Annotated in this window: 53 protein-coding genes and 2 riboswitches (1 of these 55 only partly in view); of the genes, 11 read left to right on the top strand and 42 right to left on the bottom strand. The window is 51.0% G+C overall.

Features of this window, described 5'->3' with window-relative positions; all coding sequences use genetic code 11:
- The 6 genes from Q5741_RS12730 to Q5741_RS12705 all read right to left on the bottom strand — a co-directional run.
- Positions 1 to 1,043, bottom strand: partial view of an alpha-galactosidase gene (locus Q5741_RS12730; protein WP_305024468.1) — the 5' portion only. Its footprint begins 1,153 nt before the window's first position; the window shows 1,043 of its 2,196 coding nt (coding positions 1-1,043); its start codon is at positions 1,041 to 1,043; its stop codon lies off the left edge, out of view.
- A gap of 315 nt (positions 1,044 to 1,358) precedes the next feature.
- Entirely contained in the window at positions 1,359 to 1,709 is a 351-nt protein-coding gene (locus tag Q5741_RS12725) for a type II toxin-antitoxin system PemK/MazF family toxin (RefSeq protein WP_305024467.1), read from the bottom strand.
- A gap of 6 nt (positions 1,710 to 1,715) precedes the next feature.
- On the bottom strand, positions 1,716 to 1,997 hold the full coding sequence (locus Q5741_RS12720) for a CopG family ribbon-helix-helix protein (protein WP_305024543.1): 282 nt from the start codon (positions 1,995 to 1,997) through the stop codon (positions 1,716 to 1,718).
- 310 nt (positions 1,998 to 2,307) lie between these two features.
- On the bottom strand, positions 2,308 to 3,489 hold the full coding sequence (gene alr, locus Q5741_RS12715) for an alanine racemase (protein ID WP_305024466.1): 1,182 nt from the start codon (positions 3,487 to 3,489) through the stop codon (positions 2,308 to 2,310).
- 220 nt (positions 3,490 to 3,709) lie between these two features.
- Positions 3,710 to 4,873 (bottom strand): outer membrane lipoprotein-sorting protein, encoded by a 1,164-nt coding sequence (locus Q5741_RS12710; RefSeq protein ID WP_305024465.1) that lies wholly within the window; start codon positions 4,871 to 4,873, stop codon positions 3,710 to 3,712.
- Positions 4,874 to 5,040: 167 nt separating this feature from the next.
- Entirely contained in the window at positions 5,041 to 6,516 is a 1,476-nt protein-coding gene (locus Q5741_RS12705) for a carboxylesterase/lipase family protein (protein ID WP_305024464.1), read from the bottom strand.
- 215 nt (positions 6,517 to 6,731) lie between these two features.
- A riboswitch (FMN riboswitch) is annotated at positions 6,732 to 6,880 on the top strand.
- 137 nt (positions 6,881 to 7,017) lie between these two features.
- On the opposite strand from Q5741_RS12705, the gene Q5741_RS12700 reads away from it, so the two are divergent.
- Positions 7,018 to 7,968 carry a DMT family transporter gene (locus Q5741_RS12700; RefSeq protein WP_305024463.1) on the top strand — a complete coding sequence of 317 codons (951 nt, stop codon included), beginning with the start codon at positions 7,018 to 7,020 and terminating at the stop codon, positions 7,966 to 7,968.
- 83 nt (positions 7,969 to 8,051) lie between these two features.
- Here Q5741_RS12700 and Q5741_RS12695 read toward each other — a convergent pair whose 3' ends face one another.
- Positions 8,052 to 8,639, bottom strand: coding sequence for a GbsR/MarR family transcriptional regulator (locus Q5741_RS12695; RefSeq protein WP_305024462.1), 588 nt, complete (start codon positions 8,637 to 8,639; stop codon positions 8,052 to 8,054).
- Between the two features lie 409 nt (positions 8,640 to 9,048).
- Between Q5741_RS12695 and Q5741_RS12690 the strand changes: the two genes are divergently transcribed.
- Both Q5741_RS12690 and Q5741_RS12685 read left to right on the top strand, forming a co-directional pair.
- Positions 9,049 to 10,266, top strand: coding sequence for a quaternary amine ABC transporter ATP-binding protein (locus Q5741_RS12690; protein WP_305024542.1), 1,218 nt, complete (start codon positions 9,049 to 9,051; stop codon positions 10,264 to 10,266).
- Positions 10,244 to 12,823, top strand: coding sequence for a glycine betaine ABC transporter substrate-binding protein (locus Q5741_RS12685; protein WP_305024461.1), 2,580 nt, complete (start codon positions 10,244 to 10,246; stop codon positions 12,821 to 12,823). Before Q5741_RS12690 ends, Q5741_RS12685 begins: the two co-directional genes overlap by 23 nt.
- A 51-nt stretch (positions 12,824 to 12,874) precedes the next feature.
- On the opposite strand, the gene Q5741_RS12680 is transcribed toward Q5741_RS12685, so the two are convergent.
- The 5 genes from Q5741_RS12680 to Q5741_RS12660 all read right to left on the bottom strand — a co-directional run bounded on the left by Q5741_RS12680 (position 12,875) and on the right by Q5741_RS12660 (position 19,444).
- On the bottom strand, positions 12,875 to 15,115 hold the full coding sequence (locus Q5741_RS12680; protein WP_305024460.1) for a 5'-nucleotidase C-terminal domain-containing protein: 2,241 nt from the start codon (positions 15,113 to 15,115) through the stop codon (positions 12,875 to 12,877).
- A gap of 117 nt (positions 15,116 to 15,232) precedes the next feature.
- Positions 15,233 to 16,591, bottom strand: a complete 1,359-nt coding sequence (locus Q5741_RS12675; protein ID WP_305024459.1) for an ABC transporter substrate-binding protein — start codon at positions 16,589 to 16,591, stop codon at positions 15,233 to 15,235.
- Positions 16,592 to 16,679: 88 nt separating this feature from the next.
- On the bottom strand, positions 16,680 to 17,501 hold the full coding sequence (locus Q5741_RS12670; protein WP_305024458.1) for a carbohydrate ABC transporter permease: 822 nt from the start codon (positions 17,499 to 17,501) through the stop codon (positions 16,680 to 16,682).
- Entirely contained in the window at positions 17,498 to 18,460 is a 963-nt protein-coding gene (locus Q5741_RS12665) for a carbohydrate ABC transporter permease (protein WP_305024457.1), read from the bottom strand. The genes Q5741_RS12670 and Q5741_RS12665 overlap by 4 nt, the downstream gene beginning before the upstream one ends.
- A gap of 225 nt (positions 18,461 to 18,685) precedes the next feature.
- A complete protein-coding gene (locus tag Q5741_RS12660) occupies positions 18,686 to 19,444 on the bottom strand; it encodes a YheC/YheD family protein (protein WP_305024456.1) in 759 nt (252 codons plus the stop codon).
- Between the two features lie 181 nt (positions 19,445 to 19,625).
- Here Q5741_RS12660 and Q5741_RS12655 point away from each other — a divergent pair, with 181 nt between their 5' ends.
- Positions 19,626 to 20,348: a class I SAM-dependent methyltransferase gene (locus tag Q5741_RS12655; RefSeq protein ID WP_305024455.1), complete on the top strand. Its 723-nt coding sequence runs from the start codon at positions 19,626 to 19,628 to the stop codon at positions 20,346 to 20,348.
- Between the two features lie 129 nt (positions 20,349 to 20,477).
- Positions 20,478 to 20,882 carry a cupredoxin domain-containing protein gene (locus Q5741_RS12650; RefSeq protein WP_305024454.1) on the top strand — a complete coding sequence of 135 codons (405 nt, stop codon included), beginning with the start codon at positions 20,478 to 20,480 and terminating at the stop codon, positions 20,880 to 20,882.
- Between the two features lie 86 nt (positions 20,883 to 20,968).
- Here the strand turns inward: Q5741_RS12650 and Q5741_RS12645 are convergent, their stop codons facing one another.
- The 3 genes from Q5741_RS12645 to Q5741_RS12635 all read right to left on the bottom strand — a co-directional run bounded on the left by Q5741_RS12645 (position 20,969) and on the right by Q5741_RS12635 (position 25,433).
- The gene (locus Q5741_RS12645) at positions 20,969 to 21,391 is read right to left on the bottom strand and encodes a DUF2500 domain-containing protein (protein WP_305024453.1); all 423 of its coding nucleotides are present in this window, start codon (positions 21,389 to 21,391) and stop codon (positions 20,969 to 20,971) included.
- A 139-nt stretch (positions 21,392 to 21,530) separates the two neighbouring features.
- On the bottom strand, positions 21,531 to 23,357 hold the full coding sequence (locus Q5741_RS12640) for an APC family permease (protein WP_305024452.1): 1,827 nt from the start codon (positions 23,355 to 23,357) through the stop codon (positions 21,531 to 21,533).
- A 417-nt stretch (positions 23,358 to 23,774) separates the two neighbouring features.
- Positions 23,775 to 25,433: an alpha-glucosidase gene (locus Q5741_RS12635; RefSeq protein WP_305024451.1), complete on the bottom strand. Its 1,659-nt coding sequence runs from the start codon at positions 25,431 to 25,433 to the stop codon at positions 23,775 to 23,777.
- Between the two features lie 326 nt (positions 25,434 to 25,759).
- A riboswitch (purine riboswitch) is annotated at positions 25,760 to 25,862 on the top strand.
- A gap of 94 nt (positions 25,863 to 25,956) precedes the next feature.
- Here Q5741_RS12635 and Q5741_RS12630 point away from each other — a divergent pair.
- Entirely contained in the window at positions 25,957 to 27,009 is a 1,053-nt protein-coding gene (locus Q5741_RS12630; RefSeq protein ID WP_407074353.1) for a Rieske 2Fe-2S domain-containing protein, read from the top strand.
- Positions 27,010 to 27,030: 21 nt separating this feature from the next.
- On the opposite strand, the gene Q5741_RS12625 is transcribed toward Q5741_RS12630, so the two are convergent.
- Together Q5741_RS12625 and Q5741_RS12620 are read right to left on the bottom strand one after the other, a co-directional pair.
- The gene (locus tag Q5741_RS12625) at positions 27,031 to 27,669 is read right to left on the bottom strand and encodes a cupin domain-containing protein (protein WP_305024449.1); all 639 of its coding nucleotides are present in this window, start codon (positions 27,667 to 27,669) and stop codon (positions 27,031 to 27,033) included.
- 164 nt (positions 27,670 to 27,833) lie between these two features.
- Positions 27,834 to 28,778, bottom strand: coding sequence for an EamA family transporter (locus Q5741_RS12620; RefSeq protein WP_305024448.1), 945 nt, complete (start codon positions 28,776 to 28,778; stop codon positions 27,834 to 27,836).
- Between the two features lie 354 nt (positions 28,779 to 29,132).
- On the opposite strand from Q5741_RS12620, the gene Q5741_RS12615 reads away from it, so the two are divergent.
- Positions 29,133 to 30,275, top strand: a complete 1,143-nt coding sequence (locus Q5741_RS12615) for a glycosyl hydrolase family 8 (protein WP_305024447.1) — start codon at positions 29,133 to 29,135, stop codon at positions 30,273 to 30,275.
- 83 nt (positions 30,276 to 30,358) lie between these two features.
- On the opposite strand, the gene sstT is transcribed toward Q5741_RS12615, so the two are convergent.
- The 9 genes from sstT to Q5741_RS12570 all read right to left on the bottom strand — a co-directional run bounded on the left by sstT (position 30,359) and on the right by Q5741_RS12570 (position 37,396).
- Positions 30,359 to 31,588 carry a serine/threonine transporter SstT gene (gene sstT / locus Q5741_RS12610; RefSeq protein WP_305024446.1) on the bottom strand — a complete coding sequence of 410 codons (1,230 nt, stop codon included), beginning with the start codon at positions 31,586 to 31,588 and terminating at the stop codon, positions 30,359 to 30,361.
- A 298-nt stretch (positions 31,589 to 31,886) separates the two neighbouring features.
- Positions 31,887 to 32,000, bottom strand: coding sequence for a putative holin-like toxin (locus tag Q5741_RS12605; RefSeq protein WP_305024445.1), 114 nt, complete (start codon positions 31,998 to 32,000; stop codon positions 31,887 to 31,889).
- Positions 32,001 to 32,368: 368 nt separating this feature from the next.
- Positions 32,369 to 33,997 carry a chaperonin GroEL gene (gene groL / locus Q5741_RS12600; protein ID WP_305024444.1) on the bottom strand — a complete coding sequence of 543 codons (1,629 nt, stop codon included), beginning with the start codon at positions 33,995 to 33,997 and terminating at the stop codon, positions 32,369 to 32,371.
- A gap of 84 nt (positions 33,998 to 34,081) precedes the next feature.
- Entirely contained in the window at positions 34,082 to 34,363 is a 282-nt protein-coding gene (groES, locus tag Q5741_RS12595; protein WP_305024443.1) for a co-chaperone GroES, read from the bottom strand.
- A 245-nt stretch (positions 34,364 to 34,608) separates the two neighbouring features.
- Complete coding sequence (gene tatC / locus Q5741_RS12590; protein WP_305024442.1) at positions 34,609 to 35,373, bottom strand: twin-arginine translocase subunit TatC; 765 nt, start codon at positions 35,371 to 35,373, stop codon at positions 34,609 to 34,611.
- Positions 35,374 to 35,441: 68 nt separating this feature from the next.
- Entirely contained in the window at positions 35,442 to 35,666 is a 225-nt protein-coding gene (locus Q5741_RS12585) for a twin-arginine translocase TatA/TatE family subunit (RefSeq protein WP_305024541.1), read from the bottom strand.
- A 40-nt stretch (positions 35,667 to 35,706) separates the two neighbouring features.
- Entirely contained in the window at positions 35,707 to 36,207 is a 501-nt protein-coding gene (locus Q5741_RS12580; protein WP_305024441.1) for a MogA/MoaB family molybdenum cofactor biosynthesis protein, read from the bottom strand.
- A 59-nt stretch (positions 36,208 to 36,266) separates the two neighbouring features.
- Positions 36,267 to 36,749 carry a cyclic pyranopterin monophosphate synthase MoaC gene (moaC, locus tag Q5741_RS12575; RefSeq protein ID WP_305024540.1) on the bottom strand — a complete coding sequence of 161 codons (483 nt, stop codon included), beginning with the start codon at positions 36,747 to 36,749 and terminating at the stop codon, positions 36,267 to 36,269.
- Positions 36,750 to 36,754: 5 nt separating this feature from the next.
- Positions 36,755 to 37,396: a 5-formyltetrahydrofolate cyclo-ligase gene (locus tag Q5741_RS12570; protein WP_305024440.1), complete on the bottom strand. Its 642-nt coding sequence runs from the start codon at positions 37,394 to 37,396 to the stop codon at positions 36,755 to 36,757.
- Positions 37,397 to 37,736: 340 nt separating this feature from the next.
- Between Q5741_RS12570 and Q5741_RS12565 the strand changes: the two genes are divergently transcribed.
- A complete protein-coding gene (locus Q5741_RS12565) occupies positions 37,737 to 39,689 on the top strand; it encodes an ABC-F family ATP-binding cassette domain-containing protein (protein ID WP_305024439.1) in 1,953 nt (650 codons plus the stop codon).
- Positions 39,690 to 40,140: 451 nt separating this feature from the next.
- Here the strand turns inward: Q5741_RS12565 and tsaD are convergent, their stop codons facing one another.
- The 6 genes from tsaD to Q5741_RS12535 form a co-directional block, all read right to left on the bottom strand.
- Complete coding sequence (tsaD, locus tag Q5741_RS12560) at positions 40,141 to 41,211, bottom strand: tRNA (adenosine(37)-N6)-threonylcarbamoyltransferase complex transferase subunit TsaD (RefSeq protein ID WP_305024438.1); 1,071 nt, start codon at positions 41,209 to 41,211, stop codon at positions 40,141 to 40,143.
- A 3-nt stretch (positions 41,212 to 41,214) separates the two neighbouring features.
- Positions 41,215 to 41,715: a ribosomal protein S18-alanine N-acetyltransferase gene (rimI, locus tag Q5741_RS12555; RefSeq protein ID WP_305024437.1), complete on the bottom strand. Its 501-nt coding sequence runs from the start codon at positions 41,713 to 41,715 to the stop codon at positions 41,215 to 41,217.
- Between the two features lie 14 nt (positions 41,716 to 41,729).
- Positions 41,730 to 42,515, bottom strand: a complete 786-nt coding sequence (gene tsaB, locus Q5741_RS12550; RefSeq protein WP_305024436.1) for a tRNA (adenosine(37)-N6)-threonylcarbamoyltransferase complex dimerization subunit type 1 TsaB — start codon at positions 42,513 to 42,515, stop codon at positions 41,730 to 41,732.
- Positions 42,516 to 42,519: 4 nt separating this feature from the next.
- Entirely contained in the window at positions 42,520 to 42,999 is a 480-nt protein-coding gene (gene tsaE, locus Q5741_RS12545) for a tRNA (adenosine(37)-N6)-threonylcarbamoyltransferase complex ATPase subunit type 1 TsaE (RefSeq protein ID WP_305024435.1), read from the bottom strand.
- 178 nt (positions 43,000 to 43,177) lie between these two features.
- A complete protein-coding gene (locus tag Q5741_RS12540; protein ID WP_305024434.1) occupies positions 43,178 to 43,369 on the bottom strand; it encodes an H-type small acid-soluble spore protein in 192 nt (63 codons plus the stop codon).
- Positions 43,370 to 43,375: 6 nt separating this feature from the next.
- Positions 43,376 to 43,687 (bottom strand): hypothetical protein, encoded by a 312-nt coding sequence (locus tag Q5741_RS12535; RefSeq protein ID WP_305024550.1) that lies wholly within the window; start codon positions 43,685 to 43,687, stop codon positions 43,376 to 43,378.
- A gap of 222 nt (positions 43,688 to 43,909) precedes the next feature.
- On the opposite strand from Q5741_RS12535, the gene ku reads away from it, so the two are divergent.
- Positions 43,910 to 44,821 (top strand): non-homologous end joining protein Ku, encoded by a 912-nt coding sequence (gene ku / locus Q5741_RS12530; protein WP_305024433.1) that lies wholly within the window; start codon positions 43,910 to 43,912, stop codon positions 44,819 to 44,821.
- 73 nt (positions 44,822 to 44,894) lie between these two features.
- Positions 44,895 to 45,512, top strand: a complete 618-nt coding sequence (gene cysC / locus Q5741_RS12525; RefSeq protein WP_407074358.1) for an adenylyl-sulfate kinase — start codon at positions 44,895 to 44,897, stop codon at positions 45,510 to 45,512.
- A gap of 39 nt (positions 45,513 to 45,551) precedes the next feature.
- Here the strand turns inward: cysC and Q5741_RS12520 are convergent, their stop codons facing one another.
- The 8 genes from Q5741_RS12520 to Q5741_RS12485 form a co-directional block, all read right to left on the bottom strand.
- Entirely contained in the window at positions 45,552 to 47,351 is a 1,800-nt protein-coding gene (locus Q5741_RS12520; RefSeq protein ID WP_305024431.1) for an ABC transporter ATP-binding protein, read from the bottom strand.
- Entirely contained in the window at positions 47,348 to 48,523 is a 1,176-nt protein-coding gene (locus tag Q5741_RS12515; protein WP_305024430.1) for a nucleotidyltransferase domain-containing protein, read from the bottom strand. Before Q5741_RS12515 ends, Q5741_RS12520 begins: the two co-directional genes overlap by 4 nt.
- On the bottom strand, positions 48,516 to 48,995 hold the full coding sequence (locus Q5741_RS12510; RefSeq protein WP_305024429.1) for a lasso peptide biosynthesis B2 protein: 480 nt from the start codon (positions 48,993 to 48,995) through the stop codon (positions 48,516 to 48,518). Before Q5741_RS12510 ends, Q5741_RS12515 begins: the two co-directional genes overlap by 8 nt.
- Positions 48,996 to 49,001: 6 nt before the next feature.
- Positions 49,002 to 49,292, bottom strand: a complete 291-nt coding sequence (locus tag Q5741_RS12505) for a lasso peptide biosynthesis PqqD family chaperone (protein WP_305024428.1) — start codon at positions 49,290 to 49,292, stop codon at positions 49,002 to 49,004.
- Positions 49,264 to 50,226, bottom strand: coding sequence for a phosphoenolpyruvate carboxykinase (ATP) (locus Q5741_RS12500; RefSeq protein WP_305024427.1), 963 nt, complete (start codon positions 50,224 to 50,226; stop codon positions 49,264 to 49,266). Before Q5741_RS12500 ends, Q5741_RS12505 begins: the two co-directional genes overlap by 29 nt.
- Before the next feature lie 169 nt (positions 50,227 to 50,395).
- The gene (locus tag Q5741_RS12495; protein WP_305024426.1) at positions 50,396 to 50,524 is read right to left on the bottom strand and encodes a paeninodin family lasso peptide; all 129 of its coding nucleotides are present in this window, start codon (positions 50,522 to 50,524) and stop codon (positions 50,396 to 50,398) included.
- A gap of 39 nt (positions 50,525 to 50,563) precedes the next feature.
- On the bottom strand, positions 50,564 to 52,495 hold the full coding sequence (locus Q5741_RS12490) for an asparagine synthase-related protein (protein ID WP_305024425.1): 1,932 nt from the start codon (positions 52,493 to 52,495) through the stop codon (positions 50,564 to 50,566).
- On the bottom strand, positions 52,492 to 53,742 hold the full coding sequence (locus tag Q5741_RS12485; RefSeq protein WP_305024424.1) for a sulfotransferase: 1,251 nt from the start codon (positions 53,740 to 53,742) through the stop codon (positions 52,492 to 52,494). The genes Q5741_RS12490 and Q5741_RS12485 overlap by 4 nt, the downstream gene beginning before the upstream one ends.
- Positions 53,743 to 54,210: 468 nt before the next feature.
- Here Q5741_RS12485 and ligD point away from each other — a divergent pair, with 468 nt between their 5' ends.
- A complete protein-coding gene (gene ligD, locus Q5741_RS12480) occupies positions 54,211 to 55,104 on the top strand; it encodes a non-homologous end-joining DNA ligase (protein ID WP_305024423.1) in 894 nt (297 codons plus the stop codon).
- Positions 55,105 to 55,161: 57 nt separating this feature from the next.
- On the opposite strand, the gene Q5741_RS12475 is transcribed toward ligD, so the two are convergent.
- Positions 55,162 to 56,079: a YitT family protein gene (locus Q5741_RS12475; protein WP_305024422.1), complete on the bottom strand. Its 918-nt coding sequence runs from the start codon at positions 56,077 to 56,079 to the stop codon at positions 55,162 to 55,164.
- A gap of 151 nt (positions 56,080 to 56,230) precedes the next feature.
- A complete protein-coding gene (cls, locus tag Q5741_RS12470; protein ID WP_305024421.1) occupies positions 56,231 to 57,661 on the bottom strand; it encodes a cardiolipin synthase in 1,431 nt (476 codons plus the stop codon).
- Between the last annotated feature and the right edge of the window lie 10 nt (positions 57,662 to 57,671).

Below are 57,671 nucleotides of genomic sequence, written 5' to 3'. Positions count from 1 at the left end.
TTCTCCGCATTGAACTGAAAATAGGTCGCTTCCCAGTTATTCACGAGGACCGGGCGCACCTCGTCCCGGAACTTGCCGCGTGCCAGACGTTCGCGGTACAGACGATGGTACGTATGCGACATGCCGCTCAGCCCCTTGTCTGTGTAGACCATAACAACCTCAGGCGTCTGGAAGGACGCCCCTGCCGGCAGCTGCCAGCCGAAGTCGAATGGATTAATTCCCGCAGACAGGCGTGTAGTACCGAACTGGTCTACCTCAGCCTGCGCAACAAAACTTCCGCTGTATACAAGACTGAACCCATAAACCTCGCCATGATCTTCATCCGTACCCGGAGCCATCAGTGCAGCGAATGGGTTCTGCTGATGGCCGCTTGCCCCGCGGCGGCTCTCTACACTCACCGTACCCGGGGTCAGTGGACGGCGGAACATATCGCGTTCACGCGTCCAGGCACCGGACAGCTGCAGCCAATCGAATTGGGCGTGCGGGAAATCCACCGCTGCACTAAGTGCGCGCAGAATCTCAACCGATGCCTGACCGGTATTCGAAATCTTCATCGAGCGGGTAATCGCGTCATACGGCTCAAACACCGTATAAGCCAGTTCAATCTCTACCCCAGCAACTTGATCCTGCAGTTCAACATAAAGCGTAACTGCCTCATCTTCCTGCTCCACATAGGTGGAAGGCAGTCCTTCCAGTGCAGGTTTTCCCTTCACAATACGGTAGCCCTTATATGTAAACTCTGTAATAGTTGAGCCGTTATGCTGGCGGATCTGCACAGCCGGATGACGGAAATCACTGGTTCCGTAGACAGGGAGCTCCTGCGGGAGCGTATCCAGCGATATTGTCCGGTCTTCATTGACGGGATTAGGACTAAATGACGCCCGTTCCACACGGTTCGTTAACCATGACAAGTCATGGTCGCGCAAACGCTTACCATAATACAAATGATTGACATATCCCGAGGGCAGCACCTGAAAAACATAGCTTGCACTTTTGCTCTGAAGATGGAATTGAAGTTCATTGTCATGTACAAAGATTGCCATAGTCATTGCCTCCTTAACAGTCCACATAAGGACTTCAACAAGTAATCGTTTACAAGTCAGCATGCTGCCCAAACCATCTCTTGAATGATGCAGCGTGTACAAGTATCACTACGTCATTATAGCCCAAGCCGCTGCCGGGTTCTATCCCTAATTCCACTTGAGTTCAAAAGAAAAGGAACAGTGCCTTTGCACTGTCCCTTTTCTTCGTCCTGGCCTGTATTATTGATCTGTTTGATCTGCTGTAATCATCGCTTGTCTGTGAGGGATGAACCTGATCCTCCATCATCACTTGTTAAGCGTGTCCAAGGTGAGCTCCTAAAAGTCAATCAAACCAAGACTGATCTGAAGGGATTCGCTTACCTTGCGCATCGTCTCATCATCCAGATGCGTGATCTTGTCGGTCAGCCTCTGCTTGTCGATCGTCCGGATCTGCTCCAGCAGGACAACAGAGTCCCGGTCAAAGCCGTGCGTCGCTGCGTCAATTTCAACATGCGTCGGCAGCTTCGCTTTTTGTATCTGGGCCGTGATAGCCGCCACAATTACGGTAGGGCTGAACCGGTTGCCGATATCGTTCTGAATCACAAGTACCGGCCTGACTCCCCCCTGCTCCGATCCGACAACAGGTGAAAGATCAGCAAAAAATACGTCGCCGCGCTTTACGATCAATATGGATTACACCCCGCTAACTGTGCGGCCTAGAGTGTTGTCTGCATCTTCTTCGGCGTGAAAAGCCTCTGATGCCATGGTCAGGTTGATCTTCGCCATTTCCATGTACCCACGCTGCATGGCTTCCCGGATGTAGCGCTTCTTCCGTTCGCTCAAATACAGCTTCATGGCCTGCCTGATAAACTCGCTGCGGTTGGAATTCTCCATCGCTACGATCCCGTCCACCTCTTGCAAGAGATGGTCCGGCAGGCTGATCATGATCCTTTTGGTGTTCTGCAAATTGGCCACTTCCTCTTCCACCCCCACAAACCTTGTCGCCATGTGTACCATTATAACGTTATTCCAGGTAAATTATACAAGAGAATATATATGCCTCACGTATATCATCTATGCTGCATCCCATTATAAACTACAAGGCAGTTTACGTATAGAGTCTATGCTCTGGAAAGGAATACATGAGCATCAGATCATAACGGGCGGTTAAAGGATATCATTGCGTCAATCCCTTGTTACTCTTAAGATTCGGTACCCGTAGGACAATTCCTTTATTCTCCTGATATTCCTGAAAAAATACACCATAATGCTTTATCCGACAGCCTTACACCAGCGGATTAACAAAAGCGACAGGGGCGCCGGCCCGTGTATATACACGAGGAACCCGGTGCGCAACACTGCAGACCAACTCATAGTTGATGGTTCCGATCATGGCGGCCAATTCCTCTGCGGGGATGCAGGCGCTGCCCTGCTGGCCGATGAGAACAACCTCTTCGCCGCTCTGAATTTCTTCCGCTTCCTCCGCGAAAGATTGCAATGAAATCATGCACTGGTCCATGCAGATTGTACCGAGGACAGGAACGCGGCGGCCGCGTATCAGAACTTCCGCCTTGCCGCTAAGCATGCGGGAATAACCATCAGCATAACCAACCGGAAGTGTGCCGATCACTTCATTCTGTGAGGTCACATACCGTGTGCCATAGCTGATTCCCCAATCGGGCGGTAATGTTTTGACGAAGACCAGACGAGTCTTAAGCGTCAAGACCGGAACCAGTTCCACATTGACCCGGTTCACCTCCGCCGATGGGTATAAGCCGTACAAGCTGATGCCGATCCGCACCATGTTGTAGGACAGCGAAGGCATATCAATGGCCGTGGCACTGTTGCCCGTATGTATGATCGGGATGTGTAGTCCTTTTTCTCCCAGCGCTTCCACCACGCTCTGAAACCGTTGATACTGCACCAGTGTATAGTTTTTATCCTCTTCATCCGCTCTGGCAAAATGGGTAAACATGCCTTCCAGCTCCACCTGCTGCAGCTTCAGCACCTCTTCAATGAAGGAAACGGCTGACGCTCCAGGCAGAAGACCCAAACGACCCATTCCGCTGTCAATTTTGATGTGCACCTTCAGTTTGCGGTCATTCCTGTTCCGATCCAGTGTGCGGATAGCTTCCAGTACCTCTTCACTGAATAGAGTGATCGTTACATCGTTCAGCCAGGCTGTCTCGACCCCCTCAGGCGGTGTGTAGCCCAGTACGAGGATCGGCAGCTGTATGCCTGCACGGCGCAGTTCAATCGCTTCATCCAGAAAAGCCACGCTCAAATAATCGGCACCCAGCGCCTCCAGTTCTCTGGAAATTTCAACGGCTCCATGACCGTAGGCATTCGCCTTGACGCATGCCAGCAGTTTCATATCCCCGGGGAGGGCCTGACGGAAAGACATATAGTTATGACGCAAATGATCCAAGTCCAGAACAGCTTGGGTCGGTCGGTATTGTACTTGCAAACAGTTCACCTTCTCCATCTATACTCCGCTTTTTGAACATCACCTTGTAAACAGTACAGTGACAATGGTAATGTTCCCACACCAAGCTGTCAAATCAGTGGAAAAGGCCCTTTTTGACAAGTACCATCAACACGCGAAAATAAAGAGAAAAGGCGGATCCAGTTGGCTGTAGAGGAGTCGAAATCACTCCAGTCCCCTCCTGAATGCCGCCTACAACGTATTATTTACCCGATTGATCTTCCATAGAAGCGGCAATCTGAATCATTTCACTGACCGGCAGATCCCCGCTCGTTATCTTGTACTGTACCCCTTCATCCAGCCAGGTCAGGGTCTGCTGTACCTCGCCGGTCAGCACCCCGACACCGGAGCTCAGCTGCACAGGTGTTCCCTGCGGCAGCATGACCGCAAAATCCGAAGGTCTGGACTCCACGATGGTATAGTTGTAAGTTCCCTCATACCGCAGCATGACGCTGTGATTGTCGCTTTCCGTAATTTCAGGATTGTCCTTCAGGGCAACCCCTTCCGGGACATAGGTCGGCTGAATAACGCCGAAATCACCTGCTGCGGCATCTCCATCGCTGGCCGCTGTATCTTCGGTTCCTTGGGATCCGGCTGCATCAGAGCCTTGCTTATCCGGTTCGCTTGCTTGTGCAGTGCCTTCTCCTGCAGCTGCCGCCCCTTGATCCTGACCGCCCTTCACCGGATTTCCATTCTCATCCACCTCGGCCATCGTCTGCGGCGCCGCGCCTGCGGCTGCATTCATGTTGTTTTTCATACTGAAGTAGTCCGCATTGAACTTGGCTCCCAGATCGAAGGCATCAAATTTCAGGTCTACAACGACCTTCGCATTAGAGTCGGAGACCTGCACCTGCTTTGGCGTATAATCCTTTTTGTTAAGCCAGATTTTTTGGCGTTCCAGCGAGTGGGAGTTATAGTTGGCTGCAACATCAAATACGTAAGACTGGTCATCCGCCACAAACTGGCGTGTCTCATCGCCAATGATGCTGCGGATCAACGTCTCATACAGGTAGACCTGCCCCTGGTTGTCCGGCCAGTCACTTTTGAAACGGAAGCTTTTGTTCAGATTAGGTGTGATTACAAAAACTCCGTCATCATTACGCAGAACGATCTGCGTAATATTCTTTTTCGCATTCGTCAAGGCAATCCGGTAATACGACGGCTTCTGGTAGGAGACATCCACCTTGTATTCCTGAGGGACTGCTCCGGTATGGATAGTCATCAGCCCGGAACCATGATAATGCTCCAGACCGCTCACCACATCACTCAACTCGCTGACCACATCCGTAGCATCCTTTTTCCCGCACCCTGCCAGTGCAACACTAATGCAGATAATAACGGCCAATATCCATGAACCGCGGCGCATTGCATCAACCCCTCCAGACTTTATTTTCACTTGATTGATACATGTCTATGAGGGTTTTGTCCTGATTATGCAGACGGGCATGACAAGCATTGTAGAGAGCATGAATATTGACTCTATATAAAAAGAGGAATACGGCCTGTCACCGCATCCCTCCACGTTTTGAGAATCTATACTAATAACCGGCGCTTCTCCTGATCCGGATCATGAACAAGCTCTGTTTCCGCGTTATACACCAGCGTGGCCCGTGAGTGTTCATCATAAAGAGTCCACGCAACTTCTGCCGTATCCGGCGTGCCATGGTGAGCAAAAGCAGACCAGGCTCCGACCATCTGACGGCTCAGACGGCGGATTTCTTCATTAACTGTGATGCCCATCCTGCTCAGCAGTTCAACGTTACCGAAAGCAAATACAATCTCGGCACCATGAACGGCTTTATGATAGAACGGATGACCCGGCAGATGCCAGTCAAAACGGTACATCCACACCGGGGCGTGAGGCGCCTGAGCTTCGGCGAACCGGACAGCGGAACGCCAGAAGAACAAGTCCGTCATGATTTGGGCCTGTCCCTCGATGGAAGCAGGGTACATCGGTGTCAGGTGGCTCGCATCGTCCAGCCCTGCCATTTCCCGCAGGGATCGATCGATCTGCTCCGGGGTCATAACCGGCGAATCTCCGTGGAAGAAATAGTCCCCTTCATCTTTGTTCGTTCCGATCACGATAGGAATGCCGGTAGAAGCACCGGAAGCAACAGCCGCAAGGGGTTCTGCCGGCAGCGTCGCCGGATCAATGGTTGGCTGGAACAGCATCATTGCCCGCTTGCCTCCGAAGCGCTCCAGAAGAGAGGCTGCTGCCGACATAATGATCTCCGTCGGCACTTCCTGCAGCTCTTCCCGGCGGGAAGCGTCCAGACCGAGTTCGGCCAGCAGTCCGGCTGTGATCTGCCCCGCAAGACCCGGGTCAATGACCTGCGAAGCGCCGCTTTGCAAGATCGCACGCTGGAACAGTCCTTGAGCCGACGGCATCGCCAGCAGGGATGCAATGCTCATACCGCCCGCAGACTCGCCGAAGACAGTCACACGTTCAGGATCTCCGCCAAAGGCCGCAATCTCCTCGCGAACCCAGCGCAGGGCAGCAATCTGATCCAGCAGCCCCGCATTGGAGACGCACCCGCCGCCAAGCGGCGCCATGTGCATAAAACCGAATGGACCGAGGCGATAATTCAGCGTGACCACAATAACATCTCCCTGTGCTGCCAGAGCAGCCCCATCATAAATAGGCACACTTCCCGATCCGTTCACAAAAGCTCCGCCATGAATCCATACCATCACAGGTTTGGGCTGGACAGGCTCAGCAGCAGCCTCATGCACAGGCGCCCACACGTTCAGATAGAGGCAGTCCTCCGATTGGACAGGGGCCTCGTCTCCCCCCTCCACCGCTCCGAAGTCTGATCCGGGCTGTGGACAGATTGGCCCGTATCTCTCCCCGTCCCGGATTCCTTCCCAGCTGGCAGGACGTTCCGGTGCACGGAAACGCAGCTCGCCGACGGGTGGCTTGGCATAGGGAATCCCCTTCCATACCCGTACGCCGTCTGTCTCTCTACCTTCAATCTGCCCGTATCCTGTATGTACAATCGGATTACTCACTTTCAATCGCCCCTTCCGGCTTTACGAAATAGCTTTCATATGATAAATATAGAATACCAAATTTCTCCTTCCCATTTCAAAGTTGCGGTATTACATATCAATTACGTAACTTTATGAGAACTATTGTAAATCAAATGAAATTTTCATTTGCCTATAGACATCTAAGCTTTGGAGGTATATGCTTAATTTAAGATATCATGAAAATAAAATGGAATAAGGATCTTCGGGGTAGGGTGAAATTCCCGACCGGCGGTAAGGTTCCATGCAGAACCAAGCCCGCGACTCTCTGGCCGTATCACTGGCCCGGGACTGATCTGGTGCAATTCCAGAGCCGACGGTATAGTCCGGATGGTAGAAGATCATCAAATAAACATGCAATGAGGGGAAACCCTTTATTCCTTGCACGTTTATTTGATCAAGCCCCGCTTCGTCTTTCTAGGCACAGCGGGGCTTTTTCTCTTCGCTCTGGTCCTGTATTCACCAAAGGAGCTTGTACTTGCTATGATAAACTCATCTTCAGCAGCCGTATCCCGGCCGCTTCGTTCAACACCATTTAAGGCCGGCTTCTGGTTGGTCGTTCTGGGTGCCGCCCTCTGGGGGGTTGACCCGCTATTCCGTATTCTTCTGTTAAAGTCCATGACTTCCACACAAATTGTACTGCTGGAGCATGTGCTCCTGTTCCTGGCGGCCGCTCCGGTCCTGTGGAAGAACCGTGCTGAGCTTAAAGGGATCGGCTGGCGTCAGGTTGGCGCGCTGCTGTTCATCTCCTGGGGCGGCTCTGCTCTCGCTACCATTCTGTTCACGACGGCGCTGAGCTCTGGCAACATTAACGCAGTGGTCCTGCTTCAGAAGCTGCAGCCGCTGTTCGCCATTCTGATGGCGCGCTGGATCCTGAAGGAAATGCTGCCGAAGTTCTTCGGCACGCTGCTCGTCGTTGCCCTGATCGGCACGTATCTGCTGACGTTCGGATGGCAGCTTCCTTTTACCCAGGTCAATGATTTCATTCAGATCGGAAGTCTTCTCTCGATGGGCGCAGCCGCATTATGGGGAGGTTCAACTGTGATGGGACGGTACATGGTCGGCAAAATGAAATACGAGGCCGTCACTTCGCTCCGCTTCATGCTTGCCCTGCCGTTGCTGCTGGTGATTACCCTCTCCGAGGGGGCAGCATGGCATCTGCCATCCGGAGGCTGGGCGGTAAGTGCCGTCTTCATCAACCTGCTGCTGCAGGCATTGCTGCCGGGTCTGCTGAGCCTGCTGCTGTACTACAAAGGCCTAAGCACCACCAAGGCATCCTATGCGACACTGGCCGAACTCAGCTTTCCGATGATGGGTGTGATTATTAACTGGGCTGCTTTCCAGCAAGCCGTTACGCTAACCCAACTGATCGGGTTTATCCTGATCTGGATCACCCTCTTCTATATTTCGCGCCAGAAGCAGGAAGCCGCATAAGAACCAGAAAAGCTCCATTCCTCTATTTCACGGGAGTGGAGCTTTTGCCATTTCTACATGATATAAGTCTCATGAAGGACAAGTCAGCGTTCCCTGACCGGGTCCTGTTCCGAACGGATCTCTTCTTTGGGCACCAGCTTGTAGATCTCCTCATCCTCCATCACATCAATCAGCCGGTCCAGCCAGCGGTAATAAGCTTCGGCCTGCTGCATTTTCTCCAGATCCTGTTTTAGAATCCCGGTCACTTCAGGCGTGTTGTCTTCCTGACGGATCAGCTTCTTCATCTCTTCAATGGACTTCCGCAGAATCTGCAGATTGCCTTCAACCGCTTTTCTCCATTTAATAGCGAAATAATCCGTGAACGTCTGGTACCAATCGTATTCCACCTCATACAGATCCTTACGCGAGCCTTTGGTCCATACTTTGTTAACCATTTTAAGATCAAGCAGTGTCCGTACTCCGGTGCTCATACTGGTCTTGCTCATTTCCATTTCCCGGCCCATTTCATCCAGAGTCATTGGCTTGTCCGCAAAAAACAACAGACCATATAAATGCCCCGTAGATAAAGTGACTCCGTACAAATCCATATTTCTTCCGATAGCCTCAATCACGCGTTTGCGTATTTTGCTTACCGCGGCACGCTGTTCTTCACTAATCTGGTCCAAGCTCATGCTTGTAACCTCCTATTCATCAATCATGCTTATCTGATCTATTTCAGTTCCAGTCATCCTGACTTACACCTATATTTAAGTGTCCAAGAACGGAATAAATAAGCTAAAAAAACACAATATACAATCAAGATACTACATTCATTTGAAATTATAGGCTCTAGCAAGGCCTTGGTCCATTGTAAAAAATGGATAAAAAAATGTAAAGCATTGCATTCGGGAGGAAAAAAGAGCATATGCGAGAATATTAAAGTTAAATTTGTACAGTTTTTTCTGTATGTACATTATGAACAGATTTTTCGTTTGATATTCTGTAGCTTTTATTGTTACAATGTAAAACGTTGTGAAACGAAAGGCAATGAACCGAGGGGTTACGATTGCGAACGAGAGATTAAGAAACGAGGTGGAGAGTTTGACCATTTTGGAAGTAAGAAACGTTAGTAAACTGTTCGGCGCGAATGCGGAGCAAGGCGTTCAACTCCTGGAGCAAGGCTGGGGAAAAGAACGGCTGGCCAAAGAAAAACAGATTACGGTTGGTGTCAACCGGGCCAGCATGGAAATCAAACAAGGCGAAATCTTCGTTATTATGGGACTTTCGGGGAGCGGTAAATCCACTCTGGTACGGATGCTGAACCGTCTCATCGAACCAACGTCCGGTGAAATTCTTGTCCACGGCAAGGATCTCCGCAAAATGAACAAGGAGCAGCTGCGCAATGTACGCCGTAAAACGATAAGTATGGTGTTCCAGAAGTTTGCGCTGTTCCCGCATCGTACTGTTCTAGAAAATGTGGAATACGGACTTGAAATTCAAAAAGTAGATAAAGCAGAACGCCGCGAGAAGGCTCTTACGTCCCTGGAGCTGGTAGGCCTGAAGGGCTGGGGCAACAAGATGCCGGATGAGCTGTCCGGTGGTATGCAGCAGCGTGTCGGTCTGGCACGCGCACTGGCTAACGATCCTGAAGTCCTGCTGATGGACGAAGCGTTTAGCGCCCTTGATCCGCTGATTCGCAGGGATATGCAGGATGAGCTGCTGGAGCTGCAGGATAAAATGAAAAAGACCATTATCTTCATCACTCACGATCTGGACGAAGCGCTGCGTATCGGCGATCGAATTGCGCTGATGAAGGACGGGGCCGTTGTACAGATCGGTACACCGGAAGAGATTATGATCAATCCGGCCAACGCTTATGTCGAACGCTTCGTCGAGGACGTCGACCTGTCTAAAGTACTAACCGCTGCACATGTCATGCGCAGACCCGAAACGATCACTTTGGACCGCGGACCTCGTGTTGCGCTGGAGCTGATGCGTGAGCGCGGGATATCAAACCTGTTCGTTATTGACCGCTCCAAGAAACTGCTGGGTGTGATCAGTGCGGAGGATGCTTCCCGTGCAATGAAGAACAACTTAACCTTGAAGGATATTCTGGTTACGGATGGACCGCAGGTTCCTCCCGAGACCGTGATTAATGAACTATTCGAACTCACAAGTTCTGCCAAAGTACCTGTTGCTGTCGTAGATGAGAATGGACGCTTGAAAGGCGTTATCGTCCGCGGGGCTCTGCTTGGGGCTTTGAGCGGATCCGTACCAACCATGGAGGTGAACGCAAATGCCGAGAATACCTCTAGCTGAATGGATTCAGGCTATTGTTGACTGGATGGGTATCCATCTGGCCGGTTTATTTAATGTAATTTCCGTTGTCATTGAAAGTGTCGTAGGATTTTTCTCCGGCCTGTTCCTGCTGCCGCATCCCCTGCTGTTTATCGTTATCCTGGGGATCATTGCATATCTGATCGGCCGTATACCATTAACTTTGTTTACCGTGATTGGCTTCTTGCTGATCGATAATCTGGGCTACTGGAGCGAAACGATGAACACGCTCGGCCTCGTGGTGACCTCGGCACTGGTCTCCATCGTTCTTGGTGTGCCGATCGGGATCTGGTGTGCTTACAGCAAAACAGCTTCCCGTATCATTACACCACTGCTTGACTTCATGCAGACTATGCCGGCGTTCGTATACCTGCTTCCAGCAGTAACCTTCTTCAGCCTCGGCGTCGTGCCAGGCGTTATCGCTTCTGTTATTTTTGCGATTCCGCCGACTATCCGCATGACGAATCTGGGTATCAGCCAGGTGAACGGCGAACTGGTTGAAGCATCGGACGCATTTGGTTCCACTTCAGGACAAAAGCTGTTCAAGGTGCAGCTTCCACTCGCGATGCCTACACTGATGGCTGGTATTAACCAGACGATCATGCTGTCCCTGTCCATGGTTGTTATCGCATCCATGATCGGTGCTGAAGGTATCGGTGCCACTGTATACCGGGCGGTTACGCAGCTGCAGATCGGTAAAGGCTTTGAAGCCGGTATCGCTGTCGTTGTACTGGCAATCGTCTTGGACCGTTTTACACAAAATCTGTTTAAGCCCGGTAAAAAGCGCAGCAGCCGTGTATCCAGCAAGCAAAAGGCCTGGATCGCTGCCGCAGCCGGTGTCATCATCATTGCTGCAGGCATTTCCCAGTACTTCATCGGCAGCGGCTCGACCAGCGCAGGCTCCAGTAATACTGCCGGGGGTAATGCCATTGGCGAAGAAGTAGGATACCAGATCATCGGGATTGATCCCGGTGCAGGTATTATGAAATCAACGGATAAAGCCATCCAGGATTATGGCCTGTCTGACTGGAAGCTCGTTGAAGGCTCCGGCGCAGCGATGACAGCAACCCTGGAGAAGGCAATTCGTAATAAACAACCCATTATCGTCACAGGTTGGACTCCGCACTGGATGTTCAACAAATATGATCTGAAATATCTTGAAGATCCCAAAAAATCATATGGCGATGCTGAAGAGATCCATACGATTGCCCGTAAAGGACTTAAAGCCGACAAACCGGTAGCGTATGAATTCCTCGATCGCTTCCAATGGACATCTGATGAGATGGGCGAAATGATGAGTGCTATCCAGGCGGGCACCACACCGGAACAGGCCGCGAAGGATTGGGCCGACAAGCATGCTGACCGGGTCCAAGAGTGGACGAAAGGTCTGCAGCCAGTGAATGGTGACACCCTTAAGCTGAGCTATGTGGCATGGGACTCTGAAATCGCAAGCACCAATCTGCTGAAATACGTCCTGGAACATAATCTGGGCTACAAAGTAACAGCCCTTCAGGTTGAAGCAGGCCCAATGTGGACCGGGGTCGCAAGCGGCGACGTGGATGCTACACCGGCAGCCTGGCTGCCACTGACACACGCCGACTACTGGGCGAAATACAAAGACCAGGTGGATGATCTGGGCGCGAATATGACCGGGGTTAAAACAGGTCTCGTCGTTCCGGCTTATATGGAAGTAAAATCAATTGAAGATCTACAAAGCGGAAACACCAGTACAACAGCCTCCTCCAGCAAGGTTGGCGACGAAGTGAATCATCAGATTATCGGTATTGATCCGGGCGCCGGAATCATGAAGGCAACCAATAAAGTCATTCAGGACTATGGCTTGTCCGACTGGAAGCTCGTTGAAGGATCCGGCGCAGCGATGACGGCAACGCTTGATAAAGCCATCAAAGCCCAGAAGCCGATCATCATCACCGGCTGGACCCCGCACTGGATGTTCAACAAATATGATCTGAAGTATCTGGAAGATCCCAAGAAGGTCTACGGGGAAGCCGAAGAAATTCATACGATTGCCCGCAAAGGGTTGAAAAAAGATAAACCGGTTGCTTACGAGTTCCTTGACCGTTTCGAGTGGACTTCCGATGAGATGGGTGAAATGATGAGCGCCATCCAGGCTGGCACAAGCCCTGAGGCGGCTGCCAAAGACTGGGCTGACAAACATGCGGACCGCGTTCAGGAATGGACTAAGGGCCTGCAGCCTGTCAACGGCGATACGCTCAAGCTGAGCTATGTTGCCTGGGATTCGGAGATTGCCAGCACCAATCTGCTCAAGTATGTCCTGGAGAACAAGCTGGGCTACAAGGTAAGTGCGCTTCAAGTTGAGGCAGGTCCAATGTGGACCGGGGTCGCTAATGGTGACGTCGATGCCATGCCTGCAGCTTGGCTGCCGCTGACCCATGCCGACTACTGGGCGAAGTACAAGGATCAGGTGTTAGATCTGGGTCCGAATATGAAAGGTGTTAAAACTGGCTTGGTCGTTCCGGCTTACATGGATATCAAGTCAATCGAAGACCTTAAATAAAATATGAAAGAGCTATCCCTTAGGTCAGGGATAGCTCTTTTTTTGTGTATCTCAGAACTGGAGACCGAGCATCACCGCTGCGGCTGCTTCAGCCCGGGTTGCTCCAGCTGACTTGCTCCGCCCGCCAAAAACAGCTTGTAATCCGGTGATTTCTTCACTCTTCCAGCCATAAGCCTTCGCCAGTGCCGCTGACAGCTCTTCCCGTGTGACCGGATCTCCCGGGCGAAAGCCCCCATCCGTCCCCAGCTTCAGAATCCCCTGAGCCGTCAGCTTCGCTGCAGCTGCCTGCGCCCAGACAGGAATCTGGTTGGCATCCTTAGGAGCCTGCTGAACCGTGGCCTCCGTCGAGGTCTGTGATTCGGACTGCTGTTCCAGAGCCCGGCTTAGCAGGACTGCAAACTCCGCACGGCTTATAGCAGCATCCGGCCGGAACCGGCTGTCACCATAGCCAGTAACCACTCCCACAGATGAAGCTTTGTTTACCGCGTCGGCCGCCCAGTGTCCATTCATATCCGAGAAAACAGCCGGCTGCTGGACGGGAGTGCTCGCTCCCCCACTAGTGGAACTGTCTGCCGCATCGGCCGGAAGCTGAGCTCCTGCCAGGTCAATTACCCTGCCCTCTGCAGCTGCTGTAACCGTACCGGTCTGCTTCAAATGCTCCTGAAACACTTCATAATCGACCAGGTTCAATTCATACGAACGGCCGGCATCCTTTGCTTTTTTCATCGAACGGTAGAAATCACCGCCTCCTGCAGTGAAGGAGTTGGTCGCAACGATGTAATAAGCATTCGGATCCATGTCGCTGTACTTGCCATTCTCACCCTTGATCTGAACCTTCATGATCCGGCTGCCCTGCTGCTGCACCTGACCGCTTACGGAATCCAGCTTCTCTTTCGGTTTGGTTGAGTCATAATAGAAGCGCATCCCTGCAACCTGCGGGAACCGCCCTTCTCCGCTTTCAACACCGCTGACGCCATTCTCCAGCGCCTCCTTGATTTCTTGTCCCGTCATCTTAAGCGCAGTCAAGTTATTGGCATAAGGCATCACCGTTAACAGGCCGCCCAAAGTAATATCGCCTGCCGGCAGGGAAGCCCGGATGCCTCCGCCATTCTGAATCGTTATATAGCCCTTGGCGTCCGGTGCCTTCACCAGGCTTTTCACCTTGTTCAGCATACCGTCAGCCATAAAGTCGCCCAGATTGGTTTCCTTCTTGCGGACATTTCCCCGCTCTCCGTCCAGGATTACGTTCGTTTTGCCGATCACCTTTTTCTTTAGCTCCTCCAGTGAAGCAGCATATGTCTGCAGCTGGGCAGCAGCAGACGGATCTGCAGCAATGACATCCTTCTTCGCTTCGTCCTTCGCATCCAGTTCGATCAGCTTGCCGTTCCAGCCTTTTAAAACCCCTTTATCGTCAAAAGCAGCATCCAGCTGTCCGAGAAACTGGTTGTATTCTCCTGTCTGAACAATCACGGTCGGTTCGCTGTCAGCGTGGATGACGGCGGGCTCTGTTAATTTCGTATGGGAGTGGCCGCCTACAATGATATCCAGCCCCTTTACCGCGTTAGCCAACTTCTGATCCTCACTATAGCCCAGATGAGACAATGCTACAATTTTGTTGACACCCTGCCTCTGCAGCTGATCAATCACTGCCTGAGCGCTGACTGCATAAGCCTTGAAGCGGATATTCTCACCCGGTGAGGAGAGCGAGGCAGTATCTGCTGTAGTGAGTCCGAAGATGCCGATCTTCTCCCCGTTCACATCTTTAACTATGGCTGGATAGATCCCGCTGGAATCCCCCCTGCCTCCTGTCTTGTCCCGATAAAGTCCTCCAAGATCCTTATCCCTGCTGAAATCAATATTTGAGCTGACGAACGGAAATTTGGCATCCCTAATGAAGCTGGCGAGTGCAGCAGGACCTTTATCAAACTCGTGATTACCAAACGTCATGGCGTCATATCCTGCCATATTCATGAAGAACAAATCGGCCAGCCCATTGTATTGATTAAAATAAAGCGTGCCGGAGAACACATCTCCTGCATCAAGCAGCAGGGTCTGATCGTTACGGGCCTGCTTAATGGCTGTAATCCGCTTCGCTGCATTGTCCAGATGGGCATGCGTGTCATTGGTGTGCAGGATACGAAGATGATAGGAATCTACCGGTCGGTTGCTTCCATTCCCGGCCGCTTCGGCAGCCTGTGCTTTACCGATATAGGCAGGCAGGATCAAGGTGGACAGCAGTGCAGCTGTCATCAAGGCTTTAGTGCTTCTCCAATGTGCATGGTTTATTCTCATTCCAGTTAATCCTCCTCTTGTTCATAATAAAATAGAACAGAGCAGCCCGGGGGAGGGCTGCTCTGCGCTTGGCCCATGAGGGAGTACAGGCCGGTCGGATAATGGGTATTGGGGGCGTTACTTCTGAACCGTGGAGTTATATTGGCCCAGCTTTTCAGTAATTTGCTTGGCTGCCTGATCCAGTGCCGCTTTCGGCTCCTGCTGTCCGTTCAACGCGGCTTCTACCGCACCTTCAACAAGCTGACGGGCTTCAGGGAAGATCCCCATAACGGCACCTTGAGTCGCCTTGCTCTCAACAGAAGCATGCAGCTGATCAACCGCGGTCTGGAACTGCGGATATTTGGTCATGTTATCCTTCAGCACCTGCTGGTCATAAGCCGCTTTCGTGATCGGGAAGTAACCGGTATCCACGCTCCATTGAGCCTGTACTTCTGGAGACGCTACATATTTGATAAACTCCCAGGCTGCCTTCTGCTGGGCTTCCGGTTTGTTATTCATGATATACAGACTTGCGCCGCCGACGACAACGCCGCCTTCTGTGGCTTCATCGGCACGCGGCAGGAATCCTGTACCTACTTCGAATTTACCGTTTACTTGTCCAACTACTTTGCGAAGGGAAGCGGTAGAGTCCAGTGTCATGGCAATTTGGCCTGCAGCAAAAGCGTTCGTTGTGTCATCTGTGCTGCGTCCCAGGTTGGCGACGATTTTCTCATCGACCATCTTCTTCCACCATGTCAACGTCTTCACACCAGCTTCGCTGTTCAGCAGCGATTCTGTTGCCGCACCGTCACGACCGTTGCCATTACTCACATATTCCGCATTCTGGTTAGCGAACAGCTGCTCCATAAACCAGCCGTAGATAGCGATGGAAGCTCCTGCTTTACCGTCTTTGCTCAGCGCTTTGGCCGCTTTCTCGAATTCACTGTACGTTTTCGGCGGATTCTCAGGGTCAAGACCCGCAGCTTTGAATGCATCTTTGTTATAGTACAAAATCGGATTGGATGTGTTAAAAGGCATCGCGTTCAGCTTGCCGTCAATCGTATAGTAGCGGGTAATGTTCGGTTCCAGCTGGGACAGATCAAATTTGTCTTGATCGATGAATTGCTGTACAGGTGTAATGGCTTTGGAATCAATCATGAATTTACTGCCGATTTCATATACCTGAATCAGATCCGGACCGCTGTTCGATCCCATGGAAGCTTTCAGTTTGTTGAGACTGTCATCGTATTTGCCCTGATACACGGCTTCGACCTGGATGTCCTTGTGTGAAGCATTAAAGTTAGAGGTGATTTTCTGAATGGCTTTCTCACCCGCTCCGGACATGGAATGCCACCAGGTGATTTTGACAGGTGATCCGCTGGACGCTTCACCGCCCGGATTCTCCTCTGCTGCCGATTTGCCGCTGCACCCTGCTGTAACCAGCATCACGGACGCCAATACGGTGGCCATGACATTTCTCATTCGAAACAACTTCATTTCCCCACTCTCTCCTTTGTCGATCTCATTTATTATCTATCATCATCTGCATGATGCAGTTGACTTCGTGGTCATCGCGGCTTATCCATTAACCTTTGAGCGCTCCGGCAGCCATACCGCGCACCAGCTGCTTCAAACCGAAGACCAGGAGCAGCAGCGACGGAAGAATGACAAGCGCCGTTCCGGCAAATACCAGATTCCACGAGGTTGACTCCTGAAATTCCAGCATAGAAATCCCGATCTGAACCGTCCTCATCTTCTCGCTGTTCGTCACCAGCAGCGGCCAGAGATACGAATTATACATGTTCAGAAAGGAATAGACAGCCAGTGTGCCCAGCGCCGGTCTGGAGAGCGGCAGCACATGGAACAGAAAGTAACGGATGTGACCGCAGCCGTCCATCCGGGCCGCTTCGAACAGCTCCTTCGGCAGCTGCATGAAGAACTGCCGCAGCAGGAACGTACCAAAGGCGGAGGCCAGAAACGGAACCGTCAGTCCTTGGTAGCTGTCAAGCCAGTTCCAGCTGCGAACCGTCAGATAGTTCGGGATGATCGTCACTTCCCACGGAATCATCATTGTTGCCACGAACATGGCGAAGAGGATATTTTTACCGCGGAATTCCATCTTGGCAAAGGCGTATGCCGCCATACTCGCTGTAATCAGCTGACCCAGCGTCGTCAGACCGGAGATCAGGAAGGTATTCCCGATAAACCTGGCGATCGGTACGATATCAAGCGCTTCGGCGAAGTTCGCCATACGGAACGTGTGCGGGAACAGATGCGGCGGAAAAGCACTCGCTTCCTCCGGCGACATGACGGCCATAAAGAAGGTGTACAGCACCGGATACAGCACGAGCAGTGCAAACACGGACAGCAGTATGTACAACAGGGTTCTGGAAACTCGAATGTTCATTGGTAATGTACTTTCCTTTCCACCCATTTGAATTGAATGATTGTCAGCAGCAGAATCACGGCGAACAGAACCAATGCCTGCGCACTGCCAGTCCCGAATCTAAAGTTCACGAAGGCTTCCTGGTAGATGGAATACACGAATACATTCGTACTGTTCACAGGGCCGCCGCCCGTCATAATGTTGATCTGGCCGAAGGACTGGAACGCACTAATAATGGAGACGACCAGTACGAAGAACAGGGTTGGCGACAGCATCGGCATGGAGATCCGCCAGAATGTAACCATCGGGCCGGCACCGTCCATTTTGGCACTCTCATAAATTTCATCCGGAATGCCCTGCAGGCCGCTCGACAGAATAATGTAGTTAAAGCCAAGATTCATCCAGACCGTCATCAGTGAAATGGATAGAAGTGCCCAATCCGGGCTGGTCAGCCACGGAATCGGATCGACGCCGATCTTGCTGAGCAGGTAATTGAACATGCCCAGTGTCGGGTGAAACAGAAATTTCCAGATGACTGCGGACGAACCGACGGATAATACCATAGGCAGCGAGAATGCAAACTGGAAAAAACGCATTCCCCGCAGCTTCGTGTGGGTCATGGCTGCCAAGAGCAGAGCCAGCAGCATGCCTGTCGGTACAGTCAGGAGCGCGAACAGCGCTGTAACCTTAATGCCTTGCAGGAAAACACCGGATTTGAATAATGAAGTAAAGTTGTCCAATCCCACATAACCTGCAATCTGTCCGGTTGGATCGGTTGCATGCAGGCTGAGGTACACGGATTTCAGCATAGGATAGAACAGAAAGACAGCAAATATCAGCAGTGATGGTGCCAGAAATGCATAGGCCAGTACATTTTCCCGGAGCCGGAGAGCTTTGAGAGAAGCTGGTTTTACAGCCTTGCGTTCATATACCGGACGCCCTTTAGCGGGCAGGCTCAGTTGATTATCCAGGTCACTCATTCAAACATTCACACCCACCTTTGTTAAGTTAACTTCTGTATGCCTTGGCTTGTCTTACCTCTGTTAGTGTAAGGAGCGGGTGTCACGAGAGCGTCAATTCGGGTTATAACCTTTGTTAATCTTCCTAAGAAATGTAAACTGTAAAAAAAGCTTCGCTCGATCTGCACCTTTATGTAAAAAGGCGCCCTTCCCTGTGAGGAGAGCGCCCTTTAATCCTGTATTCGTTTAGCGGGCATAACGGGAGTGAATTATGCATTTGCGCCGGATAATGTTGTGATACATCGTTTTATTTTTCAGATTACGGAATGTGCTGTGTCCCGGGTTCGTATTCACCTCAATGATCCAGATCCGCCCTCTGCGGTCCAGTCCGATATCAATCCCCAGCTGCCGAAGCCCTGGATACCTCCGGTCTAACGTCTCCGCTGCACGATAAGAAATCCGGTCGATCCGATTCAGTACGGACTTGACCTTGTGCGGTTGATGCGAATAGAGCGAATGCAGAACCTTGGTCAGCCTTTCCGGATAAGCTCCCTGGCTGAAATTCGTGACAAACCGCCCCGGTGCGCCAACGCGTGTCACCTTACCTGAGATCAGCCAATGGTGGCTCGGTTTCTGCATATACACGCGAATATCAATCCGGCGGCCGTGATATTTGGCCAGCGATATTCCTCGCTGGATGACATATCTGCGGTAAGGATTCAATTTTCTTCCGACTGCACGCTTCAAATAACGTCTGCGGACCCTCTGGCTTCGCAAGTCCCAGGACACTTTGTAAGTACGGCGGGTCATGCGTCTGACACGAACGATGCCTTTTCCTTGGCTGCCGCCATCAGGTTTAATAAATACGGTACGATGTCTTCTTAACATTTTCTTCAATCGATAGGGTCTGTAGCTGTGTGTCTCCGGCAGGTATCGCCGCAGGCCCCGATGACTTTTCAAGGCAATTCCTTTTAGCAGCTTGCTCCTTACTTTGCGAATTGGCATATTGGTTATCCCCTTAGTCCAGGTTTGATAGTACTATATTCGGGACAAGTACACTTCTGTCAGATACAAGCGCCTTATTTTTGTGAAGAATGGACATTGGTCTGCCGGTTAAGGAATTTTATTCGATGAGAAATAGGCTATAATGAGGTGGAAACGAATTCCACAGATGAGGTGAGCTGAGATGAGTGCAGATAAGATGAGGTTAGACCAGGCAGGAACAAGACTGGAATTGGCACGGGTTATTTTTATCGGCCGGACGTTCGAGGAATACATGCGTATGTTTGATCTGTCCACGGAGGAGCTTGAAGGTAAATCTGTTCTGGATTGTCCGGCGGGGGCGTGTTCTTTTACGGCGAAAGGTTCAGCTAAAGGGCTGGATATCACTGCATGTGATATCGCTTATGACCATGATATTGATACCTTGGAAGACAAAGGACGATTGGATGTCGAACATGCCACGACCAACATGGCGGACGCCTCGGCGAATTTCAGATGGGAGTATTTCCGCAGCATCCCGGATCTCCAGGCAGCCCGGCTTCAGGCGCTGGAAGACTGTGTGCAGGATATGGCTTCACGACCTGAGCGGTACATCCCTGCAGCACTGCCTGTGCTGCCCTTCAAGGATCGTCAGTTTGACTTGGTGCTGTCTGCGCATTTCCTGTTCATGTATGCAGACCGGCTGGATAAGATTTTTCATAAAGCTGCTGTGGATGAACTGCTGCGCGTTGCCAGAGAGGAGCTTCGGATCTTCCCGCTTGTGAATCTTGCCGGCGAACGATATGCCGGTCTTGACCCGCTGATCGCTGATCTGAAAAGCCGGGGTTATGAAGTGCTGGAGCAGACCGTCAGCTATGAGTTCCAATATCAGGCCAATTCCATGCTCCGTATCAGATGCCGCAAATGACAAGGGATTGTCAAAGAATGACCCGGACGGGTCATTACATGTTTCGCTCAAATTTAATATACTTAATATATAGGATAAATTCCTGAACTTCGGTTCTGAGTATCAGCGTTCTGGAAAGGATGATCTCCATTGAGAAAATATATGCGTCCACTGCCGATTGCCATTACCGTCGTAGTGATTCTGCTAATCGCAGGCGGATTGTTCTTCGCCTTGAACAGCGGGACAAGCGAGGCAGACCGTGCGGTCCAAGCTGCCGAGGAAGCCAAAGGCTATGAGGTTATTACGGTGGATGTCACCGATAACGGCTTCAGCCCGGAGAAGATTAGTGTCAAAGCCGGTGTTCCTACCAAAATCAATTTCCGCAAGGATACCAGCTATACCTGTATTAAGGACGTGAAGTCTTCCGCTCTGGGGATGAACAATATGAAGCTCGATAAAGGCGACAACTACTATGCCCTGGAAGACCTGAAGCCAGGTACGTATGAATATAACTGCGGAATGTACATGTACTATGGTAAAATTTCCGTGAATTAAACGAACAACCCGTCTCTGAGCTGGCTCAGAACACGGGTTGTTTTTTCTTGTCATCGGTTATGTCATACAATACCTTGGCTTTCATTTTACAGCGGCCCATTGACGGATGCTCTTCCCCGTTCAAAGGCGACGATCCAGTCCCCCTGCACCGCCGCATACCCTTCATCTCCCTCAGCGATCATCCCGTACAGCTTCTTCACGTCTGTATATTCCTTACGGTGTCCATCTTCAAATTCAAGCGTTATGTAGTAATACGTAGAGGAAGAATGACTTGGCGTCATATGCCCGTCGTCATCGTGATGGTGGTGCGTATGTGTGCGGACTTCTGTTCGTTTGGCTGCTACCCGGACAAAGTGAGTTTCGCGCGGAGAACGCGCATTCCTGGCGTAATTGACGGTGTTGAAGATGATGCCGATCACCATAATGACGAAAACCAGGCCGATCAACAGCGGCACCGCGGTAAACATAAAATCAAAACCTCCACCCATAGATGGTCCGCCGTCAAACATCAAGTTTCCCCCTTATAAGCTTTTTCTATATGTACGGATTAAGGCATGGTTATGTTGCTAAATTTGTAAAAAAATATAATTCTATAACCACAAACAGGCCTCCCTGGCATGTGAACCAGGAGAGGCCTGTCGGGGATCATTATTTTTTCAAATGATAAGGCACGGTAGTTACAATGACGTTCCTGCGGTACAGCAAGTGCGCCCGGATGAGCAGACTGGACTGGTTATGCAAAATGTTATGCCAGCCCTTCTTCGGAATAAATTGCGGGATCATGACCGTCACCTGATAATCGGACTCCTGCGCCTTGCGTTGTACCGTATCGATAAACTTGCTCAGCGGGTGAATGATGCTCCGGTATGGCGAATATAAGGTCACCAGCCGGATATCCGGCTGCCATGCCTCCCATTTCTTCTCGAAAACAACTTCCTCCTCCCGCTCGAACGGCACATAGACAGCAATAATCTGATGAGGCGACAGCGACTTGGCATAATTCAATGAGTTCTCGACCACATGCGTAATCCCGGCAACAGGCAGAATCACCACATTCCCCTCAATCGGCAGCGGCGGCTCACAGGTGGTTAAGCGGAGCTGGTCCGCTACAGCATCATAGTGCTTACGTATCCGGTAGAAGAGCAGTATAATCAGCGGAAGGAAAATCAAAACCGGCCATACCTGTGCGAACTTGGTCAGGAAGAACATCATGGCAACGATAAAGCTGATGACAGCTCCCGTCGTATTAATGATCAATTTGAGCAGCCAGCCCTCTGGCTTCTGCCGGATCCACTTCAGCATCATTCCTGTCTGGGACAGAGTGAACGGAATGAATACGCCAACCGCATACAGCGGAATGAGGTGCTCGGTTTGTCCCTCGAAGGCGATAATCAGAAGGATCGACAGCACACCCAGACTGATAATCCCGTTAGAATACCCGAGACGGTCACCTCTTACTGTGAACATGCGCGGAATAAATTTATCTTTAGCCAGGTTTACCGCAAGCAGCGGAAAGGCCGAATATCCCGTGTTAGCTGCCAAAATAAGGATCAGCGCGGTTGTCCCTTGAATGAAGAAGTACATCCAGCTGCGGCCAAAGGTCTCTTCGGCAATCTGGGACACGACTGTAACCTCCGCCCGGGGAGTGACCCCGTAATAATAGGCGAGCAATACAATCCCTGAGAACAGCAGAGCAAGAAGTCCACCCATTGCCATAAGTGTCTTGGCTGCGTTGTTTGGCGCAGGGCTCTTGAAGTTCGGAATGGCGTTAGAGATCGCCTCAACTCCTGTGAGCGCCGAGCTTCCAGAGGAGAAAGCCCGCAGCAGCAGGAACAAGCTGATTCCCGCCACCGGCGTACCTACAGAGGTATGGAGTTCAGGGGAAACCTGCCCGGTCGCTATGCGGTACAAGCCCACCCCGATCAAAATGAAGAGCGCCAGCACAAATAGATACACCGGGTAGGCCAGTACGGATGCAGACTCGGTAACCCCTCTCAGGTTCAGCAGCGTAATAATCAGTACAAACCCGATCGCAATCGGGACATTATAAGGATGCAGACTTGGAAAAGCAGAAGTAATCGCATCAGTGCCTGCAGATACACTCACCGCCACAGTCAGGATGTAATCAACCAGCAGAGATCCTCCAGCCACAAGACCCGCATACTTTCCGAGGTTCTCTTTGGAGACTACATAAGCCCCGCCGCCATGGGGGTAGGCAAAGATGATCTGACGGTAAGACAAAATCAGCGCAATCAGCAGGACCAGAACGCCAACGGCAATCGGAATGGAATACCAGAAGGCAGCCGCACTGACCGTCATAAGGACCAGCAGAATCTGCTCAGGGCCGTAAGCAACCGATGACAGTGCATCAGATGATAAAATAGCCAAGGCTTTGGTCTTGTTGAGCTTCTGCTCACCGGCTTCATGCGATTTTAGCGGTCTGCCGATCAGGAAACGTTTAACATAGGATGACATTTACTCCACCGCCACTTTTTCTATAAGTAAAGGATAATGCCTTCTTCTTGTTAAAGGAGGCTTGATTAGAATATTATTTTGCACCCGTCTTGTAAAATGAATGAATCCCTTCTTTTAGGGTTTTCAGGCTGATTTGTCGTAAAAAAAGAACATAAGCCCTCTTTCTGAACATACATCTCGTTCCTGCTTCGCCAATCGTCCATTATCATATGCTCTTCAAGAGCGGCACCAAATTCGAATTCCTCTACATTATGCTGCCCTTCCAATGTCTGCGGTGTGATGCATGTTATGGTTATTCAATTCCATAGCCTGTTTTCTTCGACCCTATCATAAAAAGAGCGCCAGACCTGGACTTATAAGTCCGAAGTCTGACGCTTAAAGCGACATTCTCGAATGACCGCGGGTCCTGGATCCTTATCATTCAGCCGCTTTCATGCAGTCGGCAGAGCAGCGATACACGGCCGCCTCATAAGGTCGCAGCACAGCATCAATCAGCTCTCCTTCCGCCGCGGGATCGAGCTCAGCGTAATTTGCGATTACTCGCTCCCCGCAGGTATTTCTCACATCCTCAGGCAGCTCATTCGGGATCGTATACTCCGACATATTCAGAACAACCAGCCATTTCTCGTCATCCAGAACCCGATAGTAAGCATAGATGTAGGGATGCTCGTCCAGTTCGGGAACCGGATCATAGCTGCCGTAGACCATCACTTCGTTTTCTTTGCGCAGACGGATCAGATCCCGATAGTAATAAAATACAGAATCTTGGTCCATCAGCGCTGCAGCTACATTGACCTCTGTATAGTTCGGATTTACTTTGATCCACGGCGTTCCCTCTGTGAAGCCGGCATGCTCCAGCGCGTTCCACTGCATGGGTGTCCGGGAATTATCCCTTGCCAGGTGCTGCAGACTCTCCAGCACCTCCCTCGGATTACGGCCTTTGGCCACTTCCTCCTGATACTTGTTATGAATCGCGACATCTTCGTAATCATCAATGGATGCAAAACGAACACCGGTCATTCCAATCTCCTCACCCTGATACACATAAGGCATACCTGGCAGGGTATGGAGCATGGTGGCAAAGCATTTGGCCGATTCCGTGCGGTAGATTGTTTCATTGCCAAAACGGGTCACAAGCCGGGTATGGTCATGGTTATTCAGAAACTGCGAGTTCCAGCCGCGTCCCCACATTCCCTCATACCAGCGCCGCTGAATATCCCGGAAACGCTGCATTTCCCAATGCTCCATATAATCGCAGACCTCGAAATGAAACAGTGTATCCAGCTCGTCCCGCTCTTCCCCAACATACAGCAGACCATCCTCAGGTGTAACGAACGGAATTTCGCCAACAGTAAAAATATCGTAATCCTTCAGGACACGTTCATGCATCTCATGCAGGTAGTCGTGGATCCCGGGATTGTTTCCCAGATATGATATATTCTCCGGGAATTCAGAGTCAGGGAATCCGGCCTGCTTGGCAAGCAAATTAATGACATCCATCCGGAATCCGTCAATTCCCTTATCCAGCCAGAAGCGCATCATGGCATAAATTTCGTCTCGCATCGCGGGGTTCGACCAGTTCAAATCGGGCTGCTGCACAGCAAACGAATGCAGGTAATAGGATTCTGTGGTTTCATCGTATTCCCAGGCGGAAGGCGAGAAATATGACCGCCAGTTGTTAGGCTTGCTCTGCCATATATAATAGTCCCGGTAAGGATTGTCCTTGGAGGAACGCGACTCGATGAACCACGGATGCTGATCCGAGGTATGATTCACTACCAGGTCCATAATCAGCCTCATTCCCCGCCGATGCACCTCCTGGAGCAATCGTTCCAGTGTCTCCATCGTTCCTGCCTTCGCCATCACAGCCTGGTAATCGGATATATCATAGCCGTTATCCACATCCGGGGAGGCATAACATGGATTCAGCCAGATGACCGTGGCCCCCAGTTCGTTGATATAATCCAGCTTCTGAATAACACCCTCCAGGTCACCAACTCCGTCGCCGTCCGTATCCAGAAAGCTTCTCCAATACACCTGGTATACCACGGCCTCCTTCCACCATGTTCGCTTCATCTCTCTCCACCCTCTCCAGCTTCTATTCTTACATCGTTATAAATTTAATATCCCCTTAAAATTTATTTCCTAAATTAAGTAACTAAAATAAAGAACCCTCTCATTTAAATAAACGAATGTGAAGGTTCTATATACATTTTGATTATAAAAAAACTTGGCTGTTATTCTTACCCAAGTATGGATAACAGCTGATTCTCTCCATTCACATGATAGTTAAAGTTACATATATATTGATAATTTCAATTATCCATCTCCTTTAAGGAAGATATCTTAACGTTGACAAAAGATATGTACATCAATTAAGATTATTTACAATCAATTAATGTAAACTTATTTAACACATCTCTTGTATAAGCTCATTAAATGGAGTGAGCGTCTCGACCAGGCAACCGTAAATTGCCCCAGGCTACAAGAGGCACTGCATACGAACACTCCTTTTCCGCTGTGAAACCAGGATGTATTCAGCCGTGCCTCTTTCATCTGGGGTTTATTGTGTTACCACCATTTTAACTTAGAGGAGCGAATGAAGATGAGTACAACCCCATCCACAGCCCGTGCCGAAATCCAACTGCCGCGTGACTGTACCTTTACCCCCAGCGATTGGGAGGTCCTGTCCCAGTATTGGTACCCGGTCGCTATTGCTGCAGACATCCAGGAGCAGCCTGTCGCTGTAACCCTGCTGGACGTAAAGCTCGTGTGCTACCGAAGCCGCGGCCAGGTCGTTATCGCCCGTGATCTCTGCTTTCACCGGGGAGCCCCTCTGAGTAAAGGCTGGGTTGAGAATGATGAGATTGTATGTCCGTACCACGGATTCCGCTACAACTGTGAAGGTACCTGTACAGCTGTACCCGCACATCCCAACGCCAAAATCTCTCCCAAGCTCAAATTAATTATGTACCCTGCAGTTGAGCGTTACGGGCTGATCTGGACTTCCCTGGCCGGCAGCCAGGAGGAAATTCCTGAATTTCCGGGCTGGGATGATCCTGACTTTATCAACATCCTGCCTCCAAGCTTTGATATTGCAGGTTCGGCGGGACGGCAGATGGAAGGTTTTCTCGACGTATCCCATTTCGCTTATGTGCATACCGAGACCTTCGGTGATCGCAGCAATACTGAGGTTCCGCAGTATAAGGTTAACCGTGAAGGCAGCCAGCTGACGGCCGACTATTGGAGCACGGTCAGCAATTATGGCAAGGGACAGGAGAATCCTGCCCCGGAAGGTTTTATGTGGCTGCGTGCGTTTCGTGTGTTCCCGCCGTTTACGGCGATGCTCACGGTGCATTTTCCTGAGGATGGCAGGCTGATGATTCTGAACTGCGCCTCACCGGTATCTGCCCGCTACACCCGGCTCTTCTGCCCGATTTCACGCAACTTTGATAAAAATGCCCCGGTTGAAGATACCATTGAGTTTAATCTGCAGGTCTTTAATGAAGACCGGGAAATGGTTGAAGCCCAGACGCCCGAGGACCTCCCTCTCGACCTGATGGCCGAAGCCCATATCCCGGCAGATCGCACCTCTATCGCCTACCGGCAGCTGCTTACAGAAATTGGACTTGGCCGGAACTATACATCCTGACAGACGGGAACCATACTTATTTTACCTTGGATCCGTGTAAGGCTGGTTATACAGAGTGCGGTTGTAGGATGTATACTGCGGAGAAACGTTCATCTCCTGAATCCGGGGACTGGATTGTAGGTAGCGGGAACAATTGGCCGGCGGTCCGATCGTGACGGTACTGGTGATGGGCGCAAGCGCCTGCTGAATCAGATTCTCATCCAGGCAGTACGTGTGCGCCAAGGCATTTGCCGGAGCGAGTCTCAGAAAATCGGAAACAGCGATAAATTCAGGCACCGGCGCATCGAAGATGGCCAGCAGGTGTGTGTTATTCTCAGTAGCGATTTCCCAGTGGAACCAGCCCTGCGGGACATTCGCAACCTGCCCCGGCTTAATCGGGAAACTGAGCAGTTCTTTGGTAAACGGATTGATTAGTGTCACAACGGCAGCGCCTGTAACACAGTACACAAGCTCAGATGCATTCTGATGAATATGAGGCTCTACCACACTTCCCTGTGTCAAATAGATATCGAGGATGGATGTGTTGCCAAGTGAATTCAGCTGCTGAATGCCCAGGGCGTTAATGTAGTTGGTATTATCTTTAGTAAAAAACCGGCTTTGGCTCACATCATAGAAATACTGCACATTAGGAGATGTGAAATCGATATAGGATACAGCCATCATATCGCCTCCTTTTATAATCAGACCCTAATGCTAAAGGTATTCTCTGCCAGCGGGCGATATTCCGGCAGCATCCTTACGACGATCCCCTCAGGCCCTGAGACAGCAAAAAGCCTTCCTGATCAAGGAAGGCTTTTGTTTATACACTGGCTGTCCGTCATCCGTTATGACGGGATCAGCTTTTTGTTCTGACCTCTGAGTTTATACAGCTCCGGAAGTGTGACACCGATCAGAATCAGTACCACTCCCACCCACTGCAGTCCGTTTACGTCTTCATGCAGCACGATGGTAGACAGCAGCACCGCTACCGGGAGCTCTGCTGCACCGAGAATTCCTGCCATCGCCTCGCCAATCCGCGGGACGCCAATCGCAAACAGCAGCGGCGGAATGAAGGCTCCGAACAAGCCAAGCAGAAAACCGAACAGCATTAGAGAACTCCAAATCATCCCGTTGAACAGGAAATGGGGCGGAAACAGGATACACAGCAGAACGAATCCGCCAGTTACCATCCACGCACTCCGGTAAGTCGGATGTACGGATGGCACTACTTTGCCGCTGAACAGGATAAACAGGGAGTAGCTAATTGCCGAAAGCAGACCGAAAATAATCCCCACTCCATTAAAGTGGGTAGTACCCTGCCCGATAATTCCCGCAGCCAGGAACGTTCCTCCGAACAGGATCAACAGCGTCCACAGCATAATATTGCTTGGTCTCCGGCGGGTAATAACAGCCTGAATCAGGACACTGATCCAGGTGAACTGGAACAACAATACGATCGACAGGGAAGCCGGATTGTATCGAAGAGACTGATAATACAGCAGGCCGGTTACGACCGTAGGCGCTCCTGCCAGCATCAGCAGCAGCCGCTGCTTCCAGGTCAATCGAGCGAAGCCTGAAGGAGTCGCTGAAGCGCTGACGGTCTGATTTTGGGGCCGGCGGCTTCTCCGCTTGGTGTACATGGCCAGAATCCAAGAAAGGATAAAGCCTGTCAGCAGCTGTGCACCTACTACCTCACCGAGCTGGTAACCCTGAGCATAGGCTTTTACGACGATGGTTGACAGGATACCATAACTGATGGCTCCTGCAAATACCGATATTAAATACTTCAATTTCACTGACCTCCTATAACAGATACATCATCATCGCTTAAATCTGCAGAACCTGCGAACGCAAAAAATCCTAACTGCAATGTAAGGAAAATCTGCATTCCCTCATCATCGTAGTTAGGAAGTATAGGCTCCCTGTAGAAACCCCCGCCCTTCCAGAACTAAGTGGATTGCAGGGTTATACGAACGAGATTCATTTAAATAAAATTGCAACAACGTTATACATATTACACAGAAGGTAAGGTCATTGTCAACAGGAATTCATCTACAATTTTTTAAGAAAACGCTTTAATCTCGTAAGGACCAGCCATGCTATAATCTTACCGAATAAACGAACTTACGAGGAGGCAGCAGCATATGAAGTTCACCGTTCAAGGGGCTGTGGAGACCGGCGAGTATCGGAATGTGCTACTCGAATCGGGTTATACCGAGCAGCAGATTACCGCCAGACTTGAGGAAACATGGTCCGCATTATTTGCTGGAGACGACGAGACCCGGATCTACTTTCCTGTTAATGATGACAAAGGCTACATCCTGGATACCGGAAACCTCGATGTCCGTTCCGAGGGAATGTCGTACGAGATGATGATGGCTGTTCAGATGGATAAAAAAGAGGTGTTTGACCGGCTCTGGAATTACTCAAAGACGTACATGCAGCATACGGACGGCCGGTATAAGGACTATTTTGCATGGCACTGCCAACCCGATGGAACCCGCATTTCCCAGGGCCCTGCCCCGGACGGTGAGGAATTCTTCGCTATGGCCCTCTTCTTCGCCTCACACCGGTGGGGAGACGGGCCGAAGCCTTATAACTATGCAGAGCAGGCGAGAAACATCCTTCGTGCCTGCGTACACCAAGGTGAAGACGGGAATGGTGATCCGATGTGGGACCCGGCGACCCGACTAATCAAATTTGTACCGGAGTCTCCTTTCAGTGATCCCTCCTATCACCTTCCCCATTTTTATGAACTATTCGCACGATATGCGGATGAGCGTGACCATTCGTTCTGGACCGAAGCTGCAGCAGCGAGTCGACAATACCTTCACCAGGCCTGCCATCCCGTAACCGGATTGTCTCCTGAATATGCGAATTTCGATGGAACAGCGGCTGAACCTCAGCCCCATGGAGATTACAGTCACTTCTTTAGTGATGCATACCGGGTAGCGGCCAACCTGGCCTTGGACTGGGAATGGTTCCGGAAGGATGAATGGCAGATCGAGCAGTCGAACCGCATACAGAATTTCTTCGGTGATATCCAAGTATCCGATTATCGCCGCTATACCGTTGATGGTAAACCTTTCGACGAACCGGCCCTCCACCCGGTCGGTCTGCTGGCAGCGAACGCCATGGCTTCACTGGCGGCAGATGGTCCTTATTCCAGTCATTTCGTTCATCTATTCTGGAATACCCCTTTGCGACGCGGTGAACGGCGTTATTATGATAACTGCCTTTACTTCTTCAGTCTGCTGGCTTTGAGCGGTAACTACCGGATTTATTAGTCCAAGGCCTGCCGATTGTACAGGGCTGCCTGAACATAACAAAGAAGAGGATCACACGTGTGATCCTCTTCTTTTCTATATTTTTAGACATGAATAATATAATCCTTGCCTTCCTTGCGATCCTTTGCATACTCTGCTGTCGCTGTAAACAAAACATCGGAAGAAGAGTTCAGGGCGGTCTCCGCGGAATCCTGAAGTACACCGATGATAAAACCGACCCCTACAACCTGAATGGCCAGGTCATTCGGAATACCGAACAGGCTGCATGCCAACGGAATCAGCAAAAGCGAACCACCGGCCACGCCAGAGGCACCTGCCGCAGATACTGCAGACAGCAGACTCAGAATAATAGCCGTTCCAAAGTCCACATGAATGTCAAGCGTATGAACCGCAGCCAGCGTGAGTACCGAGATCGTCACGGCCGCCCCTGCCATATTAATCGTTGCACCTAACGGAATCGATACTGAGTAGGTATCCGGATTCAGCTTTAATTTCTCACATAATCTCATATTAATCGGAATATTCGCGGCTGAGCTGCGTGTAAAGAAGGCGGTGATTCCGCTCTCTTTCAGACAGCTGAGCACAAGCGGATACGGGTTTCTGCGGATGTTAAAATACACGATCAACGGATTGACCACCAATGCAATAAACAGCATACAGCCAATCAGGAGCAGCAGCAGCTTTCCGTAATCCATCATGGAGGACAGACCATGGGTGGTAATCGAATCAAAGACCAACCCCATAATTCCCAAAGGTGCCAGCTGGATGACCCAGCGTACCACTTGGGAAACCGCATCCGAGAGGTTGACCAGCATATTTTTGGTGTGGTCATGGGCATTTTTCAGAGCAAGACCAAGCACAATCGCCCAAGCCAAAATCCCGATATAGTTCGCTTTGATCAGCGCATTCACCGGATTGTCAACCACATTTAGCAGTAATGACTTTAGGACCTCTGTTATTCCGCCAGGAGGCGTTACATTTTCAGCGCCGCTCCCCAGAGACAACTGGACCGGAAACACAAAACTTGCTGCCACCGCAGTCAGACCTGCCAGAAAGGTGCTGATTGCGTATAGGGCAATAATGGATCTCATGTTGGTTTTCCGGCCACGTTCATGTTTGGATATGGCGGACATTACCAGAAGCAGAACCAGTAGCGGGGCAACGGCCTTTAACGCGGATACAAACAATGAACCGAGCAGCGATATTCCTGTCGCGCTTGGGACAGCTAAAGCCAGGATGATGCCGAGGATCATGCCCAGTAGAATTCGCTGGACCAGGCTAATTCGTTTCCACTTGAGTAATAAGGTTGTCATGATGTTCCTCCTGCTGTATGTATGTGAAAATAAGACAAAGCCGGCCATCAGGTGCAGCGAGGCCGGTTTACATTTACGATAGTTTACCACGAATCATGTTCATTGTGTTGAAAAGTGTATTTGGAAATCTTGGTGATTGCATCGCTGGAGAATTGCATTAATCATAAACCCGGTTATAATATGGATATAATACAAATAAGGAGCCGTGCTGGAACACGGCCCCGGTACAACACCGCTATAAGAGCGGCCGGCTTGAATTCAGGGACAGGAATAGACCGTTATCCCTTGCACGGGCGGTCTATTTCTTTTTGCTTTGGTTTAAGGCAATGACTATCGTAACGACCAATCCGATCAGCGTTACGACGAACGCAGCGAACTGGATCATGAGGGATAGCGCGTCTTTAACCTCCACAGGCATCACCTCCCTTCCGGGAGATTAGCCGACCGCCCATTATAGCCGTTCTGTTGTACTTTCCAGATTATAGCATACAAGCTCTCCATCCGGAGGGCTTTTTATTGTGCCCCTTGCATACTAAAATACAGTATATTTATATCCTGGGGTGCGCTATAAAATGACTTAGGCCTCGCTCCCGGACACTTTAAGGAAATTGAGATGCTAAGGCATTCGGGGGGTATCCTGACATAACCAAAAAAAGAAGCCTCTCAAAAGTTCGCAGAACTCATGAGAAGCTTCTATTAAAAATTGCTTTTGTTACCCAAATGTTACCCTTCAAGGGTTTTATCAATCAAAACCCTTGGTATATCAGGGGATGGGCTATATTACATCATGCCGCCCATTCCACCCATGCCGCCCATATCTGGAGCCGGAGCACCAGCTGGTTCTGGCTTGTCAGCGATAACCGCTTCGGTAGTCAGGAACATAGCCGCTACAGATGCAGCGTTTTGCAGTGCGGAGCGAGTTACTTTAGCAGGGTCAACGATACCGGCTTCGATCATGTTCACCCATTCGCCGTTAGCTGCGTTGTAACCTACGCCGATCTCTTCGCGCTTCAGACGCTCAACGATGACGGAACCTTCTTCGCCAGCGTTAGCAGCGATCGTACGGATTGGGGCTTCCAGTGCACGCAGTACGATGTTCACGCCTGTTTGCTCGTCGCCTTCCAGTTCAACAGCTGCTACCGCTTTGTATACGTTCAGGAGCGCTACACCACCACCGGATACGATACCTTCTTCAACCGCAGCGCGGGTTGCGTTCAGGGCATCTTCGATGCGCAGTTTGCGTTCTTTCAATTCGGTTTCCGTAGCCGCACCGACTTTGATTACCGCTACGCCGCCGGACAATTTAGCCAGACGCTCTTGCAGCTTCTCTTTGTCGAACTCGGAAGTGGTTTCTTCCAGTTGAGTACGGATTTGGCTGACACGTGCGTCGATGTCGGCTTTGTTGCCAGCGCCGTCTACAACGATCGTGTTCTCTTTGGTTACGCGCACTTGACGTGCAGTACCTAGTTGATCAACCGTAGCGGATTTCAGGTCGAGACCCAGCTCTTCTGTGATCACTTGGCCGCCAGTCAGGGCAGCGATATCCTGCAGCATCGCTTTGCGGCGGTCGCCGAAGCCAGGAGCTTTAACCGCTACCGCGTTGAATGTACCGCGCAGTTTGTTCACCACCAGCATAGCCAGTGCTTCGCCTTCGATATCTTCAGCGATCAGAACGAGCGGTTTGCCTTGTTGAACGATTTTCTCAAGCAGTGGCAGAATTTCTTGCGTGTTGCTGATTTTCTTATCTGTGATCAGGATGTAAGGGTTATCCAGCACAGCTTCCATTTTGTCTGTATCTGTAATCATGTAAGGAGAGATGTAGCCGCGGTCGAACTGCATACCTTCCACAACTTCCAGCTCTGTAGCAAATCCGCGGGATTCTTCAACCGTGATGACACCGTCTTTACCCACTTTTTCCATAGCTTCAGCGATCAGCTCGCCTACTTCTTCGTCAGCTGCGGAGATCGCGGCTACTTGAGCAATGGATTGCTTGCCTTCGATTGGTTTAGCGATGCTTTGCAGTTCTTCTACTGCTGCACGAACCGCTTTGTCGATACCTTTGCGGATACCGATTGGGCTTGCGCCTGCAGTTACGTTCTTCAGGCCTTCCGTAATGAGGGCTTGAGCCAGAACCGTTGCAGTTGTTGTACCGTCACCGGCAACATCGTTTGTTTTGGTAGCTACTTCTTTCACAAGCTGTGCGCCCATGTTTTCAAAAGCATCTTCCAGTTCGATTTCTTTGGCAATGGTAACACCGTCATTGGTGATCAGCGGGCTGCCAAATTTCTTCTCCAGAACGACATTGCGTCCTTTTGGTCCGAGTGTTACTTTTACCGCATTAGCCAGGGCATCAACACCGCGCAGCATGGAGCGGCGAGCGTCTTCACTGAATTTAATGTCTTTAGCCATTGATAAAAACCTCCCTAGAATGTTATAAAAATGGTCATTTTCTGCTTGCGTTCGTGCTTATGTTCAGGTCGTTCGGTTGTCCGATTAACCAATAATCGCGTGGATATCGCTTTCTTTCATAATCAAATATTCTTTGCCTTCGTATTTGATTTCTGTTCCAGCGTATTTGGAGAAAATAACACGGTCGCCTTCTTTCACTTCCAGAGGGATACGAGCACCGTCTTTCAGCAAGCCTGCGCCTACCGCTACAATTTTGCCTTCTTGCGGTTTCTCCTTAGCAGAGTCAGGAAGAACGATCCCGAAAGATGTTGTCTGCTCCTGCTCGATCGCTTCCACCAATACGCGTTCACCTAAAGGTCTGATCATGAAAAAATAGCCTCCTTTGAAAATTATATGGTCTTTCCTGGTTGCTGCATGTATGTATTAGCACTCAACTGACTGTAGTGCTAACAACCAATTTCATAATACTCAAATTGAATTGGGATTTCAAGTCTTTTGACATATTTTATATACATTCTCTAGCAGATTTTACTTAAGGCAGCCTGTATACGGAAGAAGACAGGCCCTTTTCCATTGTATCCATCCCCCTGGAAAATATGCCCGTCTTCCACCTACTCTTCTGCACCCAGCTCTTCTTCAAGCCGGGCATCGGCTGTCTGCTGTTTGCGGTACACCACGGTCGACAGCAGCACACTAACCTCGTACAGCCCCAGCAGCGGGACCGAAACGAGCAGATCTGATACGACATCCGGCGGCGTAATGACGACCGCCACGAAGACCAGTGCAAAATACGATACCCGGCGCATTTTGCGGAGCAGTCTTGGTGTTACTAAGCGCAGCCGGGTCAGGAGCATCACTGCGAGCGGCAGCTCAAACAGCAGCGAAACCGGAAGCACAATGTTAAACAAAAAGGTAAAATACTGTGCAACCCCGTAAGTCTCCTCCAGCCCCAGATTGCGGTTCACCGAGGTCGTAAAAGACAAAGCCATCGGGAAGATCACATAATACGCAAAAGCAGCACCGAGCACAAACAAAACAAACGTATAGGGAACGTACCTCCCTGCCGCCGAGCGCTCCTGTGGAAGCAGACCCGGACTGACAAATTTCCACAGCTGATAGACGATGAAGGGGCAGGTCAGAGCAAGCCCCAAGAGCAGAGCAATCTTCATGTAGATGCCCACCCCATCCCAGAACGAGATGGCATGAAGACTGAACTGTGCTGCCTGGCCATCATGAACAAGATAGGTATACACAGGCTGTGCCGCCAAAAATCCCCCTGCCAGCGCTGCAGCAAACACCAATAACACATAAATAATACGCCGTCTTAATTCACCGAGATGTTCCGTGAGCGGCATCAGCTCTTCCGGCTGCTGCATTCGGCATCCCTCCCCGTGCGAACCCCTCCTTCTCCGTGAAGGATTCCGGAGGACAAACGCTGCTGCACTTATTCCAGATTGCGTCTTTCGTCAGATTTGGATTCGATGACATCACTGCGCTCGCTGCGCCGTGCAGCCGGATCATCGTCCGCCATCATATCACGGGCGCCGTTCTTGAACTCCCGGAACGTTCGCCCCACAGCCCGTCCCAGCTCAGGCAGCTTGTTCGGCCCGAACAGCAGCAGGGCCAGAATGACAAGCAGAATCAGTCCTGGTGCACCAATGGTTTGCAGCATCACCCTGTCCTCCTTAACTTATTCAATCAGATTGTGTCTACAGATTTCGTGTATCTTCCCGGAATTGTCCGGTAACCATCAGCAGGGCTTCCGGCAGCTGATCCATAATTGCAGCGAGGTTCTCATGCACGCCCTTAGGAGTTCCCGGAAGGTTCACAATCAGACTTCTGCCACGGATACCAACAATACCGCGGAACAGCATAGCTGCACGGTTCTTCTGCATGACCGTTATCCTCATAGCTTCCGCCATTCCAGGCACCTCCCGGTCAATCACACGGCGGGTAGCCTCTGGCGTAATATCACGAATCGCCAGATCCGTCCCCCCTGTGGTCAGCACAAGATCTGCATGAAAATAATCGGTCATCTCAATTAATGCGGCTATAATCTCATCCGGTTCATCTGGAACAATCCGGTATTCCACAATCTCACCGCCGAGCTCCTCTTCCACCAGTTCCCGGATAACCTGTGCGCTCGTATCTTCCCGTTCTCCCCGCGCTCCCTTATCACTGGCTGTCAGAATCGCCGTTCTCCACACCATTTGATCACCCTTCTCCTATGGTAAGCACAGCAGGGTAATGCCTGCGTGCTGTATTATCATTATTTATTCTGATCCCGCACAAAGTCCCCATTCTTGCCGCCTGTCTTCGACTCCAGCAGGGTCGGGCCGATGATCATATCCTTCTGCAGGGCTTTGCACATATCGTAGACGGTCAGCGCAGCCGCAGAAGCAGCCGTCAAAGCTTCCATCTCAACACCTGTTTTACCTTCTGTCTTAACCTCGGCACGGATATACAATTCATCCTCTTCGTTATCGCCGAATGTAATATTAACGCCGGTCAAAGGGAGCGGATGGCACATCGGGATCCAGTCTGACGTTCTCTTGGCACCCTGAATACCCGCAATTTGCGCAACAGCGAGCACATCTCCTTTGCTGATACCGCCCTGTTTGATGGCTTTGAGCGTATCTGGATGCATAACGACCTTGGATACCGCTGCCGCAGTCCGGACCGTCAGGTCCTTGCCCGAAATGTCCACCATGCGGGCGCGTCCCTGTTCATTAAAATGCGTAAAGTTCTCGATCGTTCTCACACCCTCTTCTCCGTCCGAATCATTCCTTCTTCTGTAAAAAGCAAGTCAACCCGAAGGTCAAAGGGTTCCATGGGGAGCATTTCGTGCTCCATGAGCTGTCCCGGCAGGATGAGAGCCGCAAATACCGGCTGCTTAACCAGGGTCGCAGTGGGCATGTTTCTGAGCTTCTCCGCAAAGCGGTCATAATATCCCCCGCCATAGCCGATTCGGCCGCCGCAGTGATCGAAGGCTAGACCCGGTACCAGTATCCAGTCGATCTCCGGATAATCGGAGGACGGCCATATCGGCGCTTCAACTGATGGTTCCGGTATGTTCCAGCGCCCCGGGGTCACGTCATGGCCGCTGCGTATTCTGTGCAGTTCAAGCATGCCCTGCTGCTCAGTAATCCGCGGTGCAAGCACAATATCTCCCTGTTCCCAGCAGTGCTCGATCAGCGTCTGGGTCTGGGCCTCACTGCGAAAGGACAGGTAGCTGAACAGAATCATCCGGTCTTGACCGGATTGACTGCGAAATTGCTCCCATGCTGTTATCGCATGCCTGCAGGCCCTGACCGACGCCTCAAACCTGCGGTTCGCATCCTGCCTGTCTCTGAGTGCCGTCATCTGCTGTCGCAGCATTTTTTTAATATCCCGGACCATATACCCAAATTCCTCCCGGCCGAAACATCTATTTGTCTGTAAATTTATGTCTTATGTTCTGTAATCCTTCATCATACTTAATCCAGATTGAGCTGATCAAGTACACCAATGTCATCAAGCCGGACCTAGCGTCTCTGCACCTTGATCCCGGCTCTGATTCTTCTTACACTAGTTTATCATTGATTATGCAAAAACACTACCAGACCGGGGATTGCAGCTTCCTTTTTGTGCATTGCGGCGTGTTTTCATGTACACTGAAATTAAGGAAATCCACGGGTCATCCCCAGTTGGATACATAATGAATAGAAAGCTATAAAGTAGATGGAGGATAAATAGAGTTATGCTGCTGCAAGCTACAGGCATTATCAAAACTTACGGAATTGACCGCATTCTTGATGGCGTCAGTCTTCAGGTTCTGGAAAGGGACCGGATCGGACTGGTAGGCGTCAACGGAGCAGGCAAATCTACCCTGCTCAAAATTCTCGCCGGCGAGATGTCTTATGACGGAGGCCAAATTTTCAAATCCAAAGAAACCACAATCGGATACCTGGCCCAGAACAGCGGTTTGAACTCAGACCGTACGATCTGGGAAGAAATGCTGCTCGTGTTCAGCCATCTGATTGAGACCGAAGCAGAGCTTCGCCGGATGGAACAGCAGATTGCCGACCCCGCATCCATGGAGAACAGCAAGAAATACGAAGAATTGCTTGAGCGCTACGCCAAACGTTCCGACTGGTTTAAGGACAAAGGCGGATACGAGATGGAAACCCGGATCCGCAGTGTGCTGCACGGGATGGGTTTTGGTGACTTTGCACCGGATACTCCGATCTCCACACTGAGCGGCGGTCAGCGGACCCGGCTTGCCCTTGCACGGATTTTGCTGTTGGCGCCCGATCTTCTCATGCTCGACGAACCGACCAACCATCTCGACATCGCGACCCTGACCTGGCTGGAAGATTATCTGCGTGCTTACTCCGGCGCCCTGCTGGTTGTATCCCATGACCGGTACTTCCTGGACCGCCTGGTGAATAACATTGTCGAGATTGAGCGTCACCGTTCAACCAAATACACGGGCAACTACAGCCGTTATATTGATTTGAAAGCTGCGGAATATGAATCACAGATGAAGCAGTTTGAGAAGCAGCAGGATGAAATTGCACGGATGGAGGCATTTATTCAGCGCAATCTGGTACGCGCTTCCACGACCAAGCGGGCACAGAGCCGGCGTAAAGCGCTTGATAAAATGGAACGCCTCGACAAGCCCATGGGCGAGCTGAAGAAAGCTCATTTTGCGTTTGAGCCCGAATTCATGTCCGGTAAGGAAGTCGTCCATGTGAGTGATTTGTCAGTTGCGTTCACCGACCGTACGCTGTTCCGTCATGTTACGTTTGATCTGCGCCGCGGCGAGACAGTCGCCTTGATCGGCCCTAACGGTATCGGCAAGTCTACCCTGCTCAAATGTCTTACAGGTACGATGAAGCCGGCCACGGGTACGATCCAGTGGGGCAGCAAGATCCGGATCGGCTTCTATGATCAGGAGCAATCGAATCTTAATCCGCAAAATACGGTGCTGGAGGAATTATGGAGTGCTTTCCCGCATCTGGAGGAGGCACGCATACGGACCGTTCTGGGTAATTTCCTGTTCAGTGGTGAGGATGTCCTCAAACGGATTTCAGCGCTCAGCGGCGGCGAGAAGGCCCGGGTATCACTGGCCAAGCTGATGCTGGAGGGCGCTAACGTCCTGATTCTTGATGAACCGACGAACCATCTCGACTTGTTCAGCAAGGAAGTGCTGGAATCGGCGATGATTGATTTTGAAGGAACGCTCTTCTTCATCTCCCATGACCGTTATTTCCTCAACAAGATGGCCGAGCGTATCATTGAGCTTCACCCGGATGGGGTTGAGCATTTCCTAGGAAACTATGATGATTATACGGCCAAAAAACAGGAGCTTGAAGATATCGCACGGGAAGCCCAGGCGGAAGCGCCAACCGCAGCACGTGCAGCAGCTTCTTCCACAGTCCAGGTCGATAAAAATAATGGTGCAGCTTCCTATGAAGCGGATAAACAAGCCAAGCGTGAAGAACGCAGCCGCCAGCGCAAGCTGGAGAATCTGGAGAATGAAATCGCCAGACTGGAGGATGAGATCGCCGGTCTTGAAGTCAAGATGGCACTGCCTGAAGTTTATCAGGATTATACGGTTCTCCAGGAAATTCAGGCTGAGCTTGATGGATTAAAATCCAGGCTGTCAGAAACCTATGAAGCCTGGGAGCAGTTAGCTGTCGAAAATTAAAGATTTTATCGTTCATAAAATATTCATAATTCACACAAGTTAGTTAGCCACAGGTTTATCCACAGAAAAACCGGCTGGAAAGAGACGAAAAATGGCCCGCGCGGCCATTTTTTTGTCGTTATATCGCTAAAAAAAGATGTTTAACAATTTTATCCACTTATTTATCCACATTATCCACATTTCTTCCTTACGCTAATTATTCACGTCATGAACAATTTTACATCTATCTTAAAAGTATGATAAACAGCCTTTTCCATAACTTATCCCCATTATATACTGGATATGTGGATAAGTTTGTGCACAGCTTGACAATAACGTCTTTTCGTTTTTCCCCAATCTATTACACTTTTATGAAGACCAACATAGATATCCTCTCCAATTCGAAGGGGCAATGCACAGCTTCTATACAAAAAACCTGGTTCCCTCCCAGGAGGAAACCAGGTTAAATGTCTTACTTATATCTTTGCTTCTCTAGAGACCAGCCTTCAAGTGAAAGGCCCGGTTCTGCCTTCATATCGAGGTCTGTAAATTCGCTCTGCTTCCACTTTAGATAAGCAGCAGCCCCAATCATAGCCGCATTATCGGTACAATAATGATGCGGCGGGATCAGCAGCGGCAGGTTCTCCCGCTCACAGCGCTCCTTCAGCGCTGCGCGCAGTCCGCGATTGGCCGCCACACCGCCGCACAGCAGAAGCTGACGGCAGCCAAACTCCCGCATAGCGCGGACCGCCTTCTCGACCAGCACCTCGATGACCGATTCCTGAAACCCGCGCGCTACCGCGCCTTTGTTCAGGTTTTCTCCGCGCATGCTGGTCTGGTTTACCACATTCAAGACTGCTGACTTCAATCCGCTCAAGCTGAAATCGTAAGAATCGGGCTCCAGCCACACCCGCGGCAGTTGAACCGCTTCTTCCGACTCCAAAGCCATCTTGTCGACGTGCGGCCCCCCCGGATAAGGAAAACCTAGCGCCCGCGCAACTTTATCATAGGCTTCGCCTACAGCATCATCCCTCGTTGCACCAATGACCTTAAACTGGCCTTCGGCTTCCAGCAGAACAAGTTCCGTATGACCGCCCGACACAACCAGTGCGAGACTTGGATATTCGATCTCCTGGACGAGCCGGTTGGCATAAATATGCCCGGCAATATGGTGTGTACCGATTAAGGGTTTATCCCATGCCATGGCTAAGGTTTTGGCAGCGACAATTCCCACAAGCAGTGCTCCTACAAGGCCCGGTCCCTGCGTAACCGCAACGGCCGACAATTGATCGTGCGTAATTCCAGACTTCTCCACCGCTTCCTCCAGCATGTAAGTAATACTCTCCACATGCTTGCGTGAAGCGACTTCCGGTACTACACCGCCAAAAGCCTTATGGGTCTCAATCTGACTGGAAATGAGGTTTGACAGGACCTCTCTGCCATCCTTCACGACGGCAACTGCTGTCTCATCACAGCTGGTCTCCACCGCTAAGATGTAGCATGGCTCTTGAGTTATGCCGTTCCCCTTATGCTTGTCTATCATTTATTATGCTCTTCCTTCCTCTCTGTCGCCAGCCGGCTCCAGATCCGCCCACATAATCATGGCGTCCTCGTTATTATCCGAATAGTAGCCTTTGCGCAGCCCTGCGGGTCTGAACCCTTTTTTCTCATAAAGTCCCTGGGCCACATGGTTGGATACCCGTACCTCTAATGTCATTCTGACCATACCCATATAGGCAGCTGTGCGCATCAGTTCATCCAGCAGGCGTTCGCCCAGCTTGCGTCCCCGGTAAGCTGTCCGAACCGCAATATTGGTAATATGAGCTTCATCCATAATCGTCCACATGCCTGCATACCCGATAGGCTGATGATCCAGCTCCATAATCATGTAGCGGGCAAAATGATTGTTCGTCAATTCATTGCGAAAAGCCTCCTGAGTCCATGGAAGCGTAAAGGATTCCTCTTCGATGACCAGTACATCCGGAATATCCTCCAGCCTCATCATCCGGAAAACCAATTCGCCCCTCTCCTCTATATGCTGCTCCATTCCGCTCTCTCCCTTCAGCGCTTGCGAAGCAAATTAGCTTCCGCTTCGGACAGCTGGGTGTAATTCGGAATCAGCTCGTGATATTCATCCGACTCGCCGCGCAGCAGCCGCTCCGCTCCCAGCTTCCCGATCCAGCGTCCCTCCAGTTCGTATGGAACGGCCGCGACCGGGATAGGGAAGTTCATTTCTTCTGCCATAGATCCATACGTGCCCGGCTCACCTACCAGCCAGATTGCTGCAGGCTGATCCGCAGGACCGGCTTCACATACCCGGGCATGAAGCTGGGAGAGCCAGTCACTCATCAGCCGGATCCCGTCATCCTCCAGACGAGACGGCTTCTCTCCGTTTCTCCCTGCTGCGAACAGGGAAGTATAGGCCTGTCCTCTTCTAGCATCCATCATCGGCACAATCCAGACTCTCGCAGATTCAGCCTCATTCCCCCTGCTGTCCTCGTGTTTCGTCTGTGCTCCCCAAGCTATAGCCTGCAGACTGGATACACCAACAACCGGCACCTTCCATGCCCAAGCTAATGTTTTCGCAGCGGTCACGGCAATGCGGATCCCGGTATAGGAGCCCGGTCCGACGCCAACAGCCAGTCCATGGATATCGGACCGGCTCAGTCCTTGATCAGATAGAAGCCGCTGCAGTACAGGAACGACATGAACCGACTGGTTCCGTTCTGCACTCGTATTGATTTCTGCTGCTACCTTCTCTCCGTCCATCAGGGCGGAGGCCAGCATATGGGTTGCCGTATCCAGCGCCAAAAACCGCTGACGCGGCTGATCCTGTTCGTTCTGCATTCATTTATACTCCATTCTCAGCCAGACTGCGGCACCACTGCAGGTAAGGCTCGCCATAACCTATAAGGCGGATAATCCGCTGCTCTGGCCCCAACGTCTCGATCTTCAGCTCCAGACGCTGCGGCGGCAGCAGATCGGGAATGATGCTCGCCCACTCCACAAGGCTCACGCCTGTCCCGAAGAAATACTCATCGAGTCCCAGACCTTCCGCTTCATCCTGCGATATCCTGTATACATCCATATGGTATAACGGCAGTCTGCCTTCATATTCTTTGATCAGTGTAAACGTTGGACTGTTCACAATCCCGGGTACACCGAGATGCTTGGCAAATGCCTTGGAAAAGGCGGTCTTTCCCGCTCCAAGATCTCCATCCAGCGTAATGAGGCTGCCCGGTACAGCCAGATGTGCCAGTGCTGCTGCCAGTGTCTCGGTCTGTGCCTCACTGTTCGAATGGAACTCCCATTGTTCTGTTTGGTTGTCCAAGTTTTACCCACCTCTCGGCCCATCTCGGCCTTACTACGACTTGACCTTAATTATATCGGTCCCTCCGCTGTGCCGCAAGCCAGCTTATCCTGCATCTTGTCGGCAAATACAAAAATCGCGAGTTCCTCTTCTAATGAAGAAACTCGCGATTCTGGCTGCATCCCGCACGATCTGTCCGCTATTGCAGCTTATGAACTTCCTCAAGACGATCTACCCGCACCGTATGAGTGTCCAGCGGGTTGTTACCCAATTGAACCGTGGCCATTCCATTGGCTTCATCCACATGCTCAATCCAGATCGGCTTGCCTTCCAGGCGTACCGGGATGTTATCTTTTGCTTCATAGATTGCTTTGGCGCGCTTCACATCCATACCTTCTCATCCTTTCTGATCTTGTTCATCCGCAAACAGGGCGTCTGTCGTACTGTCTCCAATATAACCGTTGTCCTGTGTCACTTGACCTCCGCCAAGTCCCTCGTTAACCATCCGGTCCACATCGAAGGACAGAAATTCAGGAGCCAGCTGTTCCTCCTCGCGGGCGGTCAAGGCTTCCCAGTTCACATCCACGGCATCCGTTGCTTCATCAGGCAGCTCATGGCTTGCCATAAATTCAGGCGGTGACGCATGCTCCTCACCCTCTGATGGGGATACCCACTGCCGACGGGTGCGCTCCCAGCGAATTCTTCTCAATCTGCCTACCTCCATCCTTCGAATGAAACGCATAACCTGTTCCATATCGTTAAGATGACCATGCCTGCCGGAGATCATGCACCTGGGTGAAGCATATATGGTTTCAACACCGTTTATATAGAAATCTGCCATTGCTGATGAAAACAAGCCTGCTATGTGCATAATAACTTCAACTGCAGGCTGCGAGTCCTGCACAATCTGCCTGACAAGGAGTCGATATGGATGCATACAGTCTGGAAAGGAGCAATCAGCTTCGGACTCGTACACGTTCCTGTTAAGATGTTCTCGGCCACCGAGGACAAAGATATATCTATGCGCTACATTCATAAAGCCTGCGGCAGCCCGCTCGCTTATGTAAGAAAATGTCCTTCCTGTGAGAAGGAAGTGGAATGGGAAGAGATCGGGCGCGGATACGAGTACGAGAAAGGTAAATTTGTCATGTTCGAGAAGGAGGAGCTGGACCAGCTGAACGAACAGGCGAACAAGAACATAACGATTCTCGATTTTGTGGATTTAAAGGATATTGACCCGATTTATTTTCAAAAAACCTACTATCTTTCCCCCGATCAGGCCGGCGGTAATGCCTACCAGCTTCTCTTGACGGCCATGCGGGATACGGGCAAGATCGGGATTGCCAAAATCTCCATCCGTTCCAAGAGCAGCCTCGCAGCCATTCGCGTTCTGGATGAATGTCTGGCCATCGAGACGATCTTCTATCCGGATGAGATCCGTCCTGTCGCCCAGGTCCCTAACCTTCCGGGTCAGACCGAAGTCAACGAGAAGGAGCTGACAATGGCTAAAATGCTGATCGAACAGCTCTCCACGCCGTTTGAGCCCGGGAAGTATACGGATGATTACAGGGAACGCCTGCTGGATCTGATCAACCACAAAGTGGCGGGAGAAGACATCCGGATTGCCCCGGCCAAGCCGGAGAGCAATGTCGTAGATCTGATGGCTGCCCTGCAGGCCAGCATCGAGGCGGTCCGTCCGATTGGCACCGATCCTGGAACGCAAGCTCCTGCACCCAAGAAGCGAGCGGCGCGGAAGAAGGCCGAGAATGGTCTTGAAGCAGCCGCAGGAGGAACAGCTCCCGCTTCGAAGCCGAAACGACGCACCACCAAGCCCAAAGCCTAATATAATGAAGAAAAGGGTTAGTTAATCGCTTGCAAGTGTGTTATATTCAAGGTAAAAGAGGTGATTCGGCATGATCCAACGTGAACGTAATCTGACCTGGCATGCTTCCAAGGTGGACCGGAAGGAACGTGAGGAACGCAATGGCCATGGCAGCTGTGTCATATGGTTCACTGGTCTGTCGGGTTCGGGGAAATCGACGCTGGCATTTGCGCTCGAACGCGAGTTATTTGACCGCGGTATTTTTTCCTATGTTCTGGACGGAGACAACGTCCGCCATGGTCTTAACGGAGACCTGGGCTTCAGTGAAGCGGACCGGAAAGAGAACCTGCGCAGGATTGCCGAAATGTCCCGCTTATTCACGGATGCCGGGATGATTGTCCTGTCGGCCTTCATTTCTCCTCATGCCCAGGACCGCGAAATGGTTCGGAATATTGTAGGACCCGAGCAGTTTGCCGAGGTTTATGTGAAATGCTCACTCGAAGAATGTGAGAAAAGAGATCCGAAGGGACTCTACGTCAAAGCCAGAAAAGGCGAAATTCCGGAATTCACCGGTATTTCCGCCCCTTATGATATTCCGGTTGAGCCGGAAATGGTCATTGATACCGAGCATACGTCCCTGCAGGAATCCGTGGATCAGCTGATTCAATTCTTGATTCAGAAGGGCTTTGCAGGACGAACGTATAAAGATTAATTTACAAAGAGCAGACCTCTTAGAGGCCTGCTCTTTGTTCTAGTTAACTTCGGTCTGATAGGACAGCAGCCGGCTGAAAGCCCCCTGGCTCTCATCGGACAACTGCTGATAGCCTCCCTGCTGCATAACACGTCCGCCTTCCATCACAATGACCTGGTCGGCATGACGAATGGTCGACAGACGGTGGGCGATTACGATAAGGGTCAGACTGCCGCGCAGGCGATACAGTGCTTCCTGAATCTTCTTCTCATTCTCGCTGTCAAGCGCGCTGGTCGCCTCATCCAGTACAAGAACGGAAGGCTTACGCAGAATAGCCCGGGCCAGCACAATCCGCTGCCGTTCTCCACCAGATAAGCGGATTCCCCGGTCCCCCACGACCGTATCCAGGCCTTGCGGCAGCTGCCTGACAAATTCGTCCGATGCCGAGAAGGACAGCGCCTCCCACATCTCCTCCTCCGTCGCTCCCGGAGCAGACAGAAGCAAATTCTCGCGAATGGTGGTATGGAACAGGAACGGATCCTGCGGCACGTAGCTGATACAGCTGCGCCACAGCAGCCGGTTATCCCCCGAGAGCGGTACACCGTCCACAACAATCCTGCCGCTCTCCGGCTCAATCAATCCCATCACGAGATCGATCAGTGTGCTTTTGCCGGCACCGGACTTGCCTACTATAGCCGTAATGCCATGTGCTGGAATACGGATATTAATATCCTGAAGCGCCTGGGCTGAAGCTTCGGGATAGCTGTAATTAAGCTGCTTGCATTGAATCTCCTTGTTGAGCGTGAACTCCTGTTTCAGGACCCGGCTGCCGCCTTGAATCAGCACCGGCTCCTGCGCCTCGGCGCATTCACGCTGCAGTCCCATAAGGGAATGAAATGCCGGGATCATCGATACGATATATTCCAGACCTGACTGAATTGAAGTAAACCGCGGCCATAGTCTGGAGAAAATGATAATCATCAGGATTAATCGTTCCGGACCGATCTTCAGGAGCTCAATCGAAACGTAGATGAAAGCAGCAACGAGGAATGCGGCGGTCATACGGTGAATGAACTGTGTCTTGGAGTTCAGCTTCACGAATTGTACCGTGTTCTCCTCGAGCCGTCCGGCCATTTGCTTGAACCAGTTCGTATGTGAGGTTTCGAGCATGTTGCTCTTGATATCCTTAATCCCGTTAAGATGGTCAGTGATCCCGCCCATATACACGAGAGAGAGTTCCGAGGTCTGATCCCCGAGTTTCTTCGCCTTCTTCACATAACGGCGCAGTACGAGGAAAATAATCAATCCGCTCGCGATAACGAGAGCTGTCAGCTTCGCAGACAACCAGAAGGCCAGCCCGATCTGTATCAGGGTAAACACGAGCGATGAAGTCAGAGACAGGAAGACGGTGGTCCCCTGACTGATTCTGGCGATTTCGGTCGTCAGCATATGTATGAAATCCGACTTGCGTTTCTGCAAAAAAAAGCTCCAGCGCGACTGCAGGATCCCTTTATAGGTCTCATACCGCAGGGTCTGGATAAAGCGCTGCTGAATGGTGGTATTCATAATGGACTGATAACGCTGAAGAAAGGCCTGGCCGGCCAGCAGTACGACGAAGAGACCAAGCACTACAGGAAGATTCAGGATGCCGGATATGCTGTCCATCACGCCGGATAAGAGAGGCAGTGAATAACTGCCGGACGCGCTGCCAAATAAACCGATGACTCCCAGCATCGGAATCAGCATATAGATGCTGAAGCCTTCAACTACACTGATAATAATCATCAGCAGCATATTAAGCAGCAGTCTGGAGCCTGTCACGCTGTACAGCTTTTTAAGATAAAATTGCATAGCCTTCACGCTTTGGCCTCCCTTTTATCCCCCCGCATCGCAATCTGGCGCCATCCCCACAGGAACGGCCGCAGGACAAAATACATAAAATGAAGCTGTCTTGGCAGCTTGATCGTAGCGGCATCGCGCTGCCCTGGAAGCAGGTACAGCATGATAAATGCAGATTTCTGTCTCGTACTCTTGAGCGAAAACAAATAAGACCAATAGGACCGTTTGGCCTGCGTAATTGGCGTAGGATCCATAATAAATTTCAGACTGGCACTAGCCAGCTGCTGGCTCCGCTCATTCATCAGCTTTTCAGTTCCAGCGGGCGGCTTTGTTCTGAATAAAGCCGTCAACAGCACCATGGCCTGTCCTGCTGCGAATTCCTGACCGTACTGCTGCAGATGACGGACCACGCCTTCCCAATCGGTTCCATGATCAATCAGCGTCTGGATATCGCTCAACCAGCGAAGCCGGAACCAGCCGTGACGGCAGCCGTGCGACAGCAAATACGAGATCAAGTGATCGCTTCCCAGGTAATGTACCGGTTTCCCTGTAATCTGGCATGATTTCCGGGCGCTCCACAGCTCTTCAAAGCCAGGTTCACTGCCAAGGTCAGAATTCAGACGCCAGTGGAGTTCCACCTGAATTCTCTTCTGGGGATGGGCATAACACCAATGATGTTCCCTCCACTTCCATGCGACTGAAATATGGGGCAGTTCACTTTTAGGAACATATCCCATTTCCTTAAGAACAGCATCCGCGTGTCTGGCATCGTCCATCGAGACGAGGATATCCAGGTCCTTGGATGTACGCAGCGCGTAGCTCCCATACAGCTCCTGAGCCAGCACGGGACCCTTAAGCGCCAGTACACGAATCCCTTCGTTGGACAATCGTTCACTGAGCTCCCCGCTCTCAGCTGCCAGCCTCAGCATGGTAAAAGCATTGCTGCTGCATTCCTTACGCAGCTCCTCCATCACCTTCTCAGGCACATAATCAAGCTGTAACGAAGTCAGAATTTGATACACATTCGGATATACCCGGTGATGTTTGGCCAGATCAAGAAAGCTGTCCCAGTTCAGATGCCGGTAAACTTCTTCTCTGCCAGGCAGGTCAAACCCTTTGCGGCTGCCGATCAGCTCACAGATAAACTGCAGCTCCAACGTGACCACGCTTATGTCTAATCCCTTGTCAGCCATGACCTTTTATCCCCTCACTCTTATATGAACCTGCATAATTGGCAAAACTTTGAACAACGGTATATCGATGCAGTTTGTCAGCTCCTGTTATGTAACGGTCCCCGCTTCGCAGCCAGGCATGGGCAATCAGCTTTCCCCTCTCATCTTTGGCTGTCCCCAGATATAATGTACTGCTGACACCGCGGCGTTGCAGCATCCGCATGGCTGCAATCCCCATAACCAGACATTCGCTTTCCCAAAATGTGTAGCGGCCTGCCGTGGCCAGTGCTTTGGAAATCCGCAGCAGCAGGGTCTCCTCCGCTGCTGAATGTAAGGAAGGCGTCTCCATACGCTGTTCGCCAAGAGAAGGCGCAATTCTGGAGAATGGAAGCAGCTTCAGAATACGGGCCCAGCCCAGATACATATAAGCTTCTACGACAAGCAGCTTCATGCCCCGATCCATGGAAAACCATCGTCTCAATCTGCGCAGCATATCGAATCACTTCCCAATGATGATCAAACCTTCTCCGGACAGCTTGGTCACAAAAGCTCGGATCTGCTCCATGCATTTATCCGCTTCAATCTCATATTCCGCACAAAGGATCTCGGTCATCTGGCTGATGGTCTTGGGCGTTTCGAGCAGTTCCCAGATACGCCCACCGGTTTGCCCCAGATTATAATACTTGCCTGTATCAATGCTGAGCATCACTTTCTCGCCGTCCATGTCACTCACCAGCGTACCCGGTTTCTGGGAGATAATCTCATCTGCCCGCAGTTGTTCTGTCTTCATGGATGTCATTCCCCTTTCCCTGTTCGATATGCTGCAGTACAAGATGCTTCATCCTGTCTGCTGTAAATCCGTTCAAGCCTCTGTGCAGCTGCAATACGGGGATCGCTCCAGCCAGACGGGCAGACGTCCCGAAATGCCACTGGTCCTTTCCCAGCTTAGTAATGAGCCTGGAACGATAGGTATGCCGCATAATGGTATGAATCCCCTGCAAACGGGGGATCTGCACCAGTCGCGTATCTCCCCCGGAATCTGGAACTAGTTCAAAAATGCCAGCTAACGGTAACCGCTGCTCATAAAAGGCAGCAGCAGGGACGGCATACTTGCTCTCCCGGCTGAATACACTGCGCAGGCTGGCGGTCTCCTGGCCAAACGCTGTCAAGCTCTCCTCCCACAGCTTTTGCTGAGGGTAAGCAGGTTCTGCGTATGGCATACCGTCCGCAGACCAGTGAACAGCTATCACATCATCACTGACCAGACCATGTCCTGCCTGAATCAGCGCTTGTGCCAAGGTCGACTTCCCGGCGCCCGAATCGCCCACAAAGGCATAAGCTCTACCCTCTACAGCAATCGCACTGCCATGCAGCGGGAGGAGATGACGCTGCATCAGAATGACACCAAGGCAGGTGCCCAGAATGTAAAGCCGTGTTTTATCGGGGTCTTCATCGGGGGCGGGGGCTACGAGGATTTCCTTGCCTTTTATCACACCGAAGCGTGCAGCTCCGGGAATCTGCAATTTGAATACTTCCTGTTGAGCCTCATGGCAGGGGCCTGCTGACGGGAAGCCATCCCATAAAGGATCCTCCCAATCCGTTACCTTCACACGAACGTCGCTCTCAGCAGGAGCGGCCGCAGACAGACGCAGCTCGGGAAGCGGAAGAGAACTGTCGATGATGAGCCCGAATGCCTCATATACCGTCCGTTGATCTACGTACATGACCCAACCTCCTGTTATTTAAAAGACCCTTATAGATTCTTTCCATAAGGGTCTTTTCCTCTCACAAACTCTTGTCATGCGGGATTCGGGCTGCAGGAGTAAGGACAAGCATCTACTCCTGCAGCTGTGATCGATTCCGCAGTTGTAAATCATTAAGTATAAATTCGTATTAGCTAGGGTCATACATGTCAGCATCATGTTCGCTGATCCAGTCGATTTGGTGGTAACCTTTACCTGCCATCGTCTGGGATACTTCCAGCACTTCCAGTTCTGGAGCTTGCCACTCTTTCTTTTGCATTGATTTCACCTCCTTTACAGAATATACAAACTCTCCATCTCAAGCCTCCACGCCCTGCAGGAAACGATGGACGATCAGACTGTGCATCAGCATGCGGATCTCCGGGTCAAAGGCATACTCTGCCTTTGGTTTACGGGCCTTCTCCAGTGCCTTGCGAAGAGCATCCATGTGAAGAAACTGCTCGGTACGATCATCCCGGCACATCTCCTCCAATTCCTGGATGAAGGAAGGCCAGGCTGGCAGCATCCGGTGGAGCCAATCCGCTGGCTGTACACCCCTGCGCTGCTGATTCAGCCGGATTTCATCCGGCAGGTCCTGCACGGTTGCCCGGCGGACTAGAGCACGGTCCCTTCCATCCCGGACATACTGCTCGAGCGGAACGGACAAGCAGAACCGGATCACACGGGCATCACTCGTCGGGTCGCGTTCAGGAAGCCCGTAAGTCAATGACATTTTGGCGGCGACCGTCCCGTTCTTGTTGGCAATCGCCAGATTACTGAACTTGTATTGTCTGACTTCTGCCGCATTTCGCGGGGGGGCCGCCAGGGCCGCAGCATTCATACGCTCATGGACCTGTGTGCTGCGGGCAAAATCCGGATGAATGAGCGATGGAATTCCCGGCCGCGCAGCCGGTGTACCGGATGCGCTCGGGAATGCGATGCGGGTGATCATTTTCAGCAGGCGGGAACGTGGGATGTTCGTATATCCACTGAACAGGGACATCTCTCTGCTGAGCCGCAGCCACTTCATTCGCTTAAGCAGCGTGGCATAATAATCAGGAGCCGATCCCCATGAGATCGTAAAATTACCTCTTGACCCGGTCAGCAGTGCACCAGCTCCAAGTTCGGCTGCTTTTTCATAAAAGCCGCGGATCCAGAATGAGTTCTCAAAGAATTTGTAAGGCATCTCCATACTGGAGAGCCAGGGATCAATCTCAGAATAAGGACTCCGTTCTTCAAAGCTGTGGTAATTCTCCTGAATATTGCCGATATGCCTGACCATCATCTGGATGTAGGGGGATTCGTCCGCGATTAACCGGTGTGACGTCCAATCCACAAAATCCGGTACAGGCACGTAACTGAGCGCATGAAGCGGTTTGTTCTGTCTGGCCAGGCTTCTTGCTGCATAACTCGCTACCGTTCCCGAGTCCAGCCCTCCGCTTAACGCCACACTTACAGCTTTATGCGTCCGAAGTCTTGCATCTACCGCCTGCTGCACGACTTCGCGGAACGCTTCCTCATAATCATGATCCGTTGTTAAACGCAGTTCTTTTACGTCACCCAACGTTGCGTATCGGGTTAACTGCAGCTGCCCCTCCTTAAGTCTGAAGAAATAGGAAGGCGGCAGCTGCTTGATATCATGGTAGACCGTCTGATGGATATCATCGCTGTCAGTCATATCACGGATGGCCAGGAACTCGGCCAGCCATTGACGGTTCAGCAGTTTACGGGAACCCTCAATGGAGAACAACGGTTCCATTACCGTACTAAAGGCCAAATAGTCATGGCTTTGACGATAATACAAGGTACGGGTGCCTGTCATATCTCGGGCACCGAACAGGACCTGTCTGACTTCGTCCCAGATGACAAAGGCAAAGTCGCCTACCAGGAGCGGCAGCGCCTCTTCCCCCCACTTGGCATATGCCATAAGAATGAGTTCACCATCACCAATTGACGGCCGGCGGCTGTGCTCGACTCCCAGACGGTCAAACATTTCCGGACGATTGTCAATAATGGCATCTGCCGTGATCGTTAATCGGCTCCCCGGTTGACGGTAAGGCATTTCCTCCTTGCAGGATTCCGGAGTTACCCATTGGGCCATACAGCCGAGAAAGGCTGGACCGTGCTGCCAGGATGAAAGATCATCTGCAGGGTATTTGCTTAGGGTATTCATCATATGGATGCCCTGCCGCCTTAATTCCTCGCCTGCATCCTCACTCCCTGTATAGATTAATCCTGTGATTGCACTCATACTTTTCCCTCACGATGCTGAACAATTTGGGAGACCCAGCCGGTGATGCGGCTGCCAAAGGGAACCAGCGACTTAACTCTGTCAATCTTGGTCTGGACACGATGCAGCTGCCTTCGCAGGCGATCCTGCTCACTGTGGCTTTTCTCCAGGCGCTTCTCCAGCGCACGAAGTGTAATCCGGAGCTGGCTGACCTCATCCTGCATCCCAGAGACTTCTGGCCTTGAGGCCTCGGCGGAAACAATGGAATCTGTTAACCAGTGGTCAACTTCTTCCGTTGTTATCTGATACCGCGGTTTCCATTGGCAGCCGCTTTTTGCCTGGAGCTGCTCTGCGCGACGGGTTATTACAGCCCAATCAGGCTGAGCCTGATAATGGCGGCCGGTAATCCGCTCGGCTTCCGCCAGCTCCTCGCTGTAACCCAGCTCATGAAAGATGTCTGCACCCAGAATCCGGCAGTAAGCATCAATTTCCTCGGGTTCAAGGCGATCCTTCCAGCTGTTAACAGAGTCCTGATGCGGCTCACGATGCTTGCTGAGATAGGGATCACCAACCCCCATGCTATAATACATCTCGGCTTTGGCACCATCCATATAATCGCCGTAACGTTCGATCCCTTCCTCGTACGGAACCCCAATGAATCTACACAAGCGACGGGTTTCCTCTTCCGGCTCGGCGACAAGCGTTTCATATTTGCAGCGGTATATATAAGGACTGTCGGTGGAAAAGTAATGGTAATACCGGAAAAGCCCGGCGGTCAGATCCGTCATTTTCATATTAAAGTCTGCGCTCTCCAGATCCTGCTTCAGGTTAAATGAACCGGAGCGTGCATTAACATTCTTGTACGATGCCAGAATCGCCAGCGGGTTGCGGATCAACCACACTCTTCGCGACTGCGGGAAAAGCCGGTCAAGAAATTCCAGCAGATAGTAGTAGCGTGGGGATTTATCCACGACGTGAGTCGCGCCGCTCGTTCGCATCAGACCGTTATAAACTTCTCTTGCAAAGCTGCGTGATGCTTGTTCAAAAACTGTTTCGGGAAGTACTGCGTTATAAAATTGATGTATGATCTCTCCTCCGCCGTAGGGACGGCGCTGTTCAGCAGGCAGATCGTACAGACTCATCAGATACCACATTTCCTGTGTGGCAAACACCTGACGGTGATTCTGCAGTATGGTCGTGACCAGTGAGCTTCCGCTTCTTGGTACGCATAGGAGAAATACAAGCTGATTGCCCTGAGCATCAATCAATGGTACGCCCCTCCCAGTCAATATAATCATCTTGGCGCTATCATCTTGGCATTCATTTATGTACGGATATTGCATGGTTTAACCAAATTAGGAATGTGACCTGCATCCGGGAGCCAGCGGTCCGGCTTTATGCAGATTGGTGAGTGGCATTTGAAACCTTGCAACCCGGGCCAGCCAGGTCGTGTAGGTGAGGCGGTCTGGATCTGGAAAATAGGATAAAAACCTGTTCCAGTTCCTTGATACGAATCGTATACATATTCCCACTTTAAGATACGGCGTGTAACTTGTCAATTCGAAGTTTGATTCTTTTGTTGTCTTTTTCCTTATTTAATCTGTTGGACCTGAGTTGAAACAAGTTTCACTTAAAATTTTGCAAAAAGATGCAATTTCCCTTGTGATTGACGCACTAAAAAATTCGCAAAATACGCTTCGATATGCGGATTTATGCAGAAAGGAGCTGCGCCCCCCATGCCCAAAAGTTCTGTTAAAGGGAGCATTGTGATCGACGGCCAAAGGCTGGATATCACGAATCCCGACAAACCGCTCTGGCCTGAGATGGGCATTACAAAAGCTGTTTATCTTCAGAAGCTGACCGCTCTGGCCCCTTATCTGTTGACCTATACGCGCAACCGCCTGCTCACCTCCATCCGCTACCCGCATGGTATAGGGGGGACTTTCTTTTACCAGAAAAATGCTCCTGAGCCGCTGCCGGATTTCGTCAAAACTGCGATGGATGGAGATATCCGCTATGTCGTCATGGATCAGCTGCCCGTCCTGCTCTGGCTCGGCAATCTCGCGGCCATAGAGTTTCACCCGTCCCTGCACTCCATCGGCAGTCCCCTGCCCTGCGAATGGATGATTGACCTGGACCCTTCTGTGGAGGAAGAGCCGCGGATCATGGAGGCTGCTGCTATCGTAGGCGAAACGCTCGCCAGCCTGGGACTCCAGTCCATCCCGAAAACCTCCGGGGCTACCGGTGTTCAGATTATTGTACCGATCCGCCCCGGCATCACCTTTGATGAGCTGCGCAGCATCGGTCATCTGGTAGGACAATATGTGACTGAAAAGCACCCGGGCCTATTCACCTTAGAGCGACTGAAGAAGAACCGCGGGGACCGTATTTATTTTGATTATCTGCAGCATTACAGCGGGAAAACACTGGCCGCCCCCTACACTCCCCGCGCCCGAACCTACGCCACAGTCTCTACGCCTCTAACCTGGGAGGAAGTCCACCGGAATGTGAAGCCGACCGATTTTCATCTGCTCAATATTGAAGCCCGGTTAGCGTACACAGGAGATCTGCTTGCACAGCTGCCACCGCAGCCGGTGGAAGTTCTTCTTGCTCACTATAACAAAAAATAACCCGCACACGGCCAGGCCGTATGCGGGTTATTCAATGATATTCAGGCTGAAAAACCGCTAATGAATCCCTTTTTTCTTAAACCTTCCACCTTTGACATCGTGAATATTACCGATAGCTACAAAGGCGTGGGAATCCCAGTCCTCCACAATACTCTTCAGCTTCGCTTCCTCCAGACGGGTAATGACCACGAAAATCACTTTCTTGTCATCACCGCTGAACCCGCCCTCTCCGTTCAGGTATGTCACCCCGCGTCCGAGACGGTCCGTGAGCGCTTCGCCAATATCACGATATTTATCACTAATGATCCAGACAGACTTCGATTGGTCCATCCCTTCGATCGTTACGTCAATCATTTTCATAGCGATATAGTAGGCAATCATGGAATACAGTGCGTTCGGCCAGCCGAACACAAACCCTGCACTTCCCAGAATGAACACGTTGATTACCAATACGATCTGACCCACACTGAACGGCGTCTTCTCACTGACCAGAATGGCCACAATTTCCGTTCCGTCCAGAGAGCCCCCTGAGCGAATAACAAGTCCTACACCTACCCCCAGAACCACACCGCCAAAAATGGCCCCAAGCAGAGGTTCATTCGGTGTCAATGCAGGCACGCTGTGCAGCAGGGACGTACATATCGACATGAAAACAACGGCGTAAAGCGTAGAAAAAGCAAACGTCTTACCAATCTGCTTGTAGCCCAGCAGCAGGAAGGGCAGATTCAGCACCGTCAGGAAGATACCCAGCGGCAGTCCGAACAGCTTGGATACCATAATCGAAATACCGGTAATTCCCCCGTCGATGACGCCGTTGGGAACCATAAAAATTTCAAGAGCAACTGCCATCAGAACGGCACCAATCGTAAGCAGAACGACCCGCTGCAGCTGCCGCAGCGTCAAGAAGGATTTCTTCTCTCGACCATCCGGCTTCAGCTTCTCCAGCGTTCTCTCCGCTGTTGTTGTATCTGTCATCCAATCCCCCCATATCCTCATCTCAGCCTCTAATCCATGGCGCTTATATCTTTATTATAACATAAATATGATGATAACTGGCCAAATAGTGAGAAAAACGAAGATAATTTCAAAAAAAATAAACTTTAATCATAAAAAACGCCCCGAATCGCTACAGCAGAGGCGATAGCATCCGGGACAGGATTTCACTTGTTTTCTGAAGGCGCGAACGCCCCTTAAATTCTTCAAGATTCATTGCACTGCAATGCTGCAGATCTTCTTCAAAATCCGCTATCAAATGCTGCATAGCCTTCTGGTCAAAGAGCACAGCTTGCAGCTCAAAATTGCAGAAAAAACTCCGCATATCCATGTTGGCGGTGCCCACTGTAGCCAGCAGATCATCCACAATCATTACCTTGGCATGCACAAACCCTTTATGGTACTGGTAGAATTTAACTCCAGCTATCAGCAGCTCCTCCACATAGGAGAGTGACGCCAAATGCACCAGGCGGGAGTCTGACTGATAAGGAATCAGAATCCGGACATCGACCCCGCTGACAGCCGCTGTTTTGAGCGCCTCATAGAGAGCGGTATCGGGAATAAAATACGGTGAGGTTATGTAGATCCGCCGGCTCGCCACCGAGATAGCACCAAAGCACATTTCCTGAATCGTGTTCCAGTCCTGGTCAGGGCCGCTGCTCAGAATCAGCGCCTGTTCGTTCCCTTTGCATTGATGGGGCGGAAACAAGCTCATATCCACGATCCGTTCTTTTGAAGCCAGCTTCCAGTCATTCAGAAAGGTCGTCTGCAGAAAATAAACAGCGTCTCCCTTAACCTCCAGATGGGTATCCCGCCAAAATCCCATATCAGGGTAAAGACCCAGATAATCATCTCCCACATTAATTCCGCCTAGATAACCTGTTGTCCCGTCAACGACAACAATCTTTCGGTGATTACGGTAATTCACCCGCCGGTCAAACAACGCAATCAGCGGGGGCAGGAAATAATGAAACTCCCCTCCTGCTTCACGCAGCTGTCGGATGAATGCTGTAGACACCTTCCGGCTGCCCAGGCCATCCACAATGAAACGGACCTTTACGCCTTCCTTCGCTTTACGCAGCATAAGGTCCTGAAACTTCTGACCGATTCCGTCGCTTCGGAAAATGTAATATTCGATATGAATATGATGCCGTGCCTTCTCCATCGCTTCCAGTATCGCCTTATACGTTTCTTCGGCATTCGTCAGGACCCTCGTCTCATTACAGCTGGTTATCGGACTTTCCGAAAGATTGGACAGGAGATGAAACAGACGCTTCTCGTGGATGTAGCCGGGATTGGACATTTGGCCAGGCTGATCTACAAGATGCATCTGCTGCCACAGCCGGGTCCGAATCTCACGGAACAGCTTGGAGCCTCGATGACGGATCATTTTACGCTTGCGATATTCCTGGGCAACGAAGAAATAGATAACAAATCCGAGCAGCGGAACACAAAGAGAAATGAAGAGCCAAGCGACTGCCTTGGCCGGTTGGCGGAATTCAAGCAGCAGAATAATACCAAATTGACATATAAATGCGAATAAAATGATCAACAGCCATACCATGCAGCAGCCT

Origin of the sequence: Paenibacillus lacisoli (assembly GCF_030580655.1) — a bacterium.
Classification (GTDB): domain Bacteria; phylum Bacillota; class Bacilli; order Paenibacillales; family Paenibacillaceae; genus Paenibacillus; species Paenibacillus lacisoli.
Note: the sequence above shows the minus strand (reverse complement) of the source record. Positions and strands in the feature narration are given on the sequence as shown.

Coding starts and splice junctions, on each gene's coding strand:
- Q5741_RS12710 (WP_305024465.1), bottom strand. CDS start 4,873: ATGCGCCGCGGTTCATGGATATTGGCCGTTATTATCTGCATTAGTGTT.
- Q5741_RS12700 (WP_305024463.1), top strand. CDS start 7,018: ATGATAAACTCATCTTCAGCAGCCGTATCCCGGCCGCTTCGTTCAACA.
- Q5741_RS12695 (WP_305024462.1), bottom strand. CDS start 8,639: ATGAGCTTGGACCAGATTAGTGAAGAACAGCGTGCCGCGGTAAGCAAA.
- Q5741_RS12685 (WP_305024461.1), top strand. CDS start 10,244: ATGCCGAGAATACCTCTAGCTGAATGGATTCAGGCTATTGTTGACTGG.
- Q5741_RS12680 (WP_305024460.1), bottom strand. CDS start 15,115: ATGAGAATAAACCATGCACATTGGAGAAGCACTAAAGCCTTGATGACA.
- Q5741_RS12675 (WP_305024459.1), bottom strand. CDS start 16,591: ATGAAGTTGTTTCGAATGAGAAATGTCATGGCCACCGTATTGGCGTCC.
- Q5741_RS12670 (WP_305024458.1), bottom strand. CDS start 17,501: ATGAACATTCGAGTTTCCAGAACCCTGTTGTACATACTGCTGTCCGTG.
- Q5741_RS12665 (WP_305024457.1), bottom strand. CDS start 18,460: ATGAGTGACCTGGATAATCAACTGAGCCTGCCCGCTAAAGGGCGTCCG.
- Q5741_RS12660 (WP_305024456.1), bottom strand. CDS start 19,444: ATGCCAATTCGCAAAGTAAGGAGCAAGCTGCTAAAAGGAATTGCCTTG.
- Q5741_RS12655 (WP_305024455.1), top strand. CDS start 19,626: ATGAGTGCAGATAAGATGAGGTTAGACCAGGCAGGAACAAGACTGGAA.
- Q5741_RS12645 (WP_305024453.1), bottom strand. CDS start 21,391: ATGTTTGACGGCGGACCATCTATGGGTGGAGGTTTTGATTTTATGTTT.
- Q5741_RS12640 (WP_305024452.1), bottom strand. CDS start 23,357: ATGTCATCCTATGTTAAACGTTTCCTGATCGGCAGACCGCTAAAATCG.
- Q5741_RS12635 (WP_305024451.1), bottom strand. CDS start 25,433: ATGAAGCGAACATGGTGGAAGGAGGCCGTGGTATACCAGGTGTATTGG.
- Q5741_RS12630 (WP_407074353.1), top strand. CDS start 25,957: ATGAAGATGAGTACAACCCCATCCACAGCCCGTGCCGAAATCCAACTG.
- Q5741_RS12625 (WP_305024449.1), bottom strand. CDS start 27,669: ATGGCTGTATCCTATATCGATTTCACATCTCCTAATGTGCAGTATTTC.
- Q5741_RS12615 (WP_305024447.1), top strand. CDS start 29,133: ATGAAGTTCACCGTTCAAGGGGCTGTGGAGACCGGCGAGTATCGGAAT.
- sstT (WP_305024446.1), bottom strand. CDS start 31,588: ATGACAACCTTATTACTCAAGTGGAAACGAATTAGCCTGGTCCAGCGA.
- groL (WP_305024444.1), bottom strand. CDS start 33,997: ATGGCTAAAGACATTAAATTCAGTGAAGACGCTCGCCGCTCCATGCTG.
- groES (WP_305024443.1), bottom strand. CDS start 34,363: ATGATCAGACCTTTAGGTGAACGCGTATTGGTGGAAGCGATCGAGCAG.
- tatC (WP_305024442.1), bottom strand. CDS start 35,373: ATGCAGCAGCCGGAAGAGCTGATGCCGCTCACGGAACATCTCGGTGAA.
- Q5741_RS12580 (WP_305024441.1), bottom strand. CDS start 36,207: ATGGTGTGGAGAACGGCGATTCTGACAGCCAGTGATAAGGGAGCGCGG.
- Q5741_RS12570 (WP_305024440.1), bottom strand. CDS start 37,396: ATGGTCCGGGATATTAAAAAAATGCTGCGACAGCAGATGACGGCACTC.
- Q5741_RS12565 (WP_305024439.1), top strand. CDS start 37,737: ATGCTGCTGCAAGCTACAGGCATTATCAAAACTTACGGAATTGACCGC.
- tsaD (WP_305024438.1), bottom strand. CDS start 41,211: ATGATAGACAAGCATAAGGGGAACGGCATAACTCAAGAGCCATGCTAC.
- rimI (WP_305024437.1), bottom strand. CDS start 41,715: ATGGAGCAGCATATAGAGGAGAGGGGCGAATTGGTTTTCCGGATGATG.
- tsaB (WP_305024436.1), bottom strand. CDS start 42,515: ATGCAGAACGAACAGGATCAGCCGCGTCAGCGGTTTTTGGCGCTGGAT.
- Q5741_RS12540 (WP_305024434.1), bottom strand. CDS start 43,369: ATGGATGTGAAGCGCGCCAAAGCAATCTATGAAGCAAAAGATAACATC.
- ku (WP_305024433.1), top strand. CDS start 43,910: ATGCATACAGTCTGGAAAGGAGCAATCAGCTTCGGACTCGTACACGTT.
- Q5741_RS12515 (WP_305024430.1), bottom strand. CDS start 48,523: ATGGCTGACAAGGGATTAGACATAAGCGTGGTCACGTTGGAGCTGCAG.
- Q5741_RS12510 (WP_305024429.1), bottom strand. CDS start 48,995: ATGCTGCGCAGATTGAGACGATGGTTTTCCATGGATCGGGGCATGAAG.
- Q5741_RS12505 (WP_305024428.1), bottom strand. CDS start 49,292: ATGAAGACAGAACAACTGCGGGCAGATGAGATTATCTCCCAGAAACCG.
- Q5741_RS12500 (WP_305024427.1), bottom strand. CDS start 50,226: ATGTACGTAGATCAACGGACGGTATATGAGGCATTCGGGCTCATCATC.
- Q5741_RS12495 (WP_305024426.1), bottom strand. CDS start 50,524: ATGCAAAAGAAAGAGTGGCAAGCTCCAGAACTGGAAGTGCTGGAAGTA.
- Q5741_RS12490 (WP_305024425.1), bottom strand. CDS start 52,495: ATGAGTGCAATCACAGGATTAATCTATACAGGGAGTGAGGATGCAGGC.
- ligD (WP_305024423.1), top strand. CDS start 54,211: ATGCCCAAAAGTTCTGTTAAAGGGAGCATTGTGATCGACGGCCAAAGG.
- Q5741_RS12475 (WP_305024422.1), bottom strand. CDS start 56,079: ATGACAGATACAACAACAGCGGAGAGAACGCTGGAGAAGCTGAAGCCG.
- cls (WP_305024421.1), bottom strand. CDS start 57,661: ATGGTATGGCTGTTGATCATTTTATTCGCATTTATATGTCAATTTGGT.